Annotated in this window: 37 protein-coding genes (1 of these 37 running past the window's edge); 26 read left to right on the top strand and 11 right to left on the bottom strand. The window is 55.1% G+C overall.

Annotated features, from left to right (window positions below; all coding sequences use genetic code 11):
* The 17 genes from GX466_06310 to GX466_06230 form a co-directional block, all read left to right on the top strand.
* Nucleotides 1–2,389, top strand: partial view of a hypothetical protein gene (locus GX466_06310; GenBank protein NLH93815.1) — the 3' portion only. Its footprint begins 698 nt before the window's first position; 2,389 of the gene's 3,087 nt are visible here — the last part of the coding sequence; its start codon lies off the left edge, out of view; its stop codon occupies nucleotides 2,387–2,389.
* A 49-nt stretch (nucleotides 2,390–2,438) separates the two neighbouring features.
* On the top strand, nucleotides 2,439–3,431 hold the full coding sequence (locus GX466_06305) for a PorV/PorQ family protein (protein ID NLH93814.1): 993 nt from the start codon (nucleotides 2,439–2,441) through the stop codon (nucleotides 3,429–3,431).
* Nucleotides 3,432–3,462: 31 nt separating this feature from the next.
* Nucleotides 3,463–5,676, top strand: coding sequence for a T9SS type A sorting domain-containing protein (locus GX466_06300; protein NLH93813.1), 2,214 nt, complete (start codon nucleotides 3,463–3,465; stop codon nucleotides 5,674–5,676).
* A gap of 256 nt (nucleotides 5,677–5,932) precedes the next feature.
* Nucleotides 5,933–8,125, top strand: a complete 2,193-nt coding sequence (locus GX466_06295; protein NLH93812.1) for a T9SS type A sorting domain-containing protein — start codon at nucleotides 5,933–5,935, stop codon at nucleotides 8,123–8,125.
* A 253-nt stretch (nucleotides 8,126–8,378) separates the two neighbouring features.
* A complete protein-coding gene (locus GX466_06290) occupies nucleotides 8,379–10,556 on the top strand; it encodes a T9SS type A sorting domain-containing protein (protein NLH93811.1) in 2,178 nt (725 codons plus the stop codon).
* A 454-nt stretch (nucleotides 10,557–11,010) separates the two neighbouring features.
* Complete coding sequence (locus GX466_06285; GenBank protein NLH93810.1) at nucleotides 11,011–11,358, top strand: transcriptional regulator; 348 nt, start codon at nucleotides 11,011–11,013, stop codon at nucleotides 11,356–11,358.
* Nucleotides 11,330–11,860, top strand: a complete 531-nt coding sequence (locus tag GX466_06280; GenBank protein ID NLH93809.1) for an ATP-binding protein — start codon at nucleotides 11,330–11,332, stop codon at nucleotides 11,858–11,860. Before GX466_06285 ends, GX466_06280 begins: the two co-directional genes overlap by 29 nt.
* On the top strand, nucleotides 11,853–13,136 hold the full coding sequence (locus GX466_06275; protein ID NLH93808.1) for a 4Fe-4S dicluster domain-containing protein: 1,284 nt from the start codon (nucleotides 11,853–11,855) through the stop codon (nucleotides 13,134–13,136). Before GX466_06280 ends, GX466_06275 begins: the two co-directional genes overlap by 8 nt.
* A 14-nt stretch (nucleotides 13,137–13,150) precedes the next feature.
* Entirely contained in the window at nucleotides 13,151–13,501 is a 351-nt protein-coding gene (locus GX466_06270; protein NLH93807.1) for a hypothetical protein, read from the top strand.
* 3 nt (nucleotides 13,502–13,504) lie between these two features.
* Nucleotides 13,505–14,242, top strand: coding sequence for a PHP domain-containing protein (locus GX466_06265; protein NLH93806.1), 738 nt, complete (start codon nucleotides 13,505–13,507; stop codon nucleotides 14,240–14,242).
* A 21-nt stretch (nucleotides 14,243–14,263) separates the two neighbouring features.
* The gene (locus tag GX466_06260) at nucleotides 14,264–14,746 is read left to right on the top strand and encodes an NAD(P)H-dependent oxidoreductase subunit E (protein NLH93805.1); all 483 of its coding nucleotides are present in this window, start codon (nucleotides 14,264–14,266) and stop codon (nucleotides 14,744–14,746) included.
* 9 nt (nucleotides 14,747–14,755) lie between these two features.
* Nucleotides 14,756–15,325, top strand: a complete 570-nt coding sequence (locus tag GX466_06255; GenBank protein ID NLH93804.1) for a sensor histidine kinase — start codon at nucleotides 14,756–14,758, stop codon at nucleotides 15,323–15,325.
* Nucleotides 15,325–15,690 carry a (2Fe-2S) ferredoxin domain-containing protein gene (locus GX466_06250; GenBank protein ID NLH93803.1) on the top strand — a complete coding sequence of 122 codons (366 nt, stop codon included), beginning with the start codon at nucleotides 15,325–15,327 and terminating at the stop codon, nucleotides 15,688–15,690. The genes GX466_06255 and GX466_06250 overlap by 1 nt, the downstream gene beginning before the upstream one ends.
* 15 nt (nucleotides 15,691–15,705) lie before the next feature.
* Entirely contained in the window at nucleotides 15,706–17,553 is a 1,848-nt protein-coding gene (locus GX466_06245) for a 4Fe-4S binding protein (GenBank protein NLH93802.1), read from the top strand.
* 12 nt (nucleotides 17,554–17,565) lie between these two features.
* On the top strand, nucleotides 17,566–18,024 hold the full coding sequence (nuoE, locus tag GX466_06240) for an NADH-quinone oxidoreductase subunit NuoE (protein ID NLH93801.1): 459 nt from the start codon (nucleotides 17,566–17,568) through the stop codon (nucleotides 18,022–18,024).
* Nucleotides 18,021–19,583 (top strand): NADH-quinone oxidoreductase subunit NuoF, encoded by a 1,563-nt coding sequence (nuoF, locus tag GX466_06235; GenBank protein NLH93800.1) that lies wholly within the window; start codon nucleotides 18,021–18,023, stop codon nucleotides 19,581–19,583. The genes nuoE and nuoF overlap by 4 nt, the downstream gene beginning before the upstream one ends.
* Before the next feature lie 17 nt (nucleotides 19,584–19,600).
* Entirely contained in the window at nucleotides 19,601–21,391 is a 1,791-nt protein-coding gene (locus GX466_06230) for a ferredoxin (protein ID NLH93799.1), read from the top strand.
* Between the two features lie 232 nt (nucleotides 21,392–21,623).
* On the opposite strand, the gene GX466_06225 is transcribed toward GX466_06230, so the two are convergent.
* The 7 genes from GX466_06225 to GX466_06195 all read right to left on the bottom strand — a co-directional run bounded on the left by GX466_06225 (nucleotide 21,624) and on the right by GX466_06195 (nucleotide 35,211).
* Entirely contained in the window at nucleotides 21,624–22,868 is a 1,245-nt protein-coding gene (locus GX466_06225) for a T9SS type A sorting domain-containing protein (GenBank protein ID NLH93798.1), read from the bottom strand.
* Between the two features lie 302 nt (nucleotides 22,869–23,170).
* Nucleotides 23,171–24,745: a T9SS type A sorting domain-containing protein gene (locus GX466_06220; protein NLH93797.1), complete on the bottom strand. Its 1,575-nt coding sequence runs from the start codon at nucleotides 24,743–24,745 to the stop codon at nucleotides 23,171–23,173.
* 169 nt (nucleotides 24,746–24,914) lie between these two features.
* On the bottom strand, nucleotides 24,915–25,850 hold the full coding sequence (locus GX466_06215; protein ID NLH93796.1) for a DUF4249 family protein: 936 nt from the start codon (nucleotides 25,848–25,850) through the stop codon (nucleotides 24,915–24,917).
* Nucleotides 25,844–28,171: a TonB-dependent receptor gene (locus GX466_06210; protein ID NLH93795.1), complete on the bottom strand. Its 2,328-nt coding sequence runs from the start codon at nucleotides 28,169–28,171 to the stop codon at nucleotides 25,844–25,846. The genes GX466_06215 and GX466_06210 overlap by 7 nt, the downstream gene beginning before the upstream one ends.
* A gap of 159 nt (nucleotides 28,172–28,330) precedes the next feature.
* Nucleotides 28,331–30,496, bottom strand: coding sequence for a T9SS type A sorting domain-containing protein (locus GX466_06205; protein NLH93794.1), 2,166 nt, complete (start codon nucleotides 30,494–30,496; stop codon nucleotides 28,331–28,333).
* 810 nt (nucleotides 30,497–31,306) lie between these two features.
* The gene (locus GX466_06200) at nucleotides 31,307–33,460 is read right to left on the bottom strand and encodes an ABC transporter ATP-binding protein (GenBank protein NLH93793.1); all 2,154 of its coding nucleotides are present in this window, start codon (nucleotides 33,458–33,460) and stop codon (nucleotides 31,307–31,309) included.
* Entirely contained in the window at nucleotides 33,460–35,211 is a 1,752-nt protein-coding gene (locus GX466_06195; GenBank protein ID NLH93792.1) for an ABC transporter ATP-binding protein, read from the bottom strand. Before GX466_06195 ends, GX466_06200 begins: the two co-directional genes overlap by 1 nt.
* Nucleotides 35,212–35,587: 376 nt before the next feature.
* On the opposite strand from GX466_06195, the gene GX466_06190 reads away from it, so the two are divergent.
* Nucleotides 35,588–36,064, top strand: a complete 477-nt coding sequence (locus GX466_06190; GenBank protein NLH93791.1) for a cytidine deaminase — start codon at nucleotides 35,588–35,590, stop codon at nucleotides 36,062–36,064.
* 444 nt (nucleotides 36,065–36,508) lie between these two features.
* Here GX466_06190 and GX466_06185 read toward each other — a convergent pair whose 3' ends face one another.
* Complete coding sequence (locus GX466_06185) at nucleotides 36,509–37,765, bottom strand: T9SS type A sorting domain-containing protein (protein ID NLH93790.1); 1,257 nt, start codon at nucleotides 37,763–37,765, stop codon at nucleotides 36,509–36,511.
* A gap of 38 nt (nucleotides 37,766–37,803) precedes the next feature.
* On the bottom strand, nucleotides 37,804–40,692 hold the full coding sequence (locus GX466_06180) for a T9SS type A sorting domain-containing protein (protein ID NLH93789.1): 2,889 nt from the start codon (nucleotides 40,690–40,692) through the stop codon (nucleotides 37,804–37,806).
* 183 nt (nucleotides 40,693–40,875) lie between these two features.
* Between GX466_06180 and bamA the strand changes: the two genes are divergently transcribed.
* From bamA to GX466_06140, 8 genes are all read left to right on the top strand, one after another.
* Entirely contained in the window at nucleotides 40,876–43,146 is a 2,271-nt protein-coding gene (bamA, locus tag GX466_06175) for an outer membrane protein assembly factor BamA (protein ID NLH93788.1), read from the top strand.
* Entirely contained in the window at nucleotides 43,147–44,094 is a 948-nt protein-coding gene (locus GX466_06170) for a radical SAM protein (GenBank protein NLH93787.1), read from the top strand.
* Nucleotides 44,082–44,780: a 2-C-methyl-D-erythritol 4-phosphate cytidylyltransferase gene (ispD, locus tag GX466_06165; protein ID NLH93786.1), complete on the top strand. Its 699-nt coding sequence runs from the start codon at nucleotides 44,082–44,084 to the stop codon at nucleotides 44,778–44,780. The genes GX466_06170 and ispD overlap by 13 nt, the downstream gene beginning before the upstream one ends.
* 11 nt (nucleotides 44,781–44,791) lie before the next feature.
* The gene (locus tag GX466_06160; GenBank protein ID NLH93785.1) at nucleotides 44,792–47,539 is read left to right on the top strand and encodes an SIS domain-containing protein; all 2,748 of its coding nucleotides are present in this window, start codon (nucleotides 44,792–44,794) and stop codon (nucleotides 47,537–47,539) included.
* 3 nt (nucleotides 47,540–47,542) lie between these two features.
* Nucleotides 47,543–48,019, top strand: a complete 477-nt coding sequence (locus tag GX466_06155) for a 2-C-methyl-D-erythritol 2,4-cyclodiphosphate synthase (GenBank protein NLH93784.1) — start codon at nucleotides 47,543–47,545, stop codon at nucleotides 48,017–48,019.
* A 100-nt stretch (nucleotides 48,020–48,119) separates the two neighbouring features.
* On the top strand, nucleotides 48,120–48,791 hold the full coding sequence (locus GX466_06150; protein ID NLH93783.1) for an endonuclease III domain-containing protein: 672 nt from the start codon (nucleotides 48,120–48,122) through the stop codon (nucleotides 48,789–48,791).
* 297 nt (nucleotides 48,792–49,088) lie between these two features.
* Entirely contained in the window at nucleotides 49,089–51,968 is a 2,880-nt protein-coding gene (locus GX466_06145; GenBank protein NLH93782.1) for a PD-(D/E)XK nuclease family protein, read from the top strand.
* The gene (locus GX466_06140; GenBank protein ID NLH93781.1) at nucleotides 51,965–55,327 is read left to right on the top strand and encodes a UvrD-helicase domain-containing protein; all 3,363 of its coding nucleotides are present in this window, start codon (nucleotides 51,965–51,967) and stop codon (nucleotides 55,325–55,327) included. The genes GX466_06145 and GX466_06140 overlap by 4 nt, the downstream gene beginning before the upstream one ends.
* A gap of 169 nt (nucleotides 55,328–55,496) precedes the next feature.
* Here GX466_06140 and GX466_06135 read toward each other — a convergent pair whose 3' ends face one another.
* Nucleotides 55,497–56,120 (bottom strand): radical SAM protein, encoded by a 624-nt coding sequence (locus tag GX466_06135; protein NLH93780.1) that lies wholly within the window; start codon nucleotides 56,118–56,120, stop codon nucleotides 55,497–55,499.
* 24 nt (nucleotides 56,121–56,144) lie between these two features.
* Complete coding sequence (locus tag GX466_06130; GenBank protein NLH93779.1) at nucleotides 56,145–57,335, bottom strand: electron transfer flavoprotein subunit alpha; 1,191 nt, start codon at nucleotides 57,333–57,335, stop codon at nucleotides 56,145–56,147.
* Nucleotides 57,336–57,671: the final 336 nt, after the last annotated feature.

The following is a 57,671-nucleotide window of genomic DNA, read 5'->3' as shown; positions in this document are numbered from 1 at the left end:
TGAAGGAACCAATTCCGAAATCTGGTTTCCTTTGGGCTTCATGGAGTTGTCCGACACCTCTCATCCCACCTATGACTTTTCCAATCCTTATGACGACGACGGAGACGGCCAGGTGGATGAAGACGGGGCTCCTGTTTCCGAGCAGGACTTCATCTCCTACTATTACGATTATTGCCCCCTTGGCACAGTTGGAGACAGGGACCTGGGTCGGTCCAGAAGCCGCAACCGCCATTATCCGCTGAACGTGCGCGTTCGCCAGATGTCCTACCAGTGGAGTTATGACTACATCAAGAACATGGTGTATGTGGAATTCAACATTACCAATATGAATATCGCCACCCAGGACACCCTGTTTGACTGCGCCATGGGTATTTACATGGATTGCGACGTTGGTCCCCAGAGCATGGGCCCCGAGAAAGCCGCGGACGATAAATCCGGATATGTGAAAGGTACGGGCTACGAATTTGCCTACACCTATGATGCCGATGGCGACGGCGGCCTGACAACCGGTCGCGTTGGCGCCCGTGTTTGCACCCCGGACCCCGAACAGCTTCAATTCCATTGCTGGTACTGGAAAGTGGGGGACGGCCCGGACGACTTCAACCCCTACAGTTGGAACTTCTCACCGCGGCGCACGGCCAATGAAAAATACTGGCTGCTGACGGGTAGAAATCCCGATGAATCAAAATATACAGCCCTCCGCCCCGAGCAGATCGACGTGATGGAATGGGAACAGCCCACTCCCAATGACACCCGGTTTCTGTTCGCTTTCTACGGTGACCAGGAAGGCATGACCGACCCATCCGAAAGCTCCTGGAACCTGCCTCCCGGCAAGACCATGAAGATCGTGATCGCTGTATTCCCCGGTGAAAATCAGGAAGACCTCAAAGCCTCAGCGCAGTGGGCCAAAGAAATTTACGACAGAGCGCAAACCCTCACCACCGTGGTATTGCCAGACACGTTCCCTCATTACAATCCTCCCGAACCCCCGGAGATTCCCAAGCTCTTTGCGGAAATGGCCGACAACGGCAACCGCATAGACCTCTACTGGGACAACCGCAGTGAATTCTCCTATGACACCAAGACCGTTTCCAGTGGAAAGATCGGTTGGCAGAACCCCACCAGCCCCAATCTGATCCCCGGCTTGGATTCTGACCCATACGCTGTTGACTGGAGTGACTATCCCGAAGAATTCCAGCCCCCGGCTTTATCCGATTCCCTCGCGTTCAACATGAACGCCACTGTCAATCCGTTCACAGGCCATAGGCTACGCCACGATTTCCAGGGATATGCCACCTGGGGCCGAAGCGGCAGCGGATCACGGGAAGACTGGATCTTGATGGAGCGCTGGGATAAGATCGAAACTCCGCAGGATTTGCTGGATTACCAAGTGAACTTCTCGCATCCAGCCGATTCACTGCATTGGAATTACGGTGGTTATCTGGGAATAGACAAAGGCCTTCCCAACCGGAACGCCTGGACTAAGACCGAAGATTACAGCCTTTATACCGCTTTCGATCAAAACTACCTATACACCAGCAATCCCGACGATCTCTTCTGGGGTTGGCCCATCTACGATCCCCACAAGGAGTGGAGCGTGGAAACCAAAGCCCAGGCTGAGGCCATCGCGGAGGAATATGACGGATGTCCGGATTTCGTGATCAAAGCCATGCAGGCACGCATTTTCAAACATCCCGAAATGCGGCCTGAAATCTTTGACGAACTCTACGACTCCAAGATGATACCGCTTCCAGGGCATGGTGGACAGGTCAATATCAACGTAAATAATCCGGATGATCCGGAATACACTGATCGCATGGCAAAATTGAAAACCCAGCGGCTGGCCCGCAGGTATTACCACTCCGCCATTATGTATCCCCGCAAAGGTGTTGAATACTACATTGCCGTAACAGCCTTCGACCGCGGCATTCCTGAAAACGACCTTAACTACCTTGAAACCGGACGCGACGCCGATGCCAACATGAAGATCTTCTTCCCCGGCACCCTTGCCCAGGAATCCATGGATAATATCTATGTGGTGCCAAATCCCTACATCGGCAGAAGCACCTTCGACGGCCGACGCGACAATGATGAAAAAGGCGACAAAAGCCGCCGTCTCTGGTTCATAAACTTGCCTCAGGAGTGCAAGATCCGCATCTACACCCTGGCTGGCGACCTCGTTCAGGAACTGGATCACAACGGCGCATACCAGGCTGACATCATCACGGTTTCCAAAGCCGCGACCAAAGGCATCTCCGCCAGCGGCATGCACGATTGGAACCTGCTCACCAAGCACAATCAGATCATTGCGCCCGGAGTGTATCTGTACTCCGTACAAAATAAAGCCGACAACAAGATCAAGGTCGGCAAGTTCGTCATCATCAAATAGGGGAGGAACAGTGAAAAAACAAACCCTACTGATCATCGTGCTGGCTCTGATGCTGTTGCCCGGCCTGCTTTCCGCCAAGCCCTTCGGCAAAGTGGGAACGGCCGCCCTGCAATTCCTCAAACTGGGTGTGGACGCCCGCGCAATCGGCATGGGCGAAGCCTACACCGCGGTTACAGACGACGTTTCCTCTGTTTACTGGAACCCCGCCGGACTTGCCCCTGCCTTCGAAAACCAGGTGCTGGCCTCTCATACGAACTGGCCTGCCGGCATCATGCATGATTTCGTGGCAGGCACCTATACCAACGGCCCCTCCACCTTCGCTGCCTACGGTTCCGTGCTGCACATGGACAAGATGGACATCACCGACGAGGAGACATTTAGCCCCACCGGTGAGCAATTCACCAACAGCAGCCTGGCTTTCGGGCTCAACTACGCCCAGCAGTTCACCAACAAGTTTTCCGCGGGCATCGGTGTTAAGTACCTGCGAGAAAACCTCTACACCTTCTCGGTGAACAGCTATGCCTTCGATATCGGCTCCATCTACAATACCGGATTCAGAAACATCAAGATCGGCATGGCCCTCCGAAATTTCGGGCCAGACATCCGCTATTTGGTGGACGACGATGAAGACGGCGCCATCGATGAGGATCCTTTTGACCTCTTCGATAATGACGGTGACGGCTTGATTGACGAAGACGGACCGGAACTCGATTCCAAAATCCCCATGAGCTTCTCTCTGGGAATCTGCGGAGACATCATGCGAACCGAAACTTCCCACTGGATCGTTTCGGCTCAGCTCGACAACGTCGTCGACCGCATGGAAACCTGGAACATCGGCACGGAATACAAGATGGGCAATCTCTATCTCCGTGGCGGCTACCAGATCAACTACGATGCCAACGGCTTCAGCGCCGGGGTCGGATATCAGATCCCCACCCGCTTTGCCATCATCAATATCGACTATGCCTACACGGATATGGGCGCACTGGCTGAAACCTTCCTCAAAAGCGCTCACAGACTGTCGATAAAATTCCGCTACTAAACAAATGACTCGATAAATAATGGAGGTAAGAATGAAAAAAACCTTATTGGTCATATTAACGCTTGGCTTCATGCTCTCCTTTGCTTTTGCAAAGGAAATGCAGCCCGCTACCAACCTGAAGGAAATGCCGGTTCTCATGGAGGACAAAGTCCCTGTGGATCCCAGTACCGTGTATCCCGTTGTGCAAACCCGCACTGCTCCGGAGTACACCTTCACCAAGCTGCCCACCGCGATCATCACCAACTACTACGACTACATGATCGGTAGTTACAACGGCCTGCCGCTGCGTAACATCCCTGATACCGCCGGCGGCGGATATTTCATGAGCTATCACGGCCGGCGCCAGCCCACCAGCACCCGCCGCTCTTTTTATACCTATATCGATGCCAACGGCGATGTGGTGAACAACAACGAAATCACCAGTGTGCAGAATCACGAAGGTTACTGCACCACGGCAGTCGATCCCATATCCGGAAAACCATTCTATGCCTGGCACTGCGACAAGGACGCGGATGCCGAATACGAAGTTGAAGTAGCCACCGACGCTTTCATCGCAGGCATCTCAGGCCTTTTTAACGATACCCAGATCGCCATCGACAACCCCACCACCATAACTTCCCCCAGCGGAATTACCACCAACACCAATGAGTTCATCTGGCCCACCGCGCAGATCGGACCCTCACCTGTTGCCGGCAAGAGAAGGGTGTATATGGCTACCAGGAACTCCGTCACTGGAACTTACGGCCCCTCGGAAAACCTGATGATCGCCTATGCCGATTTCGACGGCGACGACATTGAGAACGGCGTGCCCCTTACCTGGAACCATGTCACCATCCCCGAGATGAACCAATGGAACGTGGACGCCCAGTGGCGCCGTCCCTTCCACAGCCTCACCACCGACAACGCCGGCAATGTCTATTATGCCGGTTACCATTTCGCCACTGAATCCGACGGCTCCACCAACATCCGCGAAGCCGATATCGATGTCTTCGTCTGCCCGAACTACGGCCAGGGAGAATGGACCCGCATCAGCGACTACAGCTGGATCCCTTCCTGGAACCCCCCCGGACAGCAGGGTAGCAACAACGGTTATTTTGTGGACGAAAACAGCATCGGTTATCCCGACTCCGTTCTCGTCTGGGCCATCGCCAACTCCTCCCACCTCAATGCCAGCCTGGACAATCTTGGCCGCATCCACGTTTTGGGCACTTGGGCCCAGTCCACCAAAGATGGTGGATACTGGCTGGATTTCCAAGTCGTGAAGGAATTCGTTTTCGACCCTGCCACCCAGGAATTCTCAGTTAAAGATGTGTATCCGCAGAAGAACCCCGCAGACACATTCAACCAGTGCTTTGTGCCTTGGGATATGGAAGCGCCCTGGGGTACCCCGGAATACTTCCAGGCTGACGACGGCAATTACTATCTGACCATCGCTGCCGCCGGCGGCGGGCATCCAGGCCTCAAATGGCCCTTCCCCCACTGGGATACAACCGCCCACGGCGATGCCATGATCTTCCACTACAACAACACCAAGATCACCGATGCCAATGACAATGGCATGATGGCCGCGGTCTGGCAGGATTGCCAGCGTGCCCGTTGGTTTAACTATGAATCCGCCACTGATTTCTCCACCTATGCAAACACTCCCGAGCTCTATATTTCGGTGTCTCCGGACAACGGCATCACCTGGAGCGAGCCTATCATTCTCAACAATGTCGAAACACCCCAGTTCTCCGGGATCAAGCCCATGTGGGTTTATCCTGCTGACAAGGTGCTCTTCGTCGGCATGCAAGGCGAGCACAAGGTTGGAAAACTTGGCTTTATGTTCTATAATGACTTCACTTGGGGCTCCAATGCCATCACTCCTTCCTACCATAACACCCCGGACGGCGGTGAAGTGATGTTCATGGAACTGCAGATTGTCTTCCCGGTCGGCTCTGCCGATGGAGAAAACACCGCCCCTGCCATCACCCGCATGCTGCATCAGAACTACCCCAACCCCTTCAATCCGGAAACAACCATCAGTTTCGACCTGCCGAAGTCCGGCCATGCCAACCTTTCCGTGTACAACGTGAAAGGCCAGCTGGTCAAGACCCTCGCGGACGAAAACCTGAATTTCGGCAAGCATAGCTTCGTCTGGAACGGCACCGACAATGACGGTCGCAACGTCTCCAGCGGCATCTATTTCTACCGCCTCACTGCCAACGGCAGCGTCGAGGCCAATAAAATGATGCTGATGAAGTAATACTTCGCCAGATACACCGATTCAATAGCCCGGGTGCCTGCACCCGGGTTTTTTTGTGCCTATTATTTCTTGTTGCGGATTTTCTGCTTGACAATTATGCGCAGCTTGAATATAATATATATGTCGGTTTTTGGTTTCGTTTTGGCAGGCAGGCAGGCCAATGGCCGATAGTATTTCGTACCGTGTGAAGAGGTTCCGTCCCAGCAGAGGCGAAGCCGACTATTTGAACCCAACAACTAAGGATATGGAGAAAACCATGAAACGCATTTGTTTGTTCATGATGATCCTGGTTCTCCTGCCAGCCTTAGCGTTGGCTGAGACCATGGTCCCCGGACCGCACCTGAAACCGCTGCCCAGCTCCAAGGGCATGAGGATGCCCGCGCAGCGAGATATGCCAAGCTATACCTTTACAAAAGAGCCCACCGCCATCATCACCAATTATTACGACTACATGATAGGCAGCTACAACGGCCTGCCGCTGCGTGTCATCCCTGATGCCGCCGGCGGCGGATATTTCATGAGTTATCATGGACGCCGCCAGGCCAACAGTACCCGTCGGGTTTTCTACGCCTACATCAACCACGATGACCAAGGCGTGTTGAGTGTGATTAACAACAACGAAATCACCAGCGTGCAGAATCACGAAGGTTACTGCACCACGGCTGTCGATCCCGTGTCCGGAAAGCCATTCTACGCCTGGCACTGCAACAAGGACACTGATGCCGAAAACGAAGTTGAAGTAGCTTCCGACGCTTTCATGGCAGGCATCTCGGGCCTTTTCAATATCCAAGTGGCCATCGACAACCCCATCACTATCACTTCACCCAGCGGAGTCACCACCGAAAACAACGAGTTCATCTGGCCCACCGCGCAAATCGGACCCTCGCCGGTTGCCGGCAAGAGAAGGGTGTACCTGGCAACCAGGAACTATGTCACTGGAACTCAAGGCCCCTCGGAAAACCTGATGATCGCCTATACCGATTTCGATGGTATCGATATCGAGACCAACGTGCCCCTTACCTGGAACCATGTCACTATCCCCGAAATGAACCAATGGAACGTGGACGCCCAGTGGCGCCGTCCCTTCCACAGCCTCACCACCGACAACGCCGGCAACGTCTATTATGCCGGTTACCACTTCGCCGTTGATTCTGATGGCGAGACCAACATCCGCGAACCCGATCTGGATGTCTTCATCTGCCCGAACTACGGACAGGGTGAATGGACCCGCATCAGCGACTACAGTTGGATACCTTCCTGCAACCCCCCTTTACAGCAGGGTGGCAACGAAGGTCTTTTCGTGAACGAAGACAGTATCCCCTATCCCGACTCCGTTCTCGTCTGGGCCATTGCCAACTCCTCCCACCTCAATGCCAGTCTGGACAATCTTGGCCGCATCCACGTTTTGGGCATTTGGACCCAGTCCACCAAAGACGGCATATACTGGCCAAGATTCCAGGTCATCAAGGAATTCGTTTTCGACCCCGCAACCCAGGAATTTACAGTTAAAGACGTGTTTCCTCAGAAGCACCCCGATGACACATTCAACCCGTGCTTTGTGCCCTGGGATATGGAAGCGCCCTGGGGCACCCCGGAATACTTCCAGGCTGATGACGGCAATTACTACCTGACTGTAGCTGCCGCCGGCGGCGGGCATCCCGGCCTCAAATGGCCCTTCCCCCACTGGGATCAATCCGCCCACGGCGAACTCATGTTCTTCCACTACAACAACGTCAAGATCACAAATGCCAACGACAAAGGCATGATGGCCGCGGTCTGGCAGGATTCCCAACGTGCCCGTTGGTTTAACGCTGATTCCGACACCGATTACGCCGCCTTTGCCAACACTCCCGAGATCTTCATTGCGGTATCTCCGGACAACGGCATCACCTGGAGCGAGCCCATCATTCTCAACAATGTCGAAACACCCCAGTTCTCCGGGATCAAACCCATGTGGGTCTATCCCGCGGACCAAGTGATCTTCACCCGCATGCAAGACCAGCACAAGGTTGGAAAACTTGGCTTTATGTTCTACAATGACTTCACTTGGGGCTCCAATGCCATCACTCCTGCCTACCATAACACCCCGGACGGCGGTGAAGTGATGTTCATGGAGCTCGAGATCGTTTTCCCAATCGGCTCTGCCGATGGCGAAAACACCGCCCCTGCCATCACCCGCATGCTGCATCAGAACTACCCCAACCCCTTCAATCCGGAAACAACCATCGGTTTCGACATGCCGAAGTCCGGCCATGCCAACCTTTCCGTGTACAACGTTAAGGGCCAGCTGGTCAAAACCATCACGGACGGAAACCTGGAGTTCGGCAAGCATAGCTTCGTCTGGAACGGCACCGACAACGACGGTCGCAACGTCTCCAGCGGCATCTATTTCTACCGCCTCACCGCCAACGGCAACGTGGAGACCAAAAAAATGATGCTGATGAAGTAAAACTTGGCAAGATACACTGATTCAATTGCCCGGGTGCCCGCACCCGGGTTTTTTTCTCCTATCATTTCTGTCCGTGGATTTTCTGCTTGACAATTATTCGCAGCCTAAAAGACATTACTTTCATCGGTTAATGGTTCTTCTTGACAGACAGGCCAATGGCCGGTAGCGTTGTTCGCACTTTTGATAAGGTTTCGCCCTCTTCGGGGCAAAGCTGTTTAATTTGAACCAAACAACTAAGGATATGGAGAAAACCATGAAACGCATTTGTTTATTCATGATGGTCCTGGCCCTTCTGCCAGCCCTGGTGCTGGCTGAGACCATGGTCCCCGGACCGCAACTGAAACCGCTGCCCAGCCCCAAGGGCATTAGGATGCCCGCGCAGCGAGATGTGCCAAGCTATACCTTCACAAAAAATCCCACCGCCATCATCACCAATTACTATGATTACATGATCGGCAGCTACAATGAGCTTCCCCTGTTAGTGATCCCGGACGCGGCAGGGGGCGGATATTTCATGACCTATCATGGACGCCGCCAGGCCAACAGCACCCGCCGCGTGTTTTATGCCTACCTGGACCCTGCCGGCAATGTGATCAACAACAACGAAATCACCAGTGTGCAAAACCATGAAGGTTTCCCCGGTGTAGCGGTCGATCCGGTTTCCGGAAAGCCCCTCTACGCCTGGCATGCCAATGCCGACTCTGATGCCGAGAACGAAACCGAGTTCACTTCGGACGCCTTCATCGCAGGCATCTCAGGCCTTTTCAACGATATCTGCCTCGTTGCAGACGCACCCACCACCATCACCCCGCCCAATGGAACAGCCACCACCGACAACGAATTCATCTGGCCCTGCATAGTGATCGGTCCCTCGCCAGTAGATGGAAAACGCCGCGTTTATGTTGGCATGCGCAACAAGATCTCACACGCCATGAACGGCAACCCCAGCGAAAACATGTACATTGCCTATGCCGATTTCAATGGTGACGATATAGAGATGGGCACCCCAATGAACTGGACACACACCTCCATTCCTGAGCAGGATGCTTGGAACCACGACACGGTTGAATTCCGCCGCCCGGCAGGCACTCTCGCCGTGGACAATGCCGGAAACCTCTACTGGGCTGGACACCATGTCGCCTATGACGCCGCGGACAACCACCTGGACGAAGCAGACATGGACGTCTTTGTCTGTCCGAATTACGGCCAGGGCACCTGGACCCGCTACAGCGGATTCGGCAACATCCCCTCCATCAATCCCAACGGCGCCCCCAATGACACCACTGGCTATTACACCAATCCTGACGCCGGCGATATCCCCTATGGTGACAACGGCGAATTGTACTGGGGAATTTACAACTCCGGCCATGTCAACGCCACCATAGGCCCTGATGGCAAGCTGCACGTTCCCAGCCTCTGGGGCCTGCATGCCTACAGCGGTTACTACTATCCCGCCCTGCAGTTCGTAAAAGAATTCGTCTTTGACATCAACACGCACGAATTCATGATCCGCGACATCTTTCCCCAGCAGGATCCCAACGATGATTTCAACGGCACTTTCACCCCCTGGGACTTGGAAGCGCCCTGGGGTGAAGTTGACCAATACGGCGATGACGGAGCAGGCGGATTCTATCCGATGATGTTCTCTGACTGGCCTTTCCCCCACTGGGATACATCTGCCCACAACGACGCGATGATGTTCCACTACAATGGTGTGAAAGTCTCCGAGCCCAACGATCAGGGCATGATGGTTTGCATCTGGCAGGATTCCCAACGCGCCCGGATGTACAATTACTACTCCGATACCGATTATATCAACTTCGCCCAGACCCCCGAAATCTACATTTCAGTTACCCCTGACAATGGCAACACCTGGAGCGAACCCATCATCCTGAACAATGTGGAAACCCCTCAACTGGCCGGCATCAAACCGATGTACGTTTATCCCGCGGACAAAGTGATCTACACCGGCATGCAAGGCCCGAATAAGGTTGGCAAGATCGGCGTGATGTTCTACAATGACTTCACTTGGGGCTCAAACGTGAATTCTCCCCCCTACCATAACACCCCGGACGGCGGCGAAGTGATGTTCATGGAACTCAAGATCGTTTTCCCGCTTGGTTCCGCTGCCGACGATCCTACCATGCCCTCCGTGACAAGGCTTCTGCTGCAAAACTATCCCAACCCCTTCAACCCTGAAACCACCATCAGTTTCGACATGCCGGCTTCCGGGCCCGCCCGCCTTGAGATCTACAACGTCAGAGGCCAGATGGTGAAAACCCTGGCTGAAGGCAACCATGAATTCGGCCGCCACAGCTATGTCTGGAACGGAACCGACAACGGCGGCAACAGCGTCTCCAGCGGCATCTACTTCTATCGCCTCACCACCAGCAGCCATAGCGAAAGCCGCAAAATGATGCTGATGAAATAAATCCAACCAACCGGAATTTGCCCGGTTCAAATATCCGGGGACGGCCATTTCGGCCGTCCCTTTTTTCTTGCTTTTCCAATGTCAGCTTCAGTGTCCGTTCATTGCGTACTTTCCGCGACCCGTCCTGTCTGTCACGCCCTTAGCGCTCGCTTCCATCCCACTCCCACGCCTCCCGACAAATACTCGCATCAAATGCGGGCATCGTGCGGGAGGCGCACCCGGCACAAATGATAGGGCCTTAACGGCCAGTCGGCGTCGCTTCGCTTTTTCGCGGGGATTGGTTTCTACTGCCCTCCGGGCTGTTTTCTGCATACACTTGGTTAAAATGGGGAAGAAAAGCGATTCAGCGACCGACAGCATTGTCCGCTACGCCAAATCTGGGGCGCAATTATTTGCTTGACTTGTATGGCCTTTGAATTGTAGTGGCGTCATCAATATGAACAGGTGACAGTGAATGACATTAAAGGATATCGTACAGCTCCTCGACGCGGAAGTGCTGACCCCCGAAGCCGATTTGGATGTGGAGGTGCCCTGCGCCTTCTCGTCCGACCTTATCAGCGACATACTTATGTGCACCAAAGAACCGACCCTGCTTTTGACCGGCCTTACCAACAACCAAGTCATCAGGCTTTCGGACATGATCGACATCGTGGGCATCGTGTTCGTGCGCGGCAAACGCCCCCTGGACGAAGTAATAGAGATGGCCAGGGAACGCAACCTGCCTCTATTCTGCAGCAACCTAACCATGTACCGTTCCAGCGGGTTGCTGTTCAATGCCGGACTGCGAAGCTGCAAAATCTGAGATGGCAGAATTCTGGCATATCCACGAAGGCTTTGAGGAAGCCGTGAAAAAACATTTCGCGGAGCCTCCCGAAGCCGACGTTTCCCTGGATTCGCTGATTCCGGAAAAGGATTTCAACAGCGCCGGAAAAGGTTCGGCAGATGTGAAAAACCTGCTCAAGCGCCTGGGCGTGAACCCGGAAATCCTGCGCCGGGTGGCCGTTGCGGCCTATGAAGCCGAAATCAACGTTGCGGCACACTCATCGGGCGGGGCGATGCTAAGCCACGTCTATCCGGACCTCATCCACATGATCTTCCAGGACAACGGGCCGGGGATTGGAAACATCGAACAGGCGATGGTTCCGGGCTATTCAACCGCGGACGACATGGTCCGGGAAATGGGATTCGGAGCTGGGCTGGGCCTGCCAAACATCAAAAAGAACACCGACGCGCTGCATATTAGTTCGGCAGCCGGCGACACCACAACGCTGGAGTTTTTGATCTTTTTCAGGCAAGATGGATAAAAAGGAAACACAATACTACCACGCGCTCCGGATACTGGAAGACAACTGTACCGGCTGCACCGCCTGCGTGAGGGTTTGCCCCACAGAGGCCATCCGGGTGCGCAACCGCAAGGCGCGAATCGACGCCAACCGCTGCGTTGACTGCGGCAGATGCCTGGAAACATGTGAGTTCCATGCAATCATCCCCCGCAGCGACCCCCTGGACATAATCCACAGGTTCAAGTATAAGGTGGCGGTGGTTTCCACCTCCTATTTCGGGCAGTTCACCGAAGACGTTTCCTATGAAGTGGCCAAGCAGGCCATCTACGAACTGGGCTTTGACGAAGTGCAGGAAGAGGCTATGGTCACGGAATTCATGATCGGCATGATCCGCGACTACATCCGCCACAAACGGAACACGCGGCCGATCCTGAGCAGCAATTGCCCCACCGTGGTGCGGCTAATCCAGCTCAAATACCCCTCGCTGCTGCCAAACCTCTTCCACCTCGAAGCCCCGATGAGCATCCTCACCAGTTACCTGCGCGACAGGATCAAGGCGGAAACCGGCCTGGCAGAAGAGGATATCGGAATTTTCCTCATCGTGCCCTGCCCCGCCCACGTGACCGCCGTGCACCAGCCGGAGGGAGCCTACAAACACCTTCAGGACGGCGCCTTCTCCATCGGCATGATTTACGGCAGGGTGCACGAACACATCAAAAAACTGCAAAATCATCCGCCCCGGATACAAACTTTTCCCAAAGGCCTCACCTGGGCGCTTTCCGGCGTGCAGGCCGATCTGGTTGACTGCGAGGACATCAGGGCGCTTTCCGTGAACGGCGTGGACAACGTGATGGAAATCCTTTCCCGCGTGGAAGACCACTATCTGGACCAATACGACTACATCGTGCTCCGAAGCTGCACCAACGGCTGTGTGGGCGGTTCCTTCAACGTGGAAAACCCCTTCGTGGCGATGAGCCGCATCAAAAAGATGATAAAGGAAAGCACCAACAGCGAGGCAGACGTGCACGAGCTGGACAACCTTTACCGCGCCGGGGAATTCGACGTGGTGCCCCTGACCCCGCGCTCCATCATGGAACTGGACAAAGACATCAAGACAGCCATCTTTAAGATGAAGAGAATAAATGAGATACTCACCTCCCTGCCAGGCCTGAACTGCAGCGCCTGCGGCTCGCCTACCTGCTACGCACTGGCAGAGGACATCGTGCAGGGCAAAGCCACCATCGACGACTGCGTGGTGCTGCTCAAGCGCCACTCCAAAGAAGAAGAACAGGAATGACACAGGATACAGAGATGACGATAACACTGGCAGATTTAATGACCGCCATCGAAGGCACCAACCACACCCCCCAAGTCGACCCCGAACAGGTTTCCCTGAGCGGCGGCTACGTTTGCGATATGCTCAGCGACGTTATGGGCTCCGCCCGGGAAGGCCAGGCCTGGATAACCATCATGAAGCACCTGAACACCGTGGCCGTGGCTTCGCTCACCGGAATTCCGGCGATAGTTTTCGCCAAAGGCAACACCCCGGACGAGATGGTGGTGGAAAAAGCCGCCAGCGAGGGAATCTGTCTGGTATCCAGCCCGCTGGACACCTTCAGCCTGGCGGGAATCCTTTACGGGATGCTGCATCAGTTGATCTAGCCGATGCGATGGTTCAAGGCGGACCTGCACATCCATTCCGTGCTTTCACCCTGCGGGGGCCTGGAAATGTCGCCCCGGGAAGTCGTTGCGCGGGCCAAGAGTTGCGGGATTGACTGGATGGCCATCACGGACCACAATTCCCTTGCCAACTGCCCTGCTTATTCCGCCGTCGCAGAAAGGGAGGGGCTGGCTTTCACCTGGGGCGTGGAAATGCAGACCGCCGAGGAAATCCATTTGCTGGTCTATTTTGACGACCCGGCGGCGGCCAAATCCTTTGGCGGCGAGCTTTATGCCTCGCTGTTGCCGCTGGACAACGACCCGGAATTTTTTGGTGATCAAGTTATCATTGACGAAAATGAGAACATTTTAGGAATGGAACTTAGAGCGCTGATGAATTCCTCCATTTGGGACCTCAGCACCGCTGTCGAAGTGGCCCGAAACCATGGAGGATACTGCGTTCCGGCCCATGTGGACGCCACGGTCAACAGCCTTATCGGACAACTGGGTTTTTTGCCCGCGGAGCCTCATTTCGAGCTCCTCGGCCTCTCAGCCAAAGCGGACCTAGCGCGTTTGCTCAGCAGCCATCCGGAACTTGCCGGGAAAAGCTGGCTGCGCAGTTCAGACGCGCATTACCTGGCCGATATGGGCTCTGGCTTCAGCCGGGTTCTGGCAGGGGCTCCCAAGGTGGAAGAGCTTGCCAAGGCGGCGTTGGGCCTTGATGACAGGATGATTTTAGTATAAAAAATAAAACAGGAGGAGTTAATGACTCCCGCTACACAGCAAGACAATCCGCTGTATGACCGGCTGAGAGCCGTCATCGCAGCCAGCCGCGGCCTGCGCAATCCCCTCATCGAGGTTCTGCGCCAGGCTCAGGAGATTTTTGGCTACCTGCCCGTTGAAGTGCAGGAATTCATCTCCCGGGAAATGAACATCCCGGCCAACAAGATCTACGGAGTGGTGACGTTCTACAACTTCTTCACCATGATCCCTCGGGGCAAATACACCCTGAACCTGTGCATGGGCACGGCCTGCTTTGTGAAAGGCGCGCCCCGCCTGGCCCGGATGATCGAAGAGGAACTGGGCGTTAAAATGGGCGAGACGACAGCCGACCTGCGCTTCACCGTGAGCGCGGTTCGCTGCGTTGGAGCCTGCTCGCTGGCTCCGGTCTTCGTGATCGGTGAAGAAACCTACGGCCGGGTGGACACTCGGGAAAAGGTGTCCGAAATACTCAAAAAATATCAATAGGCCGGCGTGATGCAAGACATTTCCCTGCATCTGCTGGACATCATCGAAAACAGCGTCCGGGCCAAGGCCAGAAACGTGAAGATCCGCGTCATCAAAGATGTGGGCGAAAACCTTCTCCGGCTTATCGTTGAGGACGACGGCTCGGGGATGGACAGCGAGACCCTGGCCATGGCCCAAAACCCTTTTTACACCAGCAAGGCGCAGCGAGAAAAGAAAGTGGGGCTGGGCATCCCGCTGTTCAAGCAGAACGCGGAACTCAGCAACGGCTCTTTCAACATGAGCAGCCAGCCCGGCTTCGGAACCGTGCTAACGGTGGATTTCGGGCTCAACCACATCGACCGCATGCCCCTGGGCAATCTCAAAGCCACTTTGCTGGGAGCGATAGTCGGCCATCCGGAAGTGGATTTCCAAATCATCCTCATCAACCACGACGGCGGCAAGGAAAACTCCTTCCACTTTGAAACTGCCGCCATCAAAGAGGAATTGGGCGATATTCCGCTCACCTATCCGGACGTGATTGAGTACATCGACCAATCTTTAAATGAAGGAATACAAAATACAAACATGGAGAATGTCTGATGAAAACACTTGCAGACCTGAAAAAAATCCGTGAAAAAGCCCAGGAAGAGATGAAGCTTCGTGGCGGCAACATGCGCGTCAAAATCGTGGTGGGGATGGGAACATCCGGCATCGCGATGGGCGCCCGTGAAGTCATGAAGACCTTTCTGGAAGAGATTTCCAACCGCAACCTCACCGACGTTTTGGTAACCCAGACCGGTGAAAAGGGCCTTTCCTCGATGGAACCGGTCGTTGACCTCATCGAAGAGGGCAAAGCCAAAGTCACCTATGGAAACATGAATCCGGACAAGGTGAGAAAGGTGGTCGTCGAGCACATCGTCAATGGCAGGGTTGTCTCCGATTACGTCGTTGCGACTGGCGACTGAGCTGGAGGTTGATCAATGTCTCTGAAAAGAATTGACCTGCTGATCTGCTGCGGCTCCGGCTGTGTGTCTGCAGGCGCTTTGAAAATCAAGGAACGGTTTCACGAAGTTCTGGCGGATAAAGGCATCGCCAACGAAGTGAACATCATCGAAACCGGCTGCATGGGCCCCTGCGACTACGGCCCTGTCATGGTGGTCTATCCCGAAGGCACCTTCTACAAACACGTGAAGGTGGAGGATGTGGAGGAGATCGTATCCGAACATTTTGTGAAAGGCCGTCCAGTCCAGCGCCTGATGCTTCAGGAAGAGGAAAGGCTGATCGCCGCCCAAAAGGAAGTGCCCTTTTACCAGAAGCAAGTCAAGGTCGCCCTTGCCAACTGCGGCTACATCGACCCCGAAAGCCTGGAAGAATACATCGCCACCGGCGGATACGAGGCTTTGGGAACCGTGCTCACCCAGATGAAGCCTGAAGAAGCCATCGAGGTGGTGAAAAAATCCGGCCTCCGCGGACGCGGCGGCGGCGGCTTCCCCACCCACATCAAGTGGAGACTGGTGCACGACATCAAAGCCGACCAGAAGTACATCATCTGCAACGGTGACGAGGGAGACCCCGGCGCCTTCATGGACCGCTCCCTACTGGAAGGCGACCCCCACCGCATCCTGGAAGGGATGATGCTGGGCGCCTATTCCATCGGAGCCTCCAAAGGCTTTTTCTACATCCGCGCGGAATATCCGCTAGCCATCAAACGCATCAAACAGGCAATCGCCCAGGCCAAGGAAGTTGGCCTGATGGGCGAAAACATCTTCGGCTCCGATTTCTCTTTCGACGCCGAAGTCCGCACAGGCGCCGGAGCCTTTGTCTGCGGAGAGGAAATGGCCCTAATCCATTCATTGGAAGGCGAGCGCGGAAACCCCACCCCCAAACCGCCCTACCCGGCAGTGAAGGGACTTTGGGAAAAGCCCACCGTGGTGAACAACGTGGAAACCATGGCCAACCTTCCCACCATCTTCCTCAAAGGCGCGGAATGGTTTTCCTCCATGGGAACCGAGACCAGCAAGGGCACCAAGGTCTTCGCCCTCACCGGCGACATCCAAAACACCGGTCTGGTGGAAGTTCCGATGGGAATCACCCTGCGTGAGATGATCTTTGACGTAGGCGGCGGAATGACCGACGGACACAAGTTCAAAGCCGTCCAGCTCGGAGGCCCTTCCGGAGGCTGCCTCACCGTCGAACACCTCGACGTGCCGGTGGACTATGAAAGCCTCAAGGAACGCGGCGCCATGATGGGTTCCGGCGGAGTCATCGTGATGAACGACCAGAAGTGCATGGTCAACGTGGCCAAGTTCTTCGTGGATTTTTGCGTGGACGAATCCTGCGGAAAATGTCCACCCTGCCGACTCGGCCTCAAGCAGATGTACAACATCCTGGACCGCATCACCAAAGGCCAGGGGAAGGAAAGCGACCTCGACGAACTGCTGCGCCTTGGCGAAACCATCAGCAAGCTCTCGCTCTGCGGGCTTGGCCAGACAGCGCCGAATCCCGTCCTTTCCACCCTCCGCTATTTCCGCGAAGAATATGAAGCCCATATCCGCGACAAATCCTGCCCCAACAAGGTCTGCACAGACCTCTTCCATTTCAGCATCGACAAAGACCGCTGCATCGGCTGCTCGCTCTGCTCACGCAAATGCCCGGCGACCTGCATCAGCGGTTCACGCGAGGAAAAATTCACCATCAACCAAGTGGATTGCGTTAAATGCGGGAACTGCCAGGATGTCTGTCCTGTAAAGGCCATCGACAGGATTCCCGGAATGCACCCCGAAGTGGTCAGGCACGCGGAAAACCTCGCCAAATCAGAAGAAGAATGACAAGGAGTACCCATGTACAAAGAGATTTGCACCAAATACACTCCTGACAAAGACAACCTGATCTGCATCCTGCACGAGATACAGGACACCCATCCCCAGCATTACATCTCCGAAGAGGCGGTGCAGACGGTGGCGGAATATCTGGATCTGCCGCCCAACCACATCTACGGCGTGCTGACCTTCTACACCATGTACAGCACCAAACCCCGGGGAAAGAACATCATCCGCCTCTGCGAATCGCCGCCCTGCTATATCAAAGGCAGCGAAAACATCCTCCGCAAGCTCAGGGAACTCCTCGGCGTCAAAACAGGCGAAACCACCAAAGACGGGGTTTTCACCCTGGAACTCTGCGCCTGCCTCGGAGTTTGCGGAAACGCTCCCGTAATGATGGTAAACAACGATGTTTACGGCGACCTCACCGAAGAACGGGTGGAGGAAATCATCGCCAGGATCAGAAGGGGGAACCAATGAAATTCTATCGCAGCCACATCCTTGTGGGCATAAATGAAACCTCGCTACTGGCCGGAGTGGAAAACTTCATCGTAGCCCTCCGCGCCGAACTGGCAAAATACAACCTCCAGGAAGAGATCAACATCCTCGAGACCGGCCCCCTGGGCTTTTTCGGCCGCGGGATTTGCCTCTCCGTCTATCCGGAAAACGTAAGTTACCAAGACATAAAGGCAGAGGACATCCCCGAACTCGTGGAAGAGCATTTCCTCAAGGGACGTCCCGTAACCCGGCTGATGCTGGACGCGACAGGGAAATTCACCCCCAAGCTCAACTACCAAAACCGCATCGTCCTCCGCAATTCCGGCATCATCGATCCTGAAAGCATCGACGAATACATCGGTGCCGGAGGCTACGAAGCCTGGGAAAAGGCCCTCGTCCGGATGCAGCCGATGGAAATCGTCAGCGAAGTGAGAAAATCCGGCCTCCAAGGCCGCGGCGGTGCCGGCTTCCCCACCGGCGTGAAGTGGAGCTTCACTGCCCCCATCGACGCGCCCCAGAAATACGTGGTGGTGAATGCCGACGAAGGCGAACCCGGAACCTTCAAGGACCGCCTGATTATGGAAGGCGACCCCCACCAGTTGCTGGAAGGTGTGATGATTTGCGCCCGCGCGGTGGGAGCCTCCAAAGCCTGGATCTACATCCGCGGCGAATACAAGCTCTGCATCGAGCGCCTCCAGAAAGCCATCGACCAGTGCCGCGAATACGGCATCATCGGAAAAAACATCTTCGACAGCGGATTTGACCTCGACATCGCCATAAAGATCGGCGCCGGGGCCTATGTTTGCGGAGAAGAGACCGCCCTCATCGAATCCCTGGAAGGGAACCGGGGCAACCCGCGCTGGAAACCCCCCTTCCCCGGAGTCGAAGGCCTCTGGAAATGCCCCACCGTGGTTAACAACGTGGAAACCCTGGCCAACGTACCCTTCATCATCAAGGAAGGCGCCGATGCTTTCAGGGCCCACGGCACCCAGGATTCCACAGGAACCAAGGTTTACACCATCCTCGGCGACGTCGCCCATCCAGGCCTCTGCGAAGTTGACATGGGCACCACCCTGCGCACCATCATCAACGATTATGCCGGCGGGATGAAAAAAGGCTTCCGCTTCAAGGCCGCCCTGGTTGGCGGCGCGGCAGGTGTTTTCCTGCCGGAACGGATGCTGGACGTGAACATGGACTATGCCAGCCTCAAGCATTACGCCGCCGTTCTCGGCTCTGGCGCCATCCTCGTGATGAACGAGCATCAGAGCATCGTGGACATGCTGTGGTCGATCCTGCGCTTCTTCCGCCACGAATCCTGCGGAAAATGCGCGCCCTGCCGCAACGGCTGCCAGCAGCTTTACAGGCTGATAACCAAAATCAAGAAGGGCGAAGGGACCATGGAGGATGTCGATCTCATGGTCACCATCTCCGAAACCATGTTCTCCACCAGCTTCTGCGCCCTTGGCCAATCCCCCGTGATGGTGATCCGGAGCGCGGTCGAATACTTCAAAGACGAATTCATAGCGATTACAAAAAAGTAAAATAAAGAGGATATGAAATGGCTAAAACAGTAAATATCTGGATAGATGACAAACATCTGGAAGTTCCGGATACGATGACAATCATCGAAGCCGCCGACAAACACGGGATTTATATCCCCAGGCTGTGTTACCATCCCGATTTGCCGCCCACGGCAAATTGCGGCGTCTGTGTGATTGAACTCTCCGGAAGCCCCGTTCCCAAGCGCGCCTGCTGCACTCCGGTGACCGAAGGGATGAAAATCATTACCAACTCCAAGAAGCTGCGCGCTTACCGCAAAACCCTGGTGGAAATGATCCTTTCCAACCACGACGTGGTTTGCCCCACCTGCGTGGCAAACAACAAATGCGAGCTCCAAACATTGGCAAACAACCTCGGCGTGGATCCCGAAGCCCTGCCAAGCATTCTGGTGAAAAAGCCTGTTGACGACAGCTCCCTCTCCATCGTCCGCGACGTGAACAAATGCATCGCCTGCGGACGCTGCATCAACGTCTGCAACGAAACCCAGACCGTCTATGCCCTCACCTTTGCCGACCGCGGAATCGATTCCCATATTGACACCGCCTTCAGCCTCGGCATGGCCAACAGCCCCTGCGTGAACTGCGGCCAGTGCACGGTCTATTGCCCCACCGGCGCCCTGCGCGAGCGCGGGGAGATTGACGAGGTTTGGGATGCCATCCTCGATCCCGAAAAACACGTGATCGTGCAGGAAGCCCCCTCCGTCCGCGTTTCCCTGGGTGAGGATTTCGGCCTGCCCCTTGGCTCCGTGACCCCCAAGAAAATGTATGCCGCCCTCCGCAAGATAGGCTTCGACAGCGTGATGGACACCAACTTCACCGCCGACCTCACCATCCTTGAGGAAGGCACCGAATGCGTAACCAAGCTCAAAGCCGGCGAAAAACGCCCTCTCATCACCTCCTGCTCACCAGGCTGGATCAAGTTCATGGAAACCTACTATCCCGACCTCGCGGATTGCGTTTCCACCGCCAAATCACCCATGAGCATGTTCGGCGTGCTGTCCAAAACCTACTACGCCCAGGAACACGGCATCGACCCCGCTAAAATTGTCTCTGTGGCCGTGATGCCCTGCACCGCGAAGAAATTCGAGGCCCGGCGCCCCGAACTCCGTGACTCCGGATTCCAGGATACCGACTATGTGCTCACCACCCGTGAACTTATTCGCATGATAAAGGAAGCGGGCATCGATTTCGCCAACCTCCCCGAAGAGGAGCCCGACGAAGGCATGAGCTACTATACCGGCGCCGGCACCATCTTTGGCGCCACCGGCGGCGTGATGGAGGCGGCTATCCGCTCCGCCTATTTCCTTGTCACCGGCACCGAGCTGGAAGACGTTGAAATCACCGCCGTGCGCGGTTTGGAAGGCGTGAAGGAAGCCGCGGTCGATGTTCCCGGCTTCGGCGAAATCCGCGTGGCGGTCGCCCACGGGCTTTCCAACGCCCGCAAGGTAATGGATCAAGTGCGCGAAGGCCTCGCCACCAAAGGCGAATCGCCCTGGCACTTCATCGAAATCATGGCCTGCCCCGGCGGCTGCGTCGGCGGCGGCGGACAGCCCTATGGCAACGACATCGCGTCCCGCGCCCGCAGGGGCCTCTCCCTCTATGAGGAAGACCGCAGCCTCCCTGTGCGTCAGTCCCACAAAAACCCCGAAGTCGTCAAAATCTATGAGCGCTTCCTCGGCGAACCCAACTCCCCCCTCGCCCTCAAGCTGCTCCACACCTACTACTTCAAACGCTCCGTCAGCAGCGGCCAGGTGGTCGAACAGGTCACCCAAAAGCACGAAGCCCACTGACGCAGCCAAATACAGGCAATATGAAAGGCGGGATCCACTCCCGCCTTTTTTAGGCTTGTGTTCAATCGGCCAACGTCTTGCACGTCATTCCAGGATTGACCCGGAATCCAGTGTACAAGGGGCTTACGCTCCTCTCGCAATCGTTATGTCGCCATACGGACTCGTTCAGTCCGGAAAATCATTCCGCCCAACGTTCTTCCACTGAGGCTGACGGAAAGCGGGGCCCTAAACGCTACCGCAGGACCATCACCCTGGCCGTCTGGCAGAAATCCGTGCCCCGGGCGCGAATCAGGTATATTCCGCTGTCCAAAGGCCGGCCTTCCCTGTCCAGCGCCTGCCAGCCAAGGTCGCGGTTTATAGCGTCCACAGCGCGGCTTTCCTCTTTGATTAGTTGTCCCCGGGTGTTGTAGGTGCTCAGGGTTACCGGGCCGGATAGCTTGCCGGGCAGGCTCAGAGTCGCCTTTTCCCTCGCCGGGTTGGGCCAGGCCCGCAGGGTTTCGGTCACCTGAGGCACGCCGTCATCCGCTGCGGTGTCCGAAGTGTGGGCGAAATGGAAATCATAGCTGGGAATGCCGTCCCCATCTATAATTACAATTCTTGTCAGCAACCCCTCCGCGCTGAAGGTGCAACAATATTCGGCGGTGACTTCTCCTGTTTCGGTATCCACCTCGATGTTTAAGCTCCAAGTCTCCGGATTGTACCACACGCCCTGGGCATTGGCTGTTTGCTCTGTCACTTGGGAGATGATCCAGCCGTCATTGAGATAGGGAACGCGAATGGTCACTAAATTGAGGATGTAGTCGGGCAGTTGGTGGTTGTGTTTTTCGAATTGGTAACCGGGGGGAAGCTGCTCACCGGAATAGATATACTGCCGGCGGCGGTGATTCACCCAGTTGAGTGAATCGGCGGAGCTGAGGGTGAGTTCCTCCACCCGGCGCCCCAGGCTGTCGAGGGTGCAAACGCAGTCCAACCACTCAACGGTTTGGTTCTGGCGCGCTTTTTTTATCACGGTACGGGTCAGCTTCATATCGGCGTTGTAGCTGTGCCAGGCGTGGTAGTGGTTGGAGTAGTAATCGTACCAGTCATCCTCGTGGCAATAGCCCTGATAATCCATCTTGCGGGTCCGGGTGAAGTCGATGTTCGATTGCAGGGTCAGGGGGCTGGTGATGACGTAATACTCCGGGTACAGGGTCAGTTCGCCGTCAAAATCCTCAACTTCATAATATTCGCTGGGGGGAAAGTCGTACATCCAGCCCCGGTGGAGGTGGCCGATTTGGGTAATCAGCAGAGTGTTGCCCGGGGCTTGTGTGTAGGTGTAACAATCCACCGACCACCAGTCCGGACCGCCGAATCCTCCGCCCGAAGCATGGCGGTCAATGCCACTCAGGTAGTAGGTCTGGGGATAATCCTGCCCTGCCAGCAATGCCGGCAGCAGCAGCGCCAGCAGCAACAGGCTGTGTCCAAAATATGCCTTCATCGTTCCTCCCCGCCGGATGTCCCGCTTCCAGGCCAGAGTTCATCGCTCGGTGGCATCCCGGCTTGTTGGCATCATTTTCTCAGTAATATAATTATATGCAAACACCATTCCATCCGCCCGGCAAATGTCAGACCAAGCCTCCTTAACGCCCGGAAAGTTGCCTCTTGCCCGCCTCCCGGAAGATACCCGCATCCGGTGCGGGCATTATGCGAGAGGCTGCCCGAACCCGAATCAGGGGGCGCTAACGGGGAGCAGGGAAAAGGCTCGTGGCCTTGTTAGGGAGCGGCTTTACCTTGTGTAAATCATTTGGCCTGCATTATCCTACGGCTGGAAGAGCCTTCCGGAGTTGTCAGCCGGAGCAGGTATATCCCGCTGGAAACTGGTCGCAGGTCGTCATCGCGGCCGTCCCAAATATGATGGCTTTCGCCCCTGTCCAGTTTGCCAGAGAAAATCCGCGCCACTTTCTGACCCCTGAGGTTGAAAACATCCAGGTTCGCCTCCTGCGGGACCCCGGTTTTGATTTCGATTTGGCAGGATGACCTGAAGGGGTTGGGGAAGGCGGTGATTCCCGCCAAAGCTGGCGGGTCTTCTTCATCCGGGGTTGAGAGGCCAAGTTCCAGATGGAAGGCGTAAACCTGCCAGGGAGCGTCATACGCGGCCCTGCCCAGCAGATAGACGCTGCGTTCTGAATTAAAGCAATATCTTGCCCAAACATCCATTCCGTCAAAACTGTAATCCCTCACCAGGCCCAGGGGATGGTCAACCAGATGGAAGCCGTACTGCGTGTCGGTCGGTCGGTTGATGGCCAGAGTGTAGTCTGCGTCCATCTTTCTCAGAAAAGCCGCGTTCGGGTATCCAGTCAGGTCAGGGAAGCCAGCCAGGTCGCTGAATACGCCATTAACAAGGGATTTGTGGCAGAATGACCACTCGTTATACTGGTAAGATATTGCTGAAAAGCTGGTGTCGCTGAGGGTTATTACTTCCCTGAAATGCGGAGTCTGCCAGGGCCAGATGGAGCTGTCGACCCATTGTCTATGCAGTTCGCTCCCTTCCAGCCAGACCAGGTAGGCTGAGGTGGGTCCGCCTTCAATGAGGTCGATGGCCAGGGTCTGAAAGTAGTCGCCGCAGAGTTTCCTGGTCTGCGTGAAGCCCGCTCCTCCGCCTTCGCTGGCTGGGAACCAGCCCTGAGGGAAGGTTTGGATGATGTTGTTGTTTTGCACCAGGAGGTCCGGTCCGTCTAAAGTCCAGAGGAGAAAGTATTCATCTGCAAAGGATTGGACCTGATGGGAAAGCCAGCCCGGGCCTTGGTACAGGAGATGCTGGCTGTTGTTGCTCAGGTTCAGGATGTACACCTCATGGTTGATCTGGGGATAGGCTCCCCTGGTGGAGCAGAGGTAGGCCAGCGTTTCATCCACGATGTAGAGGACGGGGCCGAAGCTGGAATCCTCGACATTCAGCCCGGAGGTATTGAAAACATGCTGGCTGGTGCCGCTGTCATCAGTGCAGCAGACAATGACCCGGTTGGCCGCGCGGAAGGCGGAAAGCAGCTTGCCGGCCTTACAGGAAAAGGCCAGGGGAGTATCAGATAAATCGCCCCAATCGGATTCGGCTATGATTTGGTGGATTGTCTGCTGGGGCCCGCAGAGTCCGTCAGGGCCGACCGTGGCCAGCTTGATGAGGACGCGGTCATTCATGATTTCACAGTCATACAGGCGCAGGCTGTCCCCCACGGTCTGGCAGGCCTGGAATCCGTGGCTTAGCTGAGAACTGCCGGTGAAATAAACATTCATCACATCAACCGCTCCCAAGGGCTTGGCCGCGAAAGCCAGCGTCCCCAGAAGAAGGATGGTGGGCCAGTTTTTCCAAATAGCTTTCATTTGTTCACCTCCCTGGGAAATCTATCCATCCAATATAGCAATAAGCAGGCCATTATTCAAAGAATATCAGTCGGGAAAGGAATGGAAGTCTTTTTGTAACCGACAGGCAGGCCGCCAAAGCTGTCAGGAAATCCCGGAGTGAAGCCCTATCGGGCTTTCTGGGCGTCTGCTATTTCACGATGCGGGCAAACATATCGACTCCGCTGGCGGAGCCGAAATAGCCCAGGGCGTTGTGGATTCCGCCGTGGAGGTAGCCTTCCTCCATGAAATTGTAGTTGAAGTAGTTGTCGTCAACTATCAGCAGGCGCAGGCGGTAGCGACCGTAAAAGATGAAGGCAGAGGAGTAGTTTTCCAGCACGAGGTAGTTATCCTGCAAACCGGGCAAAGGCGCTGAGACAAAGCGGTACATGATGCTGAGGCGGCGGGGCGGCTGGCCGGCGTTGTAGCTGTCTGCCAGGCTGGAGTCGGGATGCGCCGTCGGCATCAATTCCGACGTGAATTCGAGATCTGTGCTGAAGGGTTCCAGGCAGTAGAATTCCGCCATCAGGTTGAATTTGCCGGCGTTGGCCCCGGTGGAGGCGAAGACAGGGTAATGGCTGTCGATGAGGCTGAAAGGCATTGTGTTTTCGGTATTGGGGTCCACCGAATAGCCGGTTCCGGGGGGATTGGTTCCGTAGGGATCGGGCGCCGCCACAAGGGCGATGGGAACGGTCGTTTCGGCCCAAATCAGCGAATTAGCGCCGGGAACGAGCACCTCGATCCGGTAGCGGTGGCCGGGCTCGATGATGTTTTCAGCAAGGTCAATGTATTTGAATTTGAATTCGTGCAGGGCGGGGGTGAGCTGGAACTCCAGGTCGGCATCCAGGTCCCGGATGGTGACGGTGGCGTCGTAAACGAAGATTTCCAAGGGGTTGAAATCCTCGATGGCGGAACTGCGGGTCACATATATGGGATACTCAAAGTTCACAGGTTGACCGGCCTTCAGCAGGCCCGCCACGGTGAAAACGTCGCCCTCAAAGCGGGGCCCGCTGGTGTTTTCGCAGGAGGCAAGCAGCAGCGCCAGAAGCAGCAGGGGCATAAGGCGGAAAAGATGCTTGCCTACCATGTGACGTTCACTCCAATGAAAGGCAGGAAGGGGAACTGGGAGCCGTCCTGAGTTTCCAGCCGCAGGGTCAGGTCTTCCTGCGGCACGAGTTGGTAAGTGCGGAAGCTTACGTTTTTGCGGCCGAAGACATTGATGACGTCCAGATAGGGTTCGACGCTGCCCCAACGGGTGTTCCACTGCACTTTTGCGCTCAGGTCCAGCCGCATGTAATAGGGCAGGCGGTGGCCATCTTTGTAGCTGTAGATGATTTGGAAACTGTCGCCGTCGAAATAGATACGCTCCGGCACCTCTAAGGGCTGGCCGGAATTGTAGCTGAAGTTCAGGCCAAGCTTGAAATCCGCGCCGAGGGGCTGCCAGCCGGTGTTGGCGCTGAGGTTGTAGCTTTCCACCATGGAGACGCTGTGGCTGCGGTCAAATCGGGGAAAGAAATAACTGGCCTCGCCGGTTTGGGGATCAAGGTTGAGGCCTTCTATCTTGCGTCGGGTGCGGCTGAAGGTGTAGCCGATAAAGCCTTCGAGGCCGTTCCAGTCGTTGCGGAGCAGCAATTCCGCCCCATAGGCGTGGCCGATGCCGACGCGCATGGCGCTGCCGAGGTTGCCGGTGCTGTTGTTCCAGTTGAAAAAGGCGTTAAAATCCAGTTGGGCTAGGTTGTCGTAATCCTTGTAATAGGCTTCGGTTTCCAGGGCCAGATGCTTGCCCAGGCGCCTCTGGTAGCCGAGGATGTAATGCAGCGAGCGGGCCGGGCGCAGCGAGCCGTCCAGCGGCAGCCAGACGTCGAAGGGGGTGTTCACGTCCATCGCCAGCAGGGTTAGATACTGGTTGTAAACGCCAAAATTGGTATAGACGCTTTCTCCGGCGTCGAGGGTCCATCTGAAGGAAAGGCGAGGTTCCAGGTTCAGATAATTCGCGGCGGGAATCTGGTCCGGTATGATCCTTCCCGTGCGATACCAATTCAGCCGCAGGCCCGGCTGCAAGGTCCAGAGAGGGTTTATCACCCATGTATCCTGCAGGAAAAGGGAGGATGTGAGCGAAGAGATGGCGCTGTCCGGAAGCCCGTCCGGATCGATTTGATAGGAGGTTTCCATCTTCAGGGCGGTGTCGTTCCATTTCACTTCGAAACCGCTTTCCACCTCGTGGCTGTTGTTCGGCTTCCAGTTCAGTATCCCCTTGGCGGTGAGGTCTTTGATGGAATTGTCGGTGCGGAAGATGGTTTCGTCCCCTTCTGCGGCGGTCTGGCTCATTCCGCTGCTGAACTGACTTCCGGCGAGCGTGAAATTGGAATAGAGGCGCGGGGAAAAGAGATGCAGCCAGCGCGCGGAGATATTGCTGTTGCCCCAGTCAACGTCCAGAACGCTTCCCAAATAGTAAGAAAGGTCGTCGCGTCCGATGTAGCCGCTGAAACTGAGCTTGTTGCTGTTGTCCGCGTCCAAGTTGAACTTGGCATGGCCGTCGTAGAAATAGTAGTCTGGAAGTTTGTCGTAGATGGTTTTTATCAATTCCAGATAGGTGCGGCGGAACGAAGCCATGTAGGACCCGTCTGCGGAACCGACACTCCAAGGCCCTTCCAGCGTGGCGGAAGATGAAATGAGGCTTACCCGAGCCACGCCTTGGGATTTGACCCGGTTGCCCTGGCGGTTGGTGACATCCAGCACGGAAGACAGCCTGCCGCCGAACTTGGCAGGGTAGCCGCCCTTGATGAGTTCTACGTTTTCCACTGCATCGGTATTGAAAGTGCTGAACAACCCACCCAGATGGCTGGGGTTGTAAACATCGGTGTCGTCCAGCAGGATAAGATTCTGGTCGGGCGAACCGCCCCGCACGTAAAGTCCTGAAAAGAAGTCAGAAATGGGCATCACGCCAGGGAGAGTGAGCACCGCGCGAAACACGTCTGCCTCCACGACGGAAACAATTGCCTGGATGTCCTCCCGGCCCCGGTGAATGGAACTGGTTCGGATCACGGGGCCTTCTAGGCCGGACTCGGCGTCGGCTGTCACCACTATTTTGTTGAGTTTCACCGCGGACTTTTTCATCTGGGTGTTCAGGACGATTTCGTCACTCTGGGAGCGGATGCTGAAGTTTCTGCTTTCCCGCAGGTGGGAGACCAGGGAAAACTCCAGCTTGAAGCTGCCGGTCTGGTTGACCGTGAGCACGTAATATCCCTGTTTGTTCGTCTGCGCGCCGATTTTGGTGCCAGCCACCCTCACGCTCACATACTGCAGGGGCTCGCCGCTGTCCTCGCGGGTCACAAATCCGCTCACGGTGGCGCTGAAAAGCCTCCCGGCCACAAGCATCAGCAGTAGCGGCAGCATGTGTTTACGCATCAATTCTCCCATGATTTGGTTTTCAAGTGTGATTAAAGAGTTTCGGGGCTTCAAAGCTGTCAACCACAAATTTCCTAGCTCCCGCCGCTCAAACAATAAGGGAGCGGCCACGAGGGTCGCTCCCAGTATGTTGTGGCTTTTTAGCCAGGTTTTTGTGGATTATTTGGCGAGCAGCATCTTGCGGGTGACGGTATTGCCGTCGCTGCTGAGGCGATAGAAATACAGTCCACTGGAAACGCTGTTGCCCTGTTCGTCCATTCCGTTCCAGACAACGCTGTGGTTGCCGGCTTCGCGGACATCGTTCACCAGGGTGCGGACAAGCTGGCCTTTGGTGTTATAAACCTTGAGGCTGGCAGGGCCGGTTTTGGGAACGCTGAAGGCGATGGTGGTTTCAGGATTGAAGGGGTTGGGATAGTTCTTCGCGTCCAGGGTGTAAGCCGGGATCACGTCGTCATCGGCGGCGCTGCCGTATTCCACTATCGCGCGGAGCATGATCTCGCCGGTGGTGACGGGCTCCCAATCGGTGGCGATTTTCTTGTAGCTGTAGCCGTTGCTGGAGGTATCCAGACCGATCGCGGAAGCGCCAGCGGTTTCCATGATGGCAAGGTAGAATTCGCCGTCGGCAACGTTGATGTCTGCCGGCAGGGCGATCCAGTTCCAGCCTTCCACCACTGATGCGGCAGGATACTGATACTGGGCCAGTTGGGTGCCGGGCATGTTGTTGGGGCCGTCGTTATCGAAGACGCGGACGATGATGCCGGGGGTTCCAACGGTATGGACATAGACTTTGGCATACTTCACTGTAACAGCCTGGCCATAAGAGTGTTTCACAGCCATCTGCTTGGTGGAGCCAACGTTGAAGCCCTCTTCCGCGGTTCCGTCGTCGTGCATCAGTTCAGCGTGTGATTGAGGAAGCACGAAGGTTGTGACCGTGTTCGAAGCTTCGGAGGTGTTGGCGCCGTAAACGGCTTTCAGATAGTAGGTGTGAATGCCGCCTTCAACGCCAGAATCGGTGTAAGTGAGAACTGTTGCGCCCACTTGGTCGATTTCAATGTCGTCGCGGAAGATTTTGTAGCCGTCGAGGGTGCGGACAGGCTGGGTGGATCCCTTCTCTTGCAGGATGGCATCAGTATAGGCATGTACTTCCTGTTCGTAGGGGCCATGGCCCAGCACGTATTCTTTGCCAGTGACGGGGTCAGCGACATAGATACGAATATTCCAGTTGTATGTGAGGGTTGAGCTTACCGCATTCAGAGTGGTCCAGTTATTCTGCCAGTACATCATATTGCCGTAGCCGGGAACATGGGGGCCGTCATCGCAACCAGCAGGAAAGCCAGCCTGGGTGTTGCAGCGGTAACCGGCCATGATCTGGGTTTGGGAGGGAATGGTCCACGGAGTGGTGAGTTCCACTTCGTTCCAAGCGCCGATGGTGGGTGATGGCACTGTCTGTTCATAGGCGATATCGCCAGCAGCACCAGTCCAAATGCGAAGGGTGTAAACGCAGTTGACTTCGCCAGGGAAGAATTTGATCTTGGTGATGTTCATGCCCACATAGTCAAAAATGCCATGTTCTCCGATGGGATCCCACTTGGCCGCGACCGCGAAATCGGCAGCGGAGTTTGTGCCGATGGAGTTGCCGGAATTTTCACCGTCATAGTGCAGCCAGCCTTCTTCGCCGCCGCCACCGCCGGAACCGGGTTCATCCCAAGTGAGAGTGACATTGTTGCCGGCAACCGTGGCGGCCAGATTGGCCGGAGGCGCGATGAAGATGTCGTTGTAAACGGTCACGTCGTCGATCATGATGCCGGTGCCAATGGGAGTATCTTCATCGGATTTGAAGAACCAGCGCAGCATGATGGTCTGTCCGGCGTAATCGGAGATGAGACCGTTCAATGAATAACTGTTGACCATGGATGCCCAGACATCCGGAGCGTCGGAATAGACATAGTTGGTGCCGGTGGGATCGTTGTAGGGATTACTCATGGCATACCAGCTAAGGCCGTTGTTGGGGGAGATTTCCCAGCCGAAATAGTCACATTGCGGGAATGCGTCCAGATCATCGAAGTAACCTTTGATCATGAAATCCACGCGGATGTCGCCATCGTTGGGAAGCTGGATGGGCGGGCTCACCAAATAGTTCATCATGTTGGGATTGTAGCTGCCCTGGGCGTTTTGACATTGCATCATGTGGGTAGGTGACGGAGCGGTGGGGTCTGTGCCAATGGACCAGATATCGCCGCCCACGGGCACAAGACTGCTCATGGTCATTTGGCCGTCGTCGGTGCCGTTATTGGTATAGCCGCCGAAGGAGATGTCATCAACCATCACGCCGAAGAGGGCAAGGTTGTCGCCGGTCGAATAAGCCGGGTCGGAGGCAAAGGCGAAACGGATCTTGACGCTCTGGCCAACGTAGGCTGAAAGATCCACGCTAACGGGGGTCCAGGCAGTGTGCACGCCACCCCAGCCGGGAATGCCGACACCTTCGCCATGCTCAAAACCGAAGGCGTAGGAAGAGGTGAAGTCATAAACTGGGGTTGTAGGGGTCAGGACGGTCCACGTGGTGCCGTTGTTGGTGGAGACGCGAACGTTGAAGGAGTCCCAGCCGTTGTATTCGCCGGTTCCGCCCACGGATTCGAGGCCGGTGGCCATCTTGAAGGTAAGGGTGGCATTGCCGGACGCGATAGTGCGGGCCGGGGTGTCCAGAACCAGATACTGGTGGTCGTAATAACCGCCGATGTTGGATCCGGAGGCAAGGTCGGGGTCGCCCATCCACCAGACGTCGCCCTGTGCTCCGCCGTAGTTATGGATATGCCAGTTGTTGGGAGGGACGCTACCATCAAAGTGGGTCCATCCGGCAGCACCGTCTTCAAAGGTTTCCTGCCATGCCACCACTTCGTAGCGGCTGCCGTTGGCAAACATGGCTGCGACAATTGTCAGGGCCAGAATTACAAGCCATCTTTTTTTCATTGATCCTCCTTATGAATCAAGGGATAGTTTATCTATGCAATAACAACTGATCTGCGTTTCCTGTCAATCAGTTTTTTCATTGATGTTACCATAAAAGCAAGTTTCATTCCATTGGCAGGAACATATTATCAACCCAACTCATTTGCAGATATGGCGTTATGAAACGCTTTACGTGTACTGCAGCCGGTAGAGGTCATAGTAGAGGCCTTTTTGGTCCAAAAGATCAAAATGTGAGCCTTCCTCCACGATTTCGCCTTTGTGCAGAACGATGATCCGGTCGGCGTGCTGGATGGTGGAAAGGCGGTGGGCGATGATGATCGAAGAGCGGTTAACGATCAGTTTGGCCAAGGCGTCTTGGATCAGCAGTTCGGTTTCAGTGTCGATATTGGAGGTCGCCTCATCCAGGATAAAGATGGAGGGATCGTAAGCCAGCACGCGTGCGAAAGCTATTAACTGCCGCTGCCCGGTGGAGAGGGTGGCGCCACGTTCCATAACCGGTTCGTCATAACCCTCGGGCAGCTTGCTGATGAATTTATCCGCGTTCACATACTTGGCCACCTGGATGATTTGCTCGCAGCTGAGCGCGGTGTTGTTAAGGGCTATATTGTCCCTGATGTTTCCGCTGAAGATGAACACGTCCTGCTGAACGATGCCCACGTTTCTGCGCAGGTCTGCCAAAGCGTAGGAGGAGAGCGGCTTCCCATCCAGCAGGATTTCTCCTTTCTGGAAGGGGTACATGCCCAGGACAAGGTTTACGATGGATGTCTTGCCGCTGCCGGTGTGGCCCACCAGCGCTATCTTTTCGCCGGGCTTGATCTTGAAGCTCACGTCTTTCAGCACCCATTCGCCCGGATTGTAGGCCAGCCAGACGTTTCGGAACTCGATTTCGCCTTTCAGCTTCACGTCGCAGGTCAAGTCGTCGCGGTAATCCTCCGGTTCCTGGTCCATGAGGTCAAAGATGCGCTCTGCGCCTGCCAAAGCACCCTGCAGCACGTTGAATTTTTCCGAGAAATCGTTGATGGGCTGAAATAGCTTGGTGATGTACTGCGTGAAGGCCATCAGCAGGCCGATGGTGATGGCGTTTCGCAGGATTTGCCCGCCGCCGTACCAGATGATCAGGGCCACCGCGATCTGGCTGCTCACGTGGATGATAGGCCGGAAGAAGGCGAAGAGCTTCATCTGCTTCAGCGAAGTGTTGAAGTATTCCCGGTTGATGCGTGAAAACTCATCCCGCTTGTGGAAATACTGGTTGAAGAGCTGAATGATTTTCTGCCCGCTGATATGTTCTGCCAGGGTGGCGTTCAACGCTGCCAATTGCTTGCGCACCTCGCGGTAAAGCACCCGGGTGCGTTTGCGGAATTCACGGATTACCCAGATCACCCCGGGCAGGATGGCGAAGCTGATCAGCGCCAGTTCCCAGTCCAGAAACAGCATCAGCACAACGATGGCAATGATCATCAGCACGTCCTGGAACAGCGTGATCACCCCTGAAGAGAGCATCTCGTCGATGGCGCGGATGTCGTTGGTGACGCGGGTGACCAGGCGTCCGACGGGGTTTTTGTCGAAATACTGCACCGGCATGCGCTGCAGGTGGGCAAAAACGTCATGGCGCATGTCGTTCATCGCTTTCTGCGAAAAGGTGGTGGTGATAACCATCTGGGAATACCCCGCCACAAAGCGCATTAGGCTGATTCCAAAGAAGGCCAGCGCCAGCCAGATGAGGCTGTGAGCCGCTTCACTGCGGACTTGGAAGCGTTCCTTTCCCGGAATTTTGTTAAGCTGCTCGCGCTCCAGGGCGATTTGGCCGTTTCCCAGCCTGAACCAGCCTTGCAATCCTCCTTTGCCGCCTTGCGGAGCGCTGATTTCCGGCAGATATTTATTCAGGATGGCCACGTTGGAGGCTTTGTCCTTGATCAGATACACCTTTGCCTCGGCAAGGATGTTGCGCCGGTTGAGGTCATCCACATCCTGGCGGTTGATTTTGTTCATTTCCCTGCTTGGTATCACCAGAAAGTATTTGCCGCTGTGTGAGAGTTTCTTCAGTTTCAGTAGTTCGTATTTGGCCAGAAAGGCGTCCGCCTCAGCTTCGCTGTTGAAAATGGCTATGTTTTTGTCGGAAACGATATAATCGTCGATGGCGTGTTGCTGGATAAGGGGCTGCACCAGTTCTGCCCCGGCCACCACCATCAGGATGAGGAACGAGATAACCACCCATTTCATGTATGGCAACAGGTAGCGCAACATCCTCCTGTAAAGGTGTTTGTCGAAAACCCTGTTCTTGAGGTCGTCTTCCGCGAAACCGCCGCCGCGTCCGCCGCGCATCATAACTCCTCCCCTTCCAGGCGGGCCCGGATGCGTTGTTTTTCGTAGAGGTCATGATACAGGCCGCCCAGGGCTACCAGTTCGTCATGAGTGCCGCTTTCGGTGATTTTGCCGTCACCTAGGACGATGATGCGGTCGGCATGCTGGATTGAAGAGATGCGGTGGGCGATGATGATGGTGGTCTTGCCTTTGCGGGTCTCGATAAGTTTTTCCAGGATGAAACGTTCGGTTTTGGTATCCACGGCGGAGAGGGCGTCGTCCAGGATCAGAATTTCGGGATTGGTAAGCAGCGCCCTGGCGATGGCGACGCGTTGTTTCTGGCCTCCGGAGAGGGTTACGCCGCGTTCGCCAATCACGGTGTCGAATTTGTTTTCAAATTCCATGACCTCATCGTGTATCTGGGCCAGCTTGGCTGCTTCCAAAACCTGTTCAGTGCTTGTTTCCGGGCTCCCAAGCCGGATGTTGTTGGAGATGCTGTCCGAAAAGAGGAAGATGTCCTGGGGAACCAGCACCATGTCGCGCCTCAGCACATTCAGCGGAATCCGGTGCAGCGGGTGCCCGTCAATGAGGATGCTGCCTTTGGGAGGTTCGTAGATGCGCACCAGCAGCTCTATTAAAGTAGTTTTGCCGCAGCCTGTGGGGCCCACGACGGCCAGGGTTTTGCCGTCGGAGACCGAGGTGCTGATACCGTCGAAGATCAGGGGCAGATTATCACCGTAGCGAAAGCTGAGGTCGCGGATTTCGATGTTGCCCTGCAGGGATTTGATGGCAGGGTCGGCCTCGCTGTCGTCGATTTCCGGGGCGGTCTGGAAAATCTCGTTCAGCCGCTTCAGCGAGGCGGTGCCACGCTGGTACATGTCAACGATCCAGCCGATGGCTATCATCGGCCAGACCAGCATTCCCAGATACTGGAAGAAGGCTATGAACTGCCCGATAGTGATGTCGCCGCGGATGGCTGCGCGACCGCCAAAGAAAAGGGTTATCACCATCGAAAGACTGATCACCAGGCTCTGGAAGGGGTGGAAAAAGCCGGCGATTTTAGCCATGCGGATATTTTCCTGCACAAACTGCCAGGAAACCTCATCCACTTTCTCCAGCTCGGATTTTTCCTGGCCAAAGGCTTTCACGATGCGAATCCCGGAGATGCTTTCCTGGATGGCCCCGGAGAGCGTGGCGAAGCTTTTCTGCACCCGAAAGAAGCTTTTGTGCATCTTCTTGCCGAAAATCGTGATGGTGATGGTCAGGATAGGCATCGGCAGCACCGCCAAACCGGTCAGGCGCCAGTCTATCGAGCCCATGAAGCTGAAGCTGGCGATCGTCATCAGCACGATGTCCATTCCCGCGATAAGCCCCATGCCAAAGAGCATCCTCACGGCGTTCAGGTCGTTGGTGGCATAGGCCATCAGGTCGCCGATCTTACTGCGGTTAAAAAAGTTCTGAGAAAGCCTCAGTAGATGGTTGTAAAAATCCTGCCGCAGATGCTTTTCGATCCTGAAGGCATTGCCGATGATCAAAACCCTCCAGAAATAGCGCAGTATCATCACTGCCAAAGCCAGCCCGATGATGATCAGCGCCACCCAAATCAGCCCTGTGGAGGTGATTCTCCGCTCCTGGATGCTGTCGATGGCGTATTGCATCACCCGGGGGGTGATAAGCTGCACAATATCCACCAGGATCAGCATCACTATGCCCCCGGCTATTCTTCCATAACTCTTCTTCAGATATGGAAGAACGGCGTCAAAAGTGCGCATTAGTTCTCCCTATTGATATTCTCAACGCAAACCGGAAACCCCCTACTGTTCTGTTTTGGAGAGCTTTCCACTTTCCGTTGACAACACCGGATAGTGCGCGCCAAACTCCCCCGCAGTCCCATTTTGTCAATATAAAAAAGACCTTTGCGTAATGCCAAGCAATTAACTCTCAGGAATTGACTCGTGGCAGTTATCCACATTTCTCCGAAAAATCCCCAGCATGAAATTTGAAAATGCTCAGTTATTTGCCTATTACCTTTCTAATACTATCGGTTCTAGCAAGTTTTTTCACATTCAGAGCGTCCTCTGGATTTGGCGCTTGACAGAAAGCCGCCCCCGACAAGCATGAGCGCAAATCCCCTCTAAGGACGTGACGATGAACGAACGACCCTCATGGCAGCAATATTTCATACAAATGGCGATCCTGGCCTCCTCGCGCAGCACCTGTTTGCGAAGGCAGGTCGGGGCCGTGCTGGTGAAGGAAAACCAAATCCTTTCCACCGGCTACAACGGCAGCCCAAAAGGCGTGCGTCACTGTTCTGAAACAGGCTGCCTGCGCCTCCAGAATAAGGTTCCCTCCGGCCAGCAGCATGAGCTTTGCCGCGGCCTACACGCAGAACAGAACGCCATCATCCAGGCCGGCCTGAACGGTTCCAGCGCCCGCGGAGCCACGCTTTACTGCACACATCAGCCCTGCAGCATCTGCGCCAGGATGATCATCAACGCCGAAATCGTTACCGTTTACATCTCCAACACCTATCCAGACGCCCTTGCGGAGCAGTTGTTGGCAGAAGCCGGGGTGGAATTGATCCATTTCGACATGGAGAGCGGCAAAATGAAGAAGCTGCTTTAACGTTCAAGCATTTCAATACCCGCGACCTCGTCGTCACCTCCGTTCTTCTCGGAGTCGCAACCCTCATCTTGTTAAAGGCTTAGGTTGGCCCCAAAGGCAGTTTCTCCTATGCATCAGCTGATTTGTAACTTGCTTTTCACCGTCCAAAGGAAATATCCAACTATTATTACCCATTATACTTAGAAGTTTGCGACAGGTTCTGAATGCCAATCCAGGAGGTATCCTGTGGCCTTCGTCCTTTGCCCCATCCCTTTCACATCTCATTCACTTCCCGCTGTGTTCCCGTTTGAGAGGCGGGAACTCAGCGGGAGGTAGTCAGGAGGCGGATGGGATAGGGCAAAGGACGGGTCAGGGAGGAAAAGCCGGAATGCTTATGCAGAAAGGGTTTGGGTATGCTCCCGGATAGCGGAATGCCCATCTGGAAAGGGTTTTCGCGGGTAGCGGTCAGCGCAAAACCAGGAAGCGACAGGTTTCCGAGCTTTCTCGGGATTCCATCCGGAGGAAATAGAGGCCATTGGGCAGGTGCTCGCCGTGTGCATTCACCAGCGGCAATTCCAGTTTATTCTCTCCCTGGGCGAGGTTGGGATGGATTTCCTCACGCATCAGTTGTCCGCGTAGATTGAAAATCAGCAGTCGAACAGGCCCTTTCGGGATGATGCCAAGATTGACCCAAGCTTTGTCCTGAACAGGATTTGGGCTTACCCGCGGAGATGGGACTGCGGGCAGCAGAGGCTCGCTCGCTGCGGAACTCGCGGAGTGGTCAAAAGTGAAGTTGACTCCGAGGTAAGGGTTCGCGTCCGGAGGAAGCTCAACGCTTTTGGGCAAACCTTCGCTGGTCCAGGTGAAAATACCATTCCGGTAATCCACGGAAGCGCCGGTGGCAGAGAAAGTGAGGTTCAGAGCAAAAGTGTCAGGCTCGCTCCAGACGCCGCCGACAAATTCCCTGTGGATGATGGAACTGACCACCTGGCTGTCGTTTAAGTAGGGAAATGGCGGCAGCTCCGTGGTTTCGCTGGAATAGCGCCAGGGCACGTAGCTGCTATACTTTTCAAACTGATAGCCGTCCAGGACAGCCTGGTTGCCATAAACGTAGGCATAGCTATGGCGGGGCGTCCAGTTCAGCGAATCTACAGAACTGCTTACGGTTTCCAGCAAACGCCGTCCCCTGGCGTCTAAAGAGTATTCGTGCTTCCAGTATTCCAGAGGCCAGTTGACTCGGCGGATTTTCCGGACCAGGAGCATGTCGTCATTGTAGAAATAGTTGATTTGTATCTGGGCAAAGGCGGCCCAGGGATTTTCCGTGTATCGGTCCTCCAAGTAATAGCCGCTGTTGCTGATACGGCTCACGCGGTAGCCGTTGCCGTTGGTGTGGTCATAGCCGGGGGAGCGGATCAACACTTCATCCGAGGCGTAATTCACCAACCCCAGGAACGCGAAGGTGTTGTCGTAATGGTAATCTGAGTCCGGGTCCGCCCAAAGGTCTGATTGCCAGCGGACAAAGCTTATCCTGAGCGGTTCCAGGGGGTCGGAAAAATAGCTGTAACGCTCCAGAGAGATCCAGTCCGGACCGCCTTCCCCACTGCCGGAACTGTGGAACTGCAGTCCCCTAAGGAAAAAGAACTCCGGCTGCGCCCAAACCAGCCCGGACAGCAGGCAGAACAGCAGCAGGAATATCCTGCGTGGATTGGCGATTTCGGTCATGTTCAGCTCCCATCAGGGCCTTTCGGTCTGTCCGTGGGTTATTTTATCAGGCTGACCTTCCTCACCAGGGTTTTTCCGGCGTATTCCATCTTCAGCAAATAGATGCCGTCTGCGAGCGGGTTTCCGCTGTCATCACGGCATTCGAGTGTAAAGCTGTGGATGCCTGAATCCTTTTCCCCGGCATGGATCCGGCGCAGAGCCTGGCCGCGAAGGCTGTATAGAACAAGGCTGAGCGGGCCTTTGGCAGGCAGCGAGATTCGCAGGGAAGCGGAGGCGCTGAACGGATTGGGCCAGATTTCCAGAGCCGCGGAAGCGGGCGGGGTGGCGGGATCCTCAACCGGCGTGAGGTCAATGAGTTCCGGGATGATTTCCTGCAAAAAGGCCCTAACGCCGGAGGCTTGAGCGAAATAGAGCGGAAAACCGAAAAGGACGAACACAGAGCCTGTATCCGGATCGCCGCTGCGCAAAGCCACGCAAGCGCCGTTGCCCTGTGCCGTGGGAAGCATGTTCGCGGTGTAGATGGGGTAGGCAACCTTGTTGAAAGTGTAAATGTATGGCAACATTCCGTTCCAGGCAGGGATCAGCTTTTCCGGGTCGATGTTGAGCGTCGCGTAGGAACTGGACTGGGCGCTGATCAGGCTGGGTGAATTGTCATAGATGAGCTCGATGATTCCGCCGAAGCGGTTAAGGAAGCTTGCTGACAGCACGGAAGCGGTTTTCCAGCCGGAAAGGATCAGCTTTCCGCCGCCGTGGAGGTAGCCGCCGAGTGTGTTCTGATGGTCTATCAACTGGTTTTGGGAAAAGTCATCCGCGTGCCAGAGCAGCAGTCTGTACTGTCCCAAAACATCCAGCGGGGGAAGGCCCTGGGTGGCTACATCCCAGTCGTCGTGTGGGATGGGGTGCAGCACCGTGTCGTAAAAGTCATCCACCATCTGGTCGTCGGGGTTGATGCTGGCGCCGTTGCCATCGCGGGTTTCATCCACCACCAGGAGATTGTGGGAAAAGCTGAAAGACACCGGAGTGGCCGAGACCGGAGAGGACATTTTACTGATCCAGCCGCCTGTGTCCACAGCCGACAAGGCGTATTCGTAGCAAACGCCGTTTTGAGCGGTGAAGTCAGTGAAGCTGAGGCTTGAGATCGGCTCCGGATTGAGGAGCAGCCAGTCTTCCGAACCGCCAGACACACGCCGGTATATGTTATAGCCAAGGCTGCCGTCATTCAGGAAAGAATCCCAAGCCAGGAGCACGGAAGAGTTGGAGGGCAGGCATTCCGCCAAAGCGGGGCTGAGTTCTGTGATGCCTCTCAGCAAAGTCCAATTGTGGTAATTGGGCGTGAGCACAGTGTTGGGTGTCAATTCAGGCCAGAAGTGATTTAGTGTCCCTTCGGGGGATGCCTTCACCAGAAGGGAATCAGTGAAAGCTCCGTCAACAAAGCGGAAAGGCACATCGATATGGAATGGGGTTGATGTGTTGGAAACGGTTTTGGCGATAATTTTCAGAGGGGAATTGCAGACAGGGTTGTTCCAGACGCTGTATTCCAGAGAGGGAATGCCGGCGCTGTAAATCCACTGGTTGAAAAACTGGCTGAGGTCCTGCCCGCTGATGTTCTGTGCCATGGCCTGGAATTCCGGGGTGATGGCGTTTCCGTATTTATAGGTGTTGAACCAGGATTGGAGCAATTGGAAGAACTGGGCGTCGCCCAGCCTGAGGCGTAGCATATGGAGCACCGATGCCGCTTTTTCGTAGGAAGGAGGAGCGAAATAGTTGTTGAAAGACGGATTGTAGATGGTTTGCGGGCTGCTGCCCTCCCAGTTTATGTAATACTGGTGGTAGTAGTTGGCCACATAATCGCAGGCGGCTTGCCAGCCCTCGGTTTTATCGGTCCAGAGATGTTCTGAGTAGGTTGCGAAGCCCTCTGAAAGCCAGACATCGGCGAAAGTGAGGAAAGAAACGGCGTTGCCAAACCATTGGTGGGCAAGCTCATGGGCGATTATCAATTCGTGAGCACCGGTTCCGGTGATGATGTAACTGCCCAAGGTGGTCATGGTTTGGTGTTCCATGGCGCCGTAGGTGCTCATGTTCACCACCGTGTTGCCATATTTTTCAAAGGGATAGGGCCCAAAGATCTGGGAAAAATAGTCAATCATGTCCGGCAGGTTGGCGAAGTCTGTCAGGGCATTGTTGTGTTGGTTTTGCATCACGAAATTCTGGATGGGCAGGTCGCCGGCGTTTTGATTTATCTCAACGTAAGGGCCGCAGGTGACGCAAACCAGATAAGTGGTCATTGGATGTGAGCCGGTCCAGTAAGTTGTGGCGGTGCCGTCGCCGTGGTCCACGATGGATGTGCGGATGCCGTTGGCCGCCACTTTCCAGTCGCTGCGCAGGGTAACGCTCAAATTGACGATGGCTTTGTCCCAGGGATGATCGTAACAGGGCCACCAATAGCGGGCCGCATCAGGATCGGAGATGGTGAACACGGTGTTGGCATTGAAGATCATGCCGATATGGTAAACGTTGGGTGAAAGCTGTGGATTGCCTGAATAGAAGACCTGGGTGGTGAAAGTCTGGCCTGCCTGGATATTCAGGTTGATGTTGATGATTCCCCCGCTGTGGGTGTAGGAGGCAGGATTTCCGTTGACCAGCACTTGGCTGACGCTGAGCCCCACCAGATTGTAGGGAATGGACGTCAGGTTCTGCTCCGCGAGCACAGTGGCGAGCACGTTTCCGCTGATGTGCTGGGCAGCGTGGTTTATATTCAAGGTAAGGTCGTAGGATAGCACATCGAATCCTGTGAGGGAATCGGCGCGGGCTTCAAAACTCCGGCCGGAAGCGGCAGCCCAGGGTTTGCGGGCCAGCGCGGGCTCCGCCGAGGCGCAGACAGCCAAGGCCAGAATCAAAACGGCAAACAAAGCCGGACTAAGTTTCATTTCTGATCTCCTTACCCAAAATGGTTTGGGCACTGCCCCAAAGTCATGCAATAAAGTTTCCAAAACGGTAGATTTCTGTCAATAACAGCCTGATAGGGACCAGAGATGGCGAGGTAGCAAAAAAATCTCTTTACGAAAAAGCGGCCTTGCCAGAAATAGGCGTCAATTCCCAAGGGAGGAGAAATGCACATTTTCAAAAGGTGCCTGGTGCCCTGCCTGATGCTGTTGATCAGCTGTGGCAGCCTGTTCGCGGCAGGCGAAACTATCTACGATATCATCGTGCGCGGAAACAAGGCGGTCTCACCCCAGATGGTGACCACCGCCATCACCCTGCGCACAGGCGATCTGCTCAATCCGGAGGAAGTCGCCCGTTCCATCCGGCAGCTCTACAAGATGCGGATGTTTTCGGATGTCCGGATCTCCACAGAGCCCTACCGGACAGGCGTGAACCTAATCGTGGACGTGGTGGAAAACCCGGTGCTGGCTATCATAGAATATGAGGGAATGAAAGCAGTTAAAAAGGAAAAGCTGGACGAACTGGTAACAGTGCGCGTCGGCTCTTTCTGGAGCGACTTTCAAAAGCACGAACTGGTAAGCAAGTTAACCGCGGAATACAATAGCAAAGGTTACAACAATGCCAAGGTGATGCTGGACGAGCAGACGGACGCTGAAGGCAAGATAAGGGTGAAGGTGAGCGTGGTGGAGAGCGGACGCCTGGCTATAAACGCCGTGACCTTTGTGGGAAACGAGAATATTGAAGATAGCGCCCTGCTGAAACGAATGAAAACCAAACCCGCGAACCTCTTTCGCTCCGGGCGCTTCGAACAGGATAAATTTGACCAGGACCTGATCAAACTGGCTGACTATTACAAGAAGAACGGCTATATTGACGTGATAGTTGGACCGCACGAACTTATCTCCACCGGAGAGAAAACCCAGGAACTTGTGATCAACATCACCGAAGGCAAGAGATACACTTTCTCTGGAATCACAGTGACAGGCAATGAGCATTTCACCACCGAGAAACTGCAGGAAACCTTTACCCTGAAAGTTGACGAACCCTTCGACCAGACCAAGTTTGACGAACAACTGAACAAGATCTATTCACTCTATTATGACGAAGGCTTCATATACATAGGGATCGACCAGGAAATACAGAGGGCCGACAGCACTCTGACCATAGTTCTGAACGTGAAGGAAGGTGCCCGGGCCCGCATCCGCCAAATCCACATCACAGGAAACGAGCGCACCAAGGATAAGGTGCTGCTCCGGGAACTGGAAATCGCGCCGGGGGATTATTTCCGCCAGAGCCAGGTGATTCGCAGCCAGCAGAACATCTACAACCTGGGCTTCTTCGAGCCTGACATCCGGCTGGACTACACTCCCATAAACGCTAACGGAGACATCGACCTCCAAATCGACGTGATTGACAAATCCGCCGGCTCTGCCAACGGAGGAGTGGGCTATAACAGCCAGGACGGCTTTGTGGGCCAGCTTTCGCTTTCCATGAACAACATCATGGGCAACAACTGGTCGAGCAGCCTGGCCTGGGAGTTCGGAGGCAAAACCCAGGATTTTCAGTTCAGCTTCACCAATCCCAATCTGATGGACACCGACATTCTGCTTGGGTCGTCGATCTATTACACAACCAAGGACTGGAGCTCCTTTTACTACAAGATTTTCACCCGGGGCGCGAGCATTAGGCTGGGCCAGTATTTGCCCTGGGTTGACCGAACCAGGCTGGTAGCGGGTTATTCACTCTATTCTAAGAAATACGAGATCACCAACCATAGCATGATCGATCCCTTCACCAATGCCACTCTGGTGGAACTGGACACCCTGGGCTGGCGCTATACCAGCGCTGTGAGCGCCACCGTGAGCCGGGACACCCGCAACAATATCTATTTCCCTTCCCGCGGCACGCAGATGACTCTGTTTTCGGAACTTGCCGGCGGCTTGCTGGGAGGAAACTTCGATTATTTCAAACAAATTGCCCAGGTGAACTGGTACATGGAACTCTGGTATAAGCTGACCCTGCGCACCAAATGGCGCTTTGGCTACATCACCCCCTACGGTTCTTCCACAGACGCTCCGCCAGACGAAAAATTCTATCTGGGGGGCACCGGGGTTGACGGCATCCGTGGCTACCCAGACCGCCGGATCGGGGTTGACGAGGACGGGGACGGAGAGATGGATACTGGCGGAACCCGAGAAATCATCTTTTCCACTGAACTGGGCTATCCCATCGGAAGCGACCAGATCATCGGACAGGTTTTCTTCGACGCCGGCGATTGCTACAACAAGCTTCGCGATTTCAATTTCCTCAAGTTCAAGAAGGGCGTGGGGGCGGGTGTCCGCATCCAGAGCCCCTTTGGCCTGATCGGATTCGACTATGCCTACAACCTTGACAAAGGCACTTGGGAACCGCATCTCCAGTTTGGCACTACCTTCTGAATGAAATACAAACATCTTTTCGGCCCGGTCCATTCCCGCCGGTTGGGATATTCCCTCGGCGTGGACCTGGTTCCTTTCAAATACTGTCCGTTGAGCTGCGTCTATTGCGAGGTTCAGATAACTGACCACCTCACCTTGGAACGCCGGGAGTTCTTTCCTCTGGAAGAGATCACCGCTGAACTGGTGGATTTTCTGAAAACAAAGCCGGAACTGGATTACATCACCTTTTCCGGTGCTGGTGAACCCACGCTTTACAGCCGCATCGGCGAAATCGTGCGCTTTGTTAAGGGCGAATATCCAGAGTACAAACTGGCTCTGCTCACCAACGGGACTCTGCTGAACGATGCCGCCCTGCGGCAGGAAATCCTGCCCTGCGACCTCATCCTGCCATCCCTCGACGCCTGCCACCAGCAGACTTTCAGGATAATCAACCAGCCCCATCCTGCCCTAACGGCTGAAGGGTTGGTGGAAGCCCTAACCTTGCTTCGGGAAGATTACAAAGGCCTGATCTGGCTGGAGGTTTTCATCATCGCCGGAGTCAACGATTCCGAGGATGAGATGGCCTGCCTTTGCAGAGCGATAGAAAGGATTCGGCCGGATTTGGTTCAGATCAATTCCCTGGACCGCCCCGGCGCGGAAGCCTGGGTTAAAGCGGCGGGGGATGAAGTCCTGACCAAGGTTTTAAACTATTTCAGCGCCCGGCTAGACATGCCTGTGGAAATCATCGCCAAAGCGCAGCAGGAAATAGCGGTTCCGCCTGTGCCGGAAGATATTGAAGCAACAATCGCTGCCACACTCAAGCGGCGTCCTTCCACCGCGGAAGACCTCTCCGTCACTCTGGGACTGCACATCAACGAAATCAGCAAGTATCTGCGCCAGTTGAACTCTGAGCATAAAATCAGCGTCAGGCGCGAACAAAGGGGAATCTTTTACTCATGGAAGCAATGACCACAGCGATAGTTACCGCCGCCGGCTCAGGCAGCCGCATGGGTGGAAACGTGCGCAAACAGTGGCTACGTCTGGGCGGTATTCCCATCCTCATTCACACCTTGCAAAAGTTTTTTAACTCAGCCCACGTGGACAACATCATCGTAACCGCCCCCGAAGAGGAACTTGGCTACTGCGAAGAATTGATTCACGAATACTTTGAGGACTCCGTGAAGCCCTGGCTGGTGGTTTGCGGCGGTATCGAGAGGCAGGACAGCGTGTTCTGCGCCCTGCAAAACTGCCCGACAGAAACGGAATTCGTGCTCATCCACGATGCCGTGCGCCCCTTCATCACGGAAGACCTGATCGAAGAACTGCTGAAAATCGTGCAAAAGGACAAGGCCGTTATCCCCGTTGCCAGGCTAAAAAACACCATCAAGAGCATAAAAGGCGATTATATTGAACAAACCATTCCCCGTCACAACCTGGTGCAGGTATTCACGCCTCAGGTTTTTGCCTACCGGTTGATCCTGGCTGCCTATGAGCGCGCCTACCAGGAAGGCTATGTGAGCACTGATGATTCCGCTTTGGTGGAACACAATGGTGGTAAAGTTCGCTATAAATTCTGTTCAGACCTGAATCTGAAAATCACCGACGAAGTAGATCTGTTCTTCGCCCGGCAGATCCTGGACAACAATCTTATCTAAAGGAAGTAATTATGCCACGCTTTTTTAAGCTTTATAATAATGCCCTGCGCAAGCTTGCGGGCTGTTTCAAGGACATCCGGTTGCCGCTGCCCATCCTGGGATTGGGTTGCGGGGTTCTGGGCCTGGCGTTGCCCAAAACCACTCTGAAACTGGGAGAATACGCTTCTCAACTGCTGCGGGCTTTGGAATACCGGGGTTTTGATTCCACCGGCGCGGCGTTCCAGGGTGAGGATGAAAACATCGTTCTGCTCAAGGATGTGGGAGCTCCCAGCACCTTGGTGAAGACCCTCGGGATCGAGAAGCAGAGTGGAAAACTGTTCTGCGGACAGGTGCGCTGGGCTACCTTCGGCAATGTGGACAAGATCAACGCCCAACCCCATGAGGTGAAATGCAAACGCCACATCTACGGCGCCCACAACGGAAACATTACCAACACCCGTGAACTCAAGATCTGGCTTAGCAAAGAAGGCCACACAGTACTTTCGGATAACGATGGCGAGATGCTGGTGCACAGCGTGGAGCACTTTTTCGATATCGAGATGGACAAAGCCGGCAATCCCGAGGATGCGGAACTCCGCAAAGCCTGCATGCGCCGGGCCATCATTAGCACAGCGGAAAGAATCGTTGGTTCCTACGCCGCGGTGGTGGTGGATCCCAAAACCCAGACTATGTGGGCCATCAAAGCCGGCAGCAGTCTCTATTTCGGGGTGGGCGAGCTTGACGGTGAACCCTTCAAACTGGCTTCTTCCGATCTCACCGCGGTTCTGCGCTATACCAAGATGCTGGTGAACCTGCGCGATGGCGAGTTTGTGGAATACACCTCCGCGGATTACAAGGTTTACGCGCAAAAGAAACTCCGCTTCAAACGTGTGAACGCACCCGATGAAACCTACGTGGCCGGTGACCTGATCGATACCAAGCCGGTGCTTTCCAAGCTTCGCGCCGAAGACGTGGAACTACAGCCAGAATTTGAATACTTCATGGAGCAGGAGATTTTCGCCCAGGTGGAATCCACCGGCAAGCTGGTGAAGCTGTTTCAAGGCGGATCGAATTCTGGCAAACGCATGCTGGAACTCATCCAGCAGGAAAATCTAGATGAACTGCTCAATTCCAAGCTGAAAGAAATCTTGGACTGCCATGATTTTGACCAACGGAACATGGTCTTTGATGCCCTGCTTGCTTCCAGTGAATTTACGAATTTCTTCGAAACAGCCCAAGCCAATTACCGCGCTATTTTTGAAGTTGCCGTTCAGGAGGATTTTGAAAAGAAGTACTTCTTTTCCAACGACAAAAACACCCTCATCGACCTGATCGGCCCGGAGTATGACATTCGGCGGCTTATCCTGGCCAAGGCTTTCGACGCGGTTTCCGAAAGCCACAGCGTGCAGGAATTCGAGCTCAGCGTGCAGGGATTTCTGGACCGGGTGAAAAACACCATAATCAACAGCCGCAATGCCTATTCCATCGCCTGCGGCACCAGTTACAACGCTACCAAGGTCGGCGCCCTCTTTTTCAACGAAATCGCCAAAGTGGAGATCATACCCATCCTTCCAGGCGATTTCCGCGGCGGATATTCCCAATGCATAAAGGATAACGACCTCATCATCGGAGTCTCCCAATCCGGTGAGACCAAAGACCTTATCGACATCTTCAACGACATTGAGGCCAGCAACGTGAAAACTTCCCAAGTGGTGTTGGTGAACAACCTGAACTCCACCTTGGGATTGGAAAAAGGCGACCTCGCCATCCAAATCCTCTGCGGACCAGAAATCGCAGTGCCCGCCACCAAGAGCTTCATGAACCAGATCACCCTGATTTACTATCTGGCCATCCGCACCGCCAGGATGAAACTTGAGGAAGGACTGGATTGCGAAACCGAAGAACAGCGCCGGAAACAACTGGCCAGCCTTAAAGCCCGGGAACAGACGCTGCAGCAGATTCCCTTCCTGATCAAGGAAACCCTGGAAAACACATCCGATATCGTTGACTCCATCGCGGCTCAGATATATATGGAACCTTCGATGCACATCCTGGCCACCAAGATCAGCGGCGTGGCGATGGAAGGAGCCCTCAAAATCCGCGAAACCGTTCTCAATCATGCTGAGGGACGCGAAGCTTCGGAATTCAAGCACGGCCCGAACACCATTATCGGAAAGAACACAGTTTACGGATTCAAGCACCTGCGCAGCTTCATGCGCGCTTTAAGCGGAGTGGTGGAAAACCTGTACATCAAGGCCGAAGAGCAGAATATCAGCCGCAGGGAAACCCGGGCCATCAACAACGCCCTGGTGGACTATATATTCACCGGCAATATGCCTTTCAATCTGTCGCCTGAGGCAGACAAGCTATTCCGCGCCACGGTTGAAGGACACAATTTCTTCGATTCCCTCTACCGTAATTATCCGCTTATCTATGTCACCGGCCCAGACCCGCGGGACGTGAATCTCACTATCTCTCAAATAAATACCCACAAGATTCGTGGCGCCAACACCTATGTGATCGCCGAGGAAGACGAACGCCTGCTGAAAAACGCCAGCGACAATCCCCGCGAGGGAGGCCGCTACGGCTGGGGCTACGTGATGCTTCCCAAGACCGGGGACAGCCTTCTCACCTGCTTTTCAGCCACCGTGGCACTGCAAATGCTTGCCCTCAAGATGAGCCTCCGCAAGATGAAGAAACTGGACAAGCTGAACATCCAGGACCACGGAGTGCATCCGGATGTGCCAAAAAACGTGTCCAAATCAATAACAGTGGATTGAGCCATGTTCCGCGTTGGCCAGGGTTACGATGTTCACACCATGGCGCCGGGACGCAAACTCATCCTTGGCGGAGTGCGGATTCCTTTTCATCTTGGGCTGCTGGGTCATTCCGATGCCGACGTGCTGGTTCATGCCGTGATCGACGCCCTGCTGGGAGCTCTGGCCCTGGGTGACATCGGCTCGCATTTTCCAGATACTGACCCCGCCTTTGCCGGTGCCGACAGCCGCGACTTGCTGCGCCGCGTTTTCGCCATGGTGCGTGAACGCGGCTGGGCGCTGGCCAATCTCGACTGCACCGTTTGCGCCGAACGCCCCAAGTTAAACCCATACATAGAAGACATACGGGACAACCTGGCTTTGGACCTGAATACCAGCCGGGACAACGTGAGTGTGAAAGCCACCACTGAAGAGGGTTTGGGCGTTTCGGGCGGTGGTGCCGGGATGGCGGCGCACTGCACACTGCTGCTGAAGCGCTCGTGAAAGCGCCCGGAATCACAGGTTTCCATCACAACAGCAAAGCCACCCTGGCCACAGCCTTCGTCAGCGGAGGCTGAATCGTCACATCATTTATTTGCAAACCATGACTGGACCGGGCAATCAGCCACTCCCACTGCTGGAGCTTTACCAAGTCCTGTTAAGCCATAATGGCTGCCAAAGCTGGTGGCCTGCCCAGACCCAGGATGAGGTCATCATCGGCGCCATCCTCACCCAAAGCGTGGCCTGGGGCAACGTTGAAAAGGCTTTGGTAGCGCTTGCCGGACAGGGCATCCTCACCCTGCGGGACATCCATCTGGCTGATTTGCAATTGCTTGCCACCCTCGTCCGCCCCACTCTCTACTACAATCAGAAGGCTTTGCGCCTCAAGGAGTTTGCCCGTTTTCTCGGTGATACCTGCGGTTTCGACCTGGATATCTTGTTCTCGGAGGAGCTGTCCGCCCTGCGTGCCAGGATGCTGTCCATCAAAGGGTTAGGTCCGGAAACGGTCGATTCAATACTGCTTTATGCCGGCGGCCTGCCCGTTTTCGTAGTCGATGCCTACACAAAAAGGCTTTTGTCGCGTCTCGGCTATCCCGTTGAAAAGTTGGATTACCATCAGCTTCAGGACTACATCTGCGCCCGGATTCCCGCGGAGGTGCCCCTCTACAACGATTTCCACGCCCAAATCGTCCTCCATTGCAAAGACTTCTGCAAAAAGGCCCCGCTCTGCCCCGACTGTCCTTTGAGGGCTGTATGTCCCTCAAAAACTTCCTGAATGCCCCCAGCTGAGCTGGTCCTTAGCCCTTTCAAACCTGCCCGCTTTGAACCACCCGCCCAATGCCCGCATCAGGTGCGGCCATCTTGCGGGAGGCGAGTGAGGGCGAAACCAGCGGGCCTTAACCACCAAGCTTGCCCGGCCTTCGTCCCAGGCATGGCTTGTTAAGAGGCGGAAGAAGGCAGGAAAGTTGAACCAGGCCGATCAGAAGCCTCCGTCATTGAGATTGAAAGGATTTCGGCTTGACAGAAAACCAGCCCGGCCCGAGCGTGCGAAAAAGCTATTGTGGAGGTTTCTTTGCGCACCCTCATCAATGTCCCTTTCAGTAAGGACCTGATCGAAGCTACTTTAGGGCAGGTCACCGACGGCTGCATCCTGGTTTTTCCCACCCGCATCTCCGCATCCAAAGCCCGGAGGCGCTTCCTGGAAGGCTGGGCCTTACAGGATTGCGATTTTGTGGCCATGGAGGACTTCAAAGCCGCTCTGCTGCTGCCCCCGCTGCCGCGGATTAGTGATGACAAACGCCTGCTCTGCCTCTACCAGGCGCTGTCGGAGGAGGATCGCGCCTACTTCCACATCAACGGCTATTTCGACATCGTGGAGTGGGGAGGGAGTTTCTTCCAGTTTTTCGAGGAGCTGTGTGACGAAAGGGTGGACAGCCAAATCCTGCAGGACCTTCCCGGCCGTGCCCAGATGACGCTGCTGAACTGGCAGGAAGACTATCTGAACCGAGTTCTGGAGATTCGCGGTCGCTACCGGAACATATTGGAAGAATTGGACTTCAGCGATCCCATCTTCAGTTGGGAAGCTGCCGGCGTCCAGGTTCCTTATTCCGGCAGGAAAGTGGTTTTTGTGAACCAATATTATTACAGCGGGCTGGAAAAGGCGCTGCTGGACGCTTTGGAGCAAGCGGGAAACGAGGTTGTCGCGCTGGTTCAGTCCCAGGAGGAAAAAACCCGTGACCTGGAGCCGCCCCGAATCGAATTGGCCGGCTTGAAGGGGGGGGATTACAACATCCGCCATCTGGAAATCGTTGAATGCGAAAACGCCGAACAGATGGTTCTGGCCTTCCTCGCCAACCATGGCCAGGCCTGCGGGGAAGATGGTGAGGCGGTGATTGTGGACAGCCACTTCAGCCAAGCCCACTATCGTGACCTTTTCGATCCCGCCCGCTTTTCGTGTCCGCGCTCCGAAAGCATTGTTGGCAGCGGCATCTATCAGTTGCTGCTCGTTTTCCAAAAGCACCTGGAGGCGATGGAGGCCACTCTGGAAGGCGCTTTCCTGCCGCTGCGGCTCATTCTGGACGCCTGCGCGCAAGAGTCTTTTCTGCGCTATCACGGTCTGGCGGTTAAAGATAAGGCACCGCTTCTTGAAGAGCTGAGATACATGCTGCAAAAGGATATCCTCTATGTGGACAGGGACTTGCAGCTTTTGGACAAACTGCACCGCGAGCAAGGCTTTCCATATCTGGGAAACATCCTGCCGAAACATTTCGCCCTGCTTGGCCAACTGAGCTTGATAAGCAGGCCGCAAGACTTTATCGGCCTGGTTGACGCTCCCAATGGGCTGCGGATAAAAGACCTATGCCGTGAAGAAGAACTGCTGCACAGCGACATCATGGATGTTTTCTACGAACGCCTGGCCAACTTCGCCAGCCTGGAAACCCTGGGCGTCGTGAATGATTGGAAGGGACTTTTCGGCTGTGAGGGAGCGAGTTTGGCCGCGGCGGTTCTGCAACTGTTCCTGGAATCCCTGGGCAGCGGCAAATTCAGCTTTCATCAGGCTTTGAAGGCTGAACCCCGGGTGGAGGTGAGCAACCTTTTGGACCTGAGAAATCTGCAGCATCACAGCGTTTACTTTTTCCACGCCATCGAAGGCGAAATACCCTCCAATCCAAGCCCGGTTTGGCTGCTTAACGAAAACCAACGTGCGCGCCTAGGCCTGAAAAGCTATCCCGACCTCCGTGAACGTGAGCGCTACTATTTTCTGCGCACCGTGCTAACCAGCCGGCGCTGCGTGATTTTCAGCTACCGGGACCAGGAAAACGACATCGAGCCTGGTAGCTTTGTCACGGAACTCGTGCAGGCCATGGCGGATGGCGCTCTGCCGGAACTGGCCAGGGATGGTATGGCTGTGAAGCCAACGCAGTTGGCGCCGCGGATTTCCAAGCTCTATCTGGCTGGCCATGAGACGGTTGCGGCCAACGCGGAGCGGCTGCCGGGGCTTGCCGACCAAGCTGTCTGCTGTGTTGCCAAGCCGTCTGGGGACTTTTTCACCCTGCCCTGTTCGCCTCCTGAGGATTTCGGCGTGGAAGGAATTGTCCGCACCAGTTATTATAGTTTGGCCATGTTCAGGAAAAACCCCTTCGCCTGGTATCTGGAGCATCTGCGCAAACTGCCGGAACTTGATTTGCGACCTGAGGAAACCCTCACCCGCAAACTCTTTGGCAGCATCATGCACTCGTTTCTCTCGGCAGTGCTTCTGCCCCTGGCCAAAGAAGACGCCGACCTGCCCCAGCTGGAACAGGCTTTTTCCGATGCTAAGGGCCTGGCGGCAACGCTAAACAGAATTCTGAACGATCCTGACCAACTCTACCTTTACAAGATACCGCAGAACTACAACCACGAATTCCTGGTCAGCATTATCTCAGACAACCTGGTCGAATCCATCCGGGTGTTCTATTTTGAGTTTTTAAAGCCCCGGCTGCTAGGCGTTTCCTTCAAGCTCATCCCGGAAGAGAAATTCATGACCAAAGAGGAAAAAGAAGGCCGCAAGCTGGTCTGTGTGAACCACGCGGGCAAAGAATACTCTATCTGGATAAGTGGAAAGGCGGATTTGAGGGTGGAATGCCCCGAACTCAACTACATCGTGGATTTCAAAACTGGCAAAGGCGACGACGAGCAGCTTATCTTCTATGAGTGGCTGTACTATCTTCTGGATGAAGCCTGGTCGGCCAAGGAACTGCAATCCCTGTTCTGGCAGGTTTTTGATCAGAAAACCGGAGGCAGGAAGATCACGGACAAACGTCGCCAGGAATGGCGCGGGGAACAGGAAGAGAACTTGAAACAGATTCTGGAACAAGGATTTACCCTCGGTAAAAAAGCCGGGGACCGGGTGAAACTGGCCTCGGTGACCCGCGCCGACCTCTTCCGGGCGGACAAAGGAGCTGAAGAATGAGCCGGTTTTCCAGCAAGATCATCACCGCCAGCGCCGGCACGGGAAAAACCTATCGCCTTGCCCTGGAATACATTCGCATCATTCTGGATTTTTACGGAAAACACCAGGATTTCAGCCTGGACAACATCCTGGTGCTTACCTTCACCAAAAAGGCCACCGCGGAAATCCGTGAAAGGATAAACTCCCATCTGGAATTGCTTTGCAACGACAAACCCGCCACCGAAGAGATCGCCAAAGACCGGAGCGGTTTGCTGGACAGCCTTTGGCCGGAACGCGAGGACGCAGAACTGACCGATCAGGACCTTGAATTGCTGAACCGGGCCCTGCGCGCCCTTTCCTCCGACCGCAGGCAACTGCAGGTGATGACCATAGATGCCTATATCAACAGCGTGTTCCGCAATATCGTCCGTCCCTTGCGCAGCATTGAGAATTTCGAGATCGACATCAAAGCTGTGGAAAAACGACTGCCTTTCCTGCTCCAGCACCTGATGAAACCGGAATTCAAAGCCAGGCTGGACAGCCTGCTCAGCCGCAAGATAAGCCCTTCCCTGGACGAATACAAACACTTCTTCAAATCACTAATAGAACAGCGCTGGCTGCATTTCCAGATCAGGAAGGCAGAGAACAAAACTCCTGCTGAGGGCACCCTGTGGCGGATGTTCAGGGATGGCGGTGCCGAAGAGCCTGAACGACTCCGCAAGGCTATCAGGGAAAATCTGGAACTATTGATCACCCTTATGGCGCAGAACAGGCCGGACCTGACTCCGGAAGAGTGCGTTGTGCAAAAGTTCCGTTCCTTATTTCCCCTGTTTCCAGATAGCTATGCCGGTTTACGTGAGGCGGTTGCCAGACTGTGTGAGAGACCCGACGGCTATCTGAGGTTGTTTCAGAACTGCCCCGAGGGCAAGATCGCCAGCATGAGCAAATTCATGCGCAAGGACTTGACGGGGGTAAAACAAACCTTTCTGGATTTGCAGGCCCAGCTTAATGAAGACTTGGCCGACTTGTTGCTCCACACCCACTTTTTGCCTGAGCAGGAAGAGATTCTTTCGGTCTGGTCGGCCATTCTGGCTGAATACGACAAATTGATCTACCGCTACAAAAACATGACCTACGACGACATTTCCTGGTTCACCCTGGAAGCCCTGTTCAGCACCGACCCGCCCCAGTTCGACATGCAGGTGGAAGCCGTGGCCACCGAGTTTTACCAGTTCCTGGCCCACCGCAGCCGCTTCATCCTGATCGACGAATTTCAGGATACTTCGCTGATCCAGTTTGCCATCCTCAAGCCGATCATCGAAGAAATCACCAGCGGCGAGGGCACCAAGGATTTCGGTGGCATGATCGTGGTGGGCGATGAAAAGCAGTCCATCTTTGGCTGGCGGGGCGGCGAACGCGAACTTTTGCTCAACCTGCGTTCCATCTTTGGCGCGCTGAGAAACCTGAACCAAGAATCCCTGGGTACATCCTACCGCAGTAGCGAGAAAATGATATCCTTTGTCAATCGGGTGTTCAAGTCGTCCCTGATCAGCAACCGCCTGCAAGAGTTTGGCTTACAATGGCCTTACCAACCGCTTAAACAGGGCATGAAGGATCTCGATCCCCAAACCTGCATCGAGTTTCGCGCCGCCTGCTGTTCCAAAGGTGAGGCTTGGAAAAGCCTTGACGCCGTTTACCGCGATTTCGTGTGGGATTTCATCAAACCGCATGACCCAAAAAACAGTCAGGAAAGCATGGCTGTGATCTGCCGCACCGGTAAAGAATTGGAAGCCATCCAGTCTTTGCTCGACGCCGCTGGAATCGGCAGCATCTATCAGCCTTCCAGTGCCTTGCCCAATCACGCCTGGGTTTCACCGCTCATTGCCTGGCTGCGCTGGCTGGCCTGGCGTGACTGGCTGGATTTTCTGGAGGTGCTGCGCTCGAATTACATTATGCTCGAAGCAACTGAGCTCAAGAAAATCGCGGACGAAATTGCCGCCGCCCGTGAAGCTTCTCGAGAACCTGACTTTTCTGTCTGTCCTCTCGCGCGCGAGCTTTACAAACTTAGCCAAACGCAGACTGGATCGATCTCCGAAGCCTGCCGGGCGCTCACAGACCTCTGTCTGCCGACCCATAAAGGCGCCGCGGCTGAGGAAGACAACCCCCAGGCCTTTGAGCGCGATTATCTGAACATTCATGCCTTCCTCAACCTCGTGCGCGACTTTGAATTAGCCCCCGCGCAGAAAGATGTGAGCATCCCCGCGTTCCTGGATTATCTGGAGGACAATGAAGGCCAGGACAGCCTCAAGCAGGTCTCTGTGGAGGGCGGAGGTTCATTGCAACTGCTAACCGTCCACAAATCCAAAGGCTTGCAATTCGACCGGGTGTTTCTTTTCTACAATCTCAGTTCCCGGGGCGGAAGCGATCATGACAAGCTCAAGGCCTACACCAGTTTCGAAGGGGCGGATTTCCAGGACCTTAGGGACTTTGGGCTCACCTACCACTATGCTGATGTGATCAAGGCTTCCAGCCACAAAGCCCTGGCTGAGAACAGCGAACATCGCGAAATGCTGGAGGAAATGAACAACCTCTATGTGGCTTTCACCCGCGCCAAAACCGCACTGCATCTCTGTTTTGCCTTTCAGGGCAAGGATGGCTGGGATAAGTATGTGGAGGATAGAAAAACCGGAAAACTGAATCTTCCCGTGCTGGTGGCGGCCGCCGCGGAGGAATTCTTCAAGGATGAAACCGTGGTCCCAAAGGAAAATGGGACCTATGTTTGGCCGGCCACTCCTATTCAACCCAAAAAAGGGGAAAGCAGGGAACCAAAGGCCGAAGGAGTCACCGTGGAAGCGCTGACCCGTGTTTTGCCAATTCGTGAAACCGACCGCTTTGCCGGCCTTCAGCGCAACGAGATCGACGAGCATAAAAACTGGAAAAAGATTTGGCTGGAAGACCGCAAGAACCTTTTCGGCGACCTCGCCCACCACTATCTCAGCTTTGTGAAGCAGGACCAGCCCGCTGAGCATAAATACGCCGGCAAACAGTGCCTGGCGCGCTTCGGTTCGCTACTCACCAGAGAAACCATCCAGACCCGGATAGAGATCCTGCGCTCAAACCTGCCCACCAAGCAGGTGTTCCCTTCCGGCTACGACAAGGTTTTCACCGAGTTCTCGCTCTGGCACAGGGGCAGAGAACTCCGGATCGACCGCCTCTTGCTGGATACGGCGAATAAACGCGCCCTGATCCTGGATTACAAGACCGGCACCGGCAGGGAGGAAGGCCAGTTGGAAAGATACAAACAAGCCTTGCTGGCGCTTCCGGTGATCAGGGACAACGGCTATCAGGTGGAAACGGATTTTATCGACTTGAAAATCTGAGGACAAATCCCCTGCCAAGAAAGCGTATCCCATACCGGTGAAAGAGGTACGCTATGATATTGTCAAACCCTGCCATATCTGACAATTTTTCAAGGAATTGAGCAAATCATGATGGCTGCTTCCACCCATAGTGGGTAACAAAACAGCGCGACTCTCTGATTGCAGAATGCTATTTCAGGTCCAGAATCTTGTGTAGTTGCGGTTGCAGTTTTGCCGTCACGCCATCCCGCAGCATCCATCGGGCTAGTGTTTCCGGCTTCAGAACGGAGGTGACGGGCGAAAAGTGGATGGTTCTGTCCTGCAGGGTATTAGCTGCTATGAAATCCAGGGCAAAGCGGTAATCCCAGGGGCTGGTCAGCACGAACTTCAGTTCATCGCGGGGTTTGAGCCGTTTCAGGTTCCATTTCATGAAGGAATCGCCACAGCCGCTGCCAGGGCATTTGACGTCGATAATCCGGATCACCTCATCCGGCATGTCCTCCAGCCAGAGTGAGCCGTTGGTCTCCAGCAGGCAGGCATAGCCTTCTTTGCAGAGGTCCCGCAACAGGGAGTAAGTATCTTCCTGCCAAAGCGGTTCGCCTCCGGTGACTTCCACCAGCCGGGTGGGGAATTTTCGGACCTCGCAAAGTATTTCCCCAATCTCCATCTCTTTGCCCGGGACCCAGGCGTATTGGGTGTCGCAGTATGAACAGCGCAGATTGCAGCCGCTGAGGCGCACAAAAATGCAGGGACGGCCAGCGAAGTTGGATTCGCCCTGCAGGCTGTAAAAAATCTCGCAGACGGACAGGCTCACGGCTTCGAGCGCGCTGGCTAAGGTCTATCCGCGCAGTTCCTTAACCTTTTTGGTGAGGGCGGGCAGCACTTCAAAAAGGTCGCCCACGATGCCCAGGTCCGCCACCTTGAAAATGGGAGCGTCGGGGTCCTTATTGATGGCGATGATGTAGTCGGCGGAGGACATTCCGGCCAGGTGCTGAATGGCCCCGGATATTCCGCATGCGATGTAAACAGTTGGCTTCACGGTCTTTCCGGTTTGCCCCACCTGATGGGAATAGGGAATCCACTCGGCGTCAACCGCGGCGCGTGAAGCCCCCACAGCTCCATCCAGGGCGGCAGCCAGTTCTTCCAGCAGGGCAAAGTTTTTGGCGTCTTTGAGTCCGCGTCCGCCGGAGACGATGATGTTGGCTTCCGTAATGTTCACCAGCGTCGAGGCTTCCGGCTCAAAACCCAGCCAGGAGCTGTCTTCCTCGTCCAGTTCAAAGGCCACCTGTTCCTGGATAACGATTCCCGAGCGATTGTCGTCGCGGGGGAGGGCGTTCATCACTTTATGGCGCACGGTGGCCATTTGGGGTCGGTGATTGGAGGTGACGATGGTAGCCATGATGTTGCCTCCGAAGGCAGGCCTGGTTTGGAGCAGGTTTCCAGTTTCGGAGTCGTATTCCAGGCCGGTGCAGTCGGCGGTGAGGCCTGTATGCAGTTGGATAGCCACCCGCGGAATGAATGACCTGCCGGTAACTGTGGCGCCGGCGAGGATCACGGCGGGCTTGTGTTTGCGGGCCAGTTCAGTGAGCGCTTTGGCATAGCGGATGTCGCGGAAGTTCTTCAGTTCGGGATCGTCCACCACGATAACCTTGTCCGCTCCAAAGGCGATCAGCTCTTCGGCGAGGCCCTCGACCTCAAATCCCAGCAGCACCGCGCTGAGCTCGGCTTCCATCTGGTCAGCCAGGTCGCGGCCTTTGCCCAGCAGTTCAAAAACCACGGGCGCGATGGCCCCGTCCTTTTGCTCGGCGAAAATCCAGATGCCCTGGTGTTCATGGATGTCAGCCTGGACTTCGCCTTTTTTGCGGATCACGATGGCTTTGAAAGGGCAGGTCTGGACGCAGGCGCCGCAGAGGGTGCATTTGTCTGTGTCGATGGCTGCCAGCTTGTTCTCTATCCTGATGGCGTCATAGGCGCAGGCTTTTACGCAAGCTCCACAGCCCACGCAACTTTGGTCTATTACTTCAATCATCTTCAATCTCCTAAGTGTCTATGGGTTTTGGACGCAGTATTTCTGTCAAGGCGATTTTTGCCTGCCAGATAGAAAACAAGCGTCCCTGAACCTTCCCTTCTTTACACCCTCAATGAAAACTTCAGGCTCCCTTTCAAACTGAGTAGGTAGCCCGGAGGGTGGCAGAATGATAACGACGGAGCGTAAGCCCCTCGCACACTGGATTCCGGGTCAGGCCCGGAATGACGTGAGTTTGGGAGTTTCGGCACTTCAGCAAGCGCCGCTATATTTGTACAGCCGGTCGCTGTATCGCCATTTTCCTTTTCTCAAAGCTTGGATATCGAACATACGTCATCC

It is taken from the genome of Candidatus Cloacimonadota bacterium (assembly GCA_012516855.1).
Taxonomy (GTDB): domain Bacteria; phylum Cloacimonadota; class Cloacimonadia; order Cloacimonadales; family Cloacimonadaceae; genus Syntrophosphaera.
This window is presented reverse-complemented; position numbering and strand designations above follow the sequence as displayed.

Excerpts from the sequence above, each read along its gene's own strand:
- GX466_06305 (NLH93814.1), top strand. The coding sequence starts at position 2,439 with ATGCTGTTGCCCGGCCTGCTTTCCGCCAAGCCCTTCGGCAAAGTGGGA.
- GX466_06300 (NLH93813.1), top strand. The coding sequence starts at position 3,463 with ATGAAAAAAACCTTATTGGTCATATTAACGCTTGGCTTCATGCTCTCC.
- GX466_06295 (NLH93812.1), top strand. The coding sequence starts at position 5,933 with ATGAAACGCATTTGTTTGTTCATGATGATCCTGGTTCTCCTGCCAGCC.
- GX466_06290 (NLH93811.1), top strand. The coding sequence starts at position 8,379 with ATGAAACGCATTTGTTTATTCATGATGGTCCTGGCCCTTCTGCCAGCC.
- GX466_06285 (NLH93810.1), top strand. The coding sequence starts at position 11,011 with ATGACATTAAAGGATATCGTACAGCTCCTCGACGCGGAAGTGCTGACC.
- GX466_06280 (NLH93809.1), top strand. The coding sequence starts at position 11,330 with ATGCCGGACTGCGAAGCTGCAAAATCTGAGATGGCAGAATTCTGGCAT.
- GX466_06275 (NLH93808.1), top strand. The coding sequence starts at position 11,853 with ATGGATAAAAAGGAAACACAATACTACCACGCGCTCCGGATACTGGAA.
- GX466_06270 (NLH93807.1), top strand. The coding sequence starts at position 13,151 with ATGACGATAACACTGGCAGATTTAATGACCGCCATCGAAGGCACCAAC.
- GX466_06265 (NLH93806.1), top strand. The coding sequence starts at position 13,505 with ATGCGATGGTTCAAGGCGGACCTGCACATCCATTCCGTGCTTTCACCC.
- GX466_06260 (NLH93805.1), top strand. The coding sequence starts at position 14,264 with ATGACTCCCGCTACACAGCAAGACAATCCGCTGTATGACCGGCTGAGA.
- GX466_06255 (NLH93804.1), top strand. The coding sequence starts at position 14,756 with ATGCAAGACATTTCCCTGCATCTGCTGGACATCATCGAAAACAGCGTC.
- GX466_06250 (NLH93803.1), top strand. The coding sequence starts at position 15,325 with ATGAAAACACTTGCAGACCTGAAAAAAATCCGTGAAAAAGCCCAGGAA.
- GX466_06245 (NLH93802.1), top strand. The coding sequence starts at position 15,706 with ATGTCTCTGAAAAGAATTGACCTGCTGATCTGCTGCGGCTCCGGCTGT.
- nuoE (NLH93801.1), top strand. The coding sequence starts at position 17,566 with ATGTACAAAGAGATTTGCACCAAATACACTCCTGACAAAGACAACCTG.
- nuoF (NLH93800.1), top strand. The coding sequence starts at position 18,021 with ATGAAATTCTATCGCAGCCACATCCTTGTGGGCATAAATGAAACCTCG.
- GX466_06230 (NLH93799.1), top strand. The coding sequence starts at position 19,601 with ATGGCTAAAACAGTAAATATCTGGATAGATGACAAACATCTGGAAGTT.
- GX466_06225 (NLH93798.1), bottom strand. The coding sequence starts at position 22,868 with ATGAAGGCATATTTTGGACACAGCCTGTTGCTGCTGGCGCTGCTGCTG.
- GX466_06220 (NLH93797.1), bottom strand. The coding sequence starts at position 24,745 with ATGAAAGCTATTTGGAAAAACTGGCCCACCATCCTTCTTCTGGGGACG.
- GX466_06215 (NLH93796.1), bottom strand. The coding sequence starts at position 25,850 with ATGGTAGGCAAGCATCTTTTCCGCCTTATGCCCCTGCTGCTTCTGGCG.
- GX466_06210 (NLH93795.1), bottom strand. The coding sequence starts at position 28,171 with ATGCGTAAACACATGCTGCCGCTACTGCTGATGCTTGTGGCCGGGAGG.
- GX466_06205 (NLH93794.1), bottom strand. The coding sequence starts at position 30,496 with ATGGTTGATGACATCTCCTTCGGCGGCTATACCAATAACGGCACCGAC.
- GX466_06200 (NLH93793.1), bottom strand. The coding sequence starts at position 33,460 with ATGCGCGGCGGACGCGGCGGCGGTTTCGCGGAAGACGACCTCAAGAAC.
- GX466_06195 (NLH93792.1), bottom strand. The coding sequence starts at position 35,211 with ATGCGCACTTTTGACGCCGTTCTTCCATATCTGAAGAAGAGTTATGGA.
- GX466_06190 (NLH93791.1), top strand. The coding sequence starts at position 35,588 with ATGAACGAACGACCCTCATGGCAGCAATATTTCATACAAATGGCGATC.
- GX466_06185 (NLH93790.1), bottom strand. The coding sequence starts at position 37,765 with ATGACCGAAATCGCCAATCCACGCAGGATATTCCTGCTGCTGTTCTGC.
- GX466_06180 (NLH93789.1), bottom strand. The coding sequence starts at position 40,692 with ATGAAACTTAGTCCGGCTTTGTTTGCCGTTTTGATTCTGGCCTTGGCT.
- bamA (NLH93788.1), top strand. The coding sequence starts at position 40,876 with ATGCACATTTTCAAAAGGTGCCTGGTGCCCTGCCTGATGCTGTTGATC.
- GX466_06170 (NLH93787.1), top strand. The coding sequence starts at position 43,147 with ATGAAATACAAACATCTTTTCGGCCCGGTCCATTCCCGCCGGTTGGGA.
- ispD (NLH93786.1), top strand. The coding sequence starts at position 44,082 with ATGGAAGCAATGACCACAGCGATAGTTACCGCCGCCGGCTCAGGCAGC.
- GX466_06160 (NLH93785.1), top strand. The coding sequence starts at position 44,792 with ATGCCACGCTTTTTTAAGCTTTATAATAATGCCCTGCGCAAGCTTGCG.
- GX466_06155 (NLH93784.1), top strand. The coding sequence starts at position 47,543 with ATGTTCCGCGTTGGCCAGGGTTACGATGTTCACACCATGGCGCCGGGA.
- GX466_06150 (NLH93783.1), top strand. The coding sequence starts at position 48,120 with ATGACTGGACCGGGCAATCAGCCACTCCCACTGCTGGAGCTTTACCAA.
- GX466_06140 (NLH93781.1), top strand. The coding sequence starts at position 51,965 with ATGAGCCGGTTTTCCAGCAAGATCATCACCGCCAGCGCCGGCACGGGA.
- GX466_06130 (NLH93779.1), bottom strand. The coding sequence starts at position 57,335 with ATGATTGAAGTAATAGACCAAAGTTGCGTGGGCTGTGGAGCTTGCGTA.